General features: G+C 65.6%; 55 protein-coding genes and 2 tRNA genes (1 of these 57 cut by a window edge). 23 read left to right on the top strand and 34 right to left on the bottom strand.

What is annotated here, in order from left to right:
* From sufC to GGQ89_RS02940, 18 genes are all read right to left on the bottom strand, one after another.
* Positions 1–706, bottom strand: partial view of a Fe-S cluster assembly ATPase SufC gene (gene sufC / locus GGQ89_RS03025; protein ID WP_056430133.1) — the 5' portion only. Its footprint begins 47 nt before the window's first position; 706 of the gene's 753 nt are visible here — the first part of the coding sequence; its start codon is at positions 704–706; the stop codon falls past the left edge of the window.
* Positions 693–1,022 carry a hypothetical protein gene (locus tag GGQ89_RS03020; RefSeq protein ID WP_184103919.1) on the bottom strand — a complete coding sequence of 110 codons (330 nt, stop codon included), beginning with the start codon at positions 1,020–1,022 and terminating at the stop codon, positions 693–695. Before GGQ89_RS03020 ends, sufC begins: the two co-directional genes overlap by 14 nt.
* The gene (sufB, locus tag GGQ89_RS03015) at positions 1,019–2,482 is read right to left on the bottom strand and encodes a Fe-S cluster assembly protein SufB (RefSeq protein ID WP_056430137.1); all 1,464 of its coding nucleotides are present in this window, start codon (positions 2,480–2,482) and stop codon (positions 1,019–1,021) included. Before sufB ends, GGQ89_RS03020 begins: the two co-directional genes overlap by 4 nt.
* The gene (locus GGQ89_RS03010) at positions 2,482–2,937 is read right to left on the bottom strand and encodes an SUF system Fe-S cluster assembly regulator (RefSeq protein ID WP_056430140.1); all 456 of its coding nucleotides are present in this window, start codon (positions 2,935–2,937) and stop codon (positions 2,482–2,484) included. The genes sufB and GGQ89_RS03010 overlap by 1 nt, the downstream gene beginning before the upstream one ends.
* Before the next feature lie 236 nt (positions 2,938–3,173).
* Positions 3,174–4,220, bottom strand: a complete 1,047-nt coding sequence (locus GGQ89_RS03005; RefSeq protein ID WP_184103918.1) for a Glu/Leu/Phe/Val dehydrogenase family protein — start codon at positions 4,218–4,220, stop codon at positions 3,174–3,176.
* A 132-nt stretch (positions 4,221–4,352) separates the two neighbouring features.
* A tRNA-His gene (locus tag GGQ89_RS03000) sits at positions 4,353–4,429 on the bottom strand.
* A gap of 48 nt (positions 4,430–4,477) precedes the next feature.
* Complete coding sequence (gene gspN / locus GGQ89_RS02995; RefSeq protein ID WP_240456578.1) at positions 4,478–5,188, bottom strand: type II secretion system protein N; 711 nt, start codon at positions 5,186–5,188, stop codon at positions 4,478–4,480.
* Positions 5,189–5,199: 11 nt separating this feature from the next.
* The gene (gene gspM, locus GGQ89_RS02990; RefSeq protein ID WP_076715144.1) at positions 5,200–5,673 is read right to left on the bottom strand and encodes a type II secretion system protein GspM; all 474 of its coding nucleotides are present in this window, start codon (positions 5,671–5,673) and stop codon (positions 5,200–5,202) included.
* Entirely contained in the window at positions 5,670–6,752 is a 1,083-nt protein-coding gene (gene gspL, locus GGQ89_RS02985) for a type II secretion system protein GspL (RefSeq protein ID WP_184103914.1), read from the bottom strand. Before gspL ends, gspM begins: the two co-directional genes overlap by 4 nt.
* A complete protein-coding gene (gspK, locus tag GGQ89_RS02980) occupies positions 6,752–7,741 on the bottom strand; it encodes a type II secretion system minor pseudopilin GspK (protein WP_244955750.1) in 990 nt (329 codons plus the stop codon). The genes gspL and gspK overlap by 1 nt, the downstream gene beginning before the upstream one ends.
* Positions 7,734–8,420 carry a type II secretion system minor pseudopilin GspJ gene (gene gspJ, locus GGQ89_RS02975; RefSeq protein ID WP_184103910.1) on the bottom strand — a complete coding sequence of 229 codons (687 nt, stop codon included), beginning with the start codon at positions 8,418–8,420 and terminating at the stop codon, positions 7,734–7,736. Before gspJ ends, gspK begins: the two co-directional genes overlap by 8 nt.
* A gap of 95 nt (positions 8,421–8,515) precedes the next feature.
* A complete protein-coding gene (gene gspI, locus GGQ89_RS02970) occupies positions 8,516–8,971 on the bottom strand; it encodes a type II secretion system minor pseudopilin GspI (protein ID WP_380772555.1) in 456 nt (151 codons plus the stop codon).
* Between the two features lie 58 nt (positions 8,972–9,029).
* Positions 9,030–9,638, bottom strand: a complete 609-nt coding sequence (locus GGQ89_RS02965) for a GspH/FimT family pseudopilin (RefSeq protein WP_184103906.1) — start codon at positions 9,636–9,638, stop codon at positions 9,030–9,032.
* A complete protein-coding gene (gene gspG, locus GGQ89_RS02960) occupies positions 9,638–10,093 on the bottom strand; it encodes a type II secretion system major pseudopilin GspG (protein ID WP_184103903.1) in 456 nt (151 codons plus the stop codon). Before gspG ends, GGQ89_RS02965 begins: the two co-directional genes overlap by 1 nt.
* A 12-nt stretch (positions 10,094–10,105) precedes the next feature.
* Positions 10,106–11,329 carry a type II secretion system inner membrane protein GspF gene (gene gspF, locus GGQ89_RS02955; protein ID WP_184103901.1) on the bottom strand — a complete coding sequence of 408 codons (1,224 nt, stop codon included), beginning with the start codon at positions 11,327–11,329 and terminating at the stop codon, positions 10,106–10,108.
* Between the two features lie 396 nt (positions 11,330–11,725).
* Positions 11,726–13,201, bottom strand: coding sequence for a type II secretion system ATPase GspE (gene gspE, locus GGQ89_RS02950; RefSeq protein ID WP_380772724.1), 1,476 nt, complete (start codon positions 13,199–13,201; stop codon positions 11,726–11,728).
* A 121-nt stretch (positions 13,202–13,322) separates the two neighbouring features.
* A complete protein-coding gene (gene gspD, locus GGQ89_RS02945) occupies positions 13,323–15,545 on the bottom strand; it encodes a type II secretion system secretin GspD (protein ID WP_184103899.1) in 2,223 nt (740 codons plus the stop codon).
* Positions 15,542–16,384: a type II secretion system protein N gene (locus GGQ89_RS02940; protein WP_184103897.1), complete on the bottom strand. Its 843-nt coding sequence runs from the start codon at positions 16,382–16,384 to the stop codon at positions 15,542–15,544. The genes gspD and GGQ89_RS02940 overlap by 4 nt, the downstream gene beginning before the upstream one ends.
* Before the next feature lie 118 nt (positions 16,385–16,502).
* Here GGQ89_RS02940 and GGQ89_RS02935 point away from each other — a divergent pair, with 118 nt between their 5' ends.
* The gene (locus GGQ89_RS02935) at positions 16,503–17,174 is read left to right on the top strand and encodes a prolyl hydroxylase family protein (RefSeq protein WP_184103895.1); all 672 of its coding nucleotides are present in this window, start codon (positions 16,503–16,505) and stop codon (positions 17,172–17,174) included.
* Positions 17,175–17,319: 145 nt separating this feature from the next.
* Here the strand turns inward: GGQ89_RS02935 and GGQ89_RS02930 are convergent, their stop codons facing one another.
* The 8 genes from GGQ89_RS02930 to GGQ89_RS02895 form a co-directional block, all read right to left on the bottom strand.
* Positions 17,320–20,160: a TonB-dependent receptor domain-containing protein gene (locus GGQ89_RS02930; RefSeq protein WP_184103893.1), complete on the bottom strand. Its 2,841-nt coding sequence runs from the start codon at positions 20,158–20,160 to the stop codon at positions 17,320–17,322.
* 112 nt (positions 20,161–20,272) lie between these two features.
* The gene (locus GGQ89_RS02925; protein WP_184103891.1) at positions 20,273–21,901 is read right to left on the bottom strand and encodes a hypothetical protein; all 1,629 of its coding nucleotides are present in this window, start codon (positions 21,899–21,901) and stop codon (positions 20,273–20,275) included.
* A 366-nt stretch (positions 21,902–22,267) separates the two neighbouring features.
* The gene (locus tag GGQ89_RS02920) at positions 22,268–22,429 is read right to left on the bottom strand and encodes a hypothetical protein (protein WP_168371483.1); all 162 of its coding nucleotides are present in this window, start codon (positions 22,427–22,429) and stop codon (positions 22,268–22,270) included.
* Positions 22,430–22,820: 391 nt separating this feature from the next.
* Positions 22,821–23,273, bottom strand: a complete 453-nt coding sequence (locus GGQ89_RS02915) for a hypothetical protein (RefSeq protein ID WP_184103889.1) — start codon at positions 23,271–23,273, stop codon at positions 22,821–22,823.
* A gap of 108 nt (positions 23,274–23,381) precedes the next feature.
* A complete protein-coding gene (locus GGQ89_RS02910) occupies positions 23,382–23,780 on the bottom strand; it encodes a VOC family protein (protein ID WP_184103887.1) in 399 nt (132 codons plus the stop codon).
* A gap of 210 nt (positions 23,781–23,990) precedes the next feature.
* Positions 23,991–24,536 carry a fasciclin domain-containing protein gene (locus tag GGQ89_RS02905; RefSeq protein ID WP_184103885.1) on the bottom strand — a complete coding sequence of 182 codons (546 nt, stop codon included), beginning with the start codon at positions 24,534–24,536 and terminating at the stop codon, positions 23,991–23,993.
* Between the two features lie 82 nt (positions 24,537–24,618).
* Positions 24,619–25,290 (bottom strand): anti-sigma factor, encoded by a 672-nt coding sequence (locus tag GGQ89_RS02900; RefSeq protein WP_184103883.1) that lies wholly within the window; start codon positions 25,288–25,290, stop codon positions 24,619–24,621.
* Positions 25,280–25,840, bottom strand: coding sequence for a sigma-70 family RNA polymerase sigma factor (locus GGQ89_RS02895; protein ID WP_056430192.1), 561 nt, complete (start codon positions 25,838–25,840; stop codon positions 25,280–25,282). Before GGQ89_RS02895 ends, GGQ89_RS02900 begins: the two co-directional genes overlap by 11 nt.
* A gap of 349 nt (positions 25,841–26,189) precedes the next feature.
* On the opposite strand from GGQ89_RS02895, the gene GGQ89_RS02890 reads away from it, so the two are divergent.
* The gene (locus GGQ89_RS02890) at positions 26,190–27,821 is read left to right on the top strand and encodes a PAS domain-containing protein (RefSeq protein ID WP_184103881.1); all 1,632 of its coding nucleotides are present in this window, start codon (positions 26,190–26,192) and stop codon (positions 27,819–27,821) included.
* A gap of 171 nt (positions 27,822–27,992) precedes the next feature.
* Here the strand turns inward: GGQ89_RS02890 and GGQ89_RS02885 are convergent, their stop codons facing one another.
* The gene (locus GGQ89_RS02885) at positions 27,993–29,135 is read right to left on the bottom strand and encodes a YihY/virulence factor BrkB family protein (RefSeq protein WP_184103879.1); all 1,143 of its coding nucleotides are present in this window, start codon (positions 29,133–29,135) and stop codon (positions 27,993–27,995) included.
* Entirely contained in the window at positions 29,132–31,036 is a 1,905-nt protein-coding gene (locus GGQ89_RS02880) for an AI-2E family transporter (protein WP_221238812.1), read from the bottom strand. The genes GGQ89_RS02885 and GGQ89_RS02880 overlap by 4 nt, the downstream gene beginning before the upstream one ends.
* A 346-nt stretch (positions 31,037–31,382) precedes the next feature.
* Here GGQ89_RS02880 and GGQ89_RS02875 point away from each other — a divergent pair, with 346 nt between their 5' ends.
* From GGQ89_RS02875 to GGQ89_RS02865, 3 genes are read left to right on the top strand one after another with little or no spacing between them, the layout of a single operon-like run.
* Complete coding sequence (locus tag GGQ89_RS02875) at positions 31,383–32,234, top strand: CDP-alcohol phosphatidyltransferase family protein (RefSeq protein ID WP_184103875.1); 852 nt, start codon at positions 31,383–31,385, stop codon at positions 32,232–32,234.
* Positions 32,234–33,331 carry an inositol-3-phosphate synthase gene (locus tag GGQ89_RS02870; RefSeq protein ID WP_184103873.1) on the top strand — a complete coding sequence of 366 codons (1,098 nt, stop codon included), beginning with the start codon at positions 32,234–32,236 and terminating at the stop codon, positions 33,329–33,331. Before GGQ89_RS02875 ends, GGQ89_RS02870 begins: the two co-directional genes overlap by 1 nt.
* Positions 33,328–34,050 carry a phosphocholine cytidylyltransferase family protein gene (locus GGQ89_RS02865; protein ID WP_184103872.1) on the top strand — a complete coding sequence of 241 codons (723 nt, stop codon included), beginning with the start codon at positions 33,328–33,330 and terminating at the stop codon, positions 34,048–34,050. Before GGQ89_RS02870 ends, GGQ89_RS02865 begins: the two co-directional genes overlap by 4 nt.
* Positions 34,051–34,195: 145 nt before the next feature.
* Here the strand turns inward: GGQ89_RS02865 and GGQ89_RS02860 are convergent, their stop codons facing one another.
* Together GGQ89_RS02860 and GGQ89_RS02855 are read right to left on the bottom strand one after the other, a co-directional pair.
* Positions 34,196–34,501, bottom strand: a complete 306-nt coding sequence (locus GGQ89_RS02860; RefSeq protein ID WP_184103870.1) for an Arm DNA-binding domain-containing protein — start codon at positions 34,499–34,501, stop codon at positions 34,196–34,198.
* A 142-nt stretch (positions 34,502–34,643) separates the two neighbouring features.
* A tRNA-Ser gene (locus tag GGQ89_RS02855) sits at positions 34,644–34,733 on the bottom strand.
* A 128-nt stretch (positions 34,734–34,861) separates the two neighbouring features.
* Here GGQ89_RS02855 and hspQ point away from each other — a divergent pair.
* From hspQ to lptG, 14 genes are all read left to right on the top strand, one after another.
* Positions 34,862–35,242 (top strand): heat shock protein HspQ, encoded by a 381-nt coding sequence (gene hspQ / locus GGQ89_RS02850; protein ID WP_042486005.1) that lies wholly within the window; start codon positions 34,862–34,864, stop codon positions 35,240–35,242.
* 147 nt (positions 35,243–35,389) lie between these two features.
* Positions 35,390–35,689, top strand: a complete 300-nt coding sequence (rplU, locus tag GGQ89_RS02845; protein ID WP_007405484.1) for a 50S ribosomal protein L21 — start codon at positions 35,390–35,392, stop codon at positions 35,687–35,689.
* Positions 35,690–35,732: 43 nt separating this feature from the next.
* On the top strand, positions 35,733–35,999 hold the full coding sequence (rpmA, locus tag GGQ89_RS02840; RefSeq protein ID WP_042486007.1) for a 50S ribosomal protein L27: 267 nt from the start codon (positions 35,733–35,735) through the stop codon (positions 35,997–35,999).
* Between the two features lie 180 nt (positions 36,000–36,179).
* Positions 36,180–36,728 carry a GNAT family N-acetyltransferase gene (locus GGQ89_RS02835; RefSeq protein ID WP_184103868.1) on the top strand — a complete coding sequence of 183 codons (549 nt, stop codon included), beginning with the start codon at positions 36,180–36,182 and terminating at the stop codon, positions 36,726–36,728.
* 548 nt (positions 36,729–37,276) lie between these two features.
* Positions 37,277–37,669: a TadE family protein gene (locus GGQ89_RS02830; protein WP_184103866.1), complete on the top strand. Its 393-nt coding sequence runs from the start codon at positions 37,277–37,279 to the stop codon at positions 37,667–37,669.
* The gene (locus GGQ89_RS02825; RefSeq protein WP_184103864.1) at positions 37,669–39,273 is read left to right on the top strand and encodes a pilus assembly protein TadG-related protein; all 1,605 of its coding nucleotides are present in this window, start codon (positions 37,669–37,671) and stop codon (positions 39,271–39,273) included. Before GGQ89_RS02830 ends, GGQ89_RS02825 begins: the two co-directional genes overlap by 1 nt.
* Positions 39,274–39,334: 61 nt before the next feature.
* Entirely contained in the window at positions 39,335–40,384 is a 1,050-nt protein-coding gene (obgE, locus tag GGQ89_RS02820) for a GTPase ObgE (protein WP_076715092.1), read from the top strand.
* 178 nt (positions 40,385–40,562) lie between these two features.
* Entirely contained in the window at positions 40,563–41,663 is a 1,101-nt protein-coding gene (gene proB, locus GGQ89_RS02815) for a glutamate 5-kinase (protein WP_184103862.1), read from the top strand.
* Positions 41,660–42,556 (top strand): SDR family oxidoreductase, encoded by an 897-nt coding sequence (locus GGQ89_RS02810; RefSeq protein ID WP_184103860.1) that lies wholly within the window; start codon positions 41,660–41,662, stop codon positions 42,554–42,556. The genes proB and GGQ89_RS02810 overlap by 4 nt, the downstream gene beginning before the upstream one ends.
* A 70-nt stretch (positions 42,557–42,626) precedes the next feature.
* Positions 42,627–42,872, top strand: coding sequence for an acyl carrier protein (locus tag GGQ89_RS02805; RefSeq protein ID WP_058718202.1), 246 nt, complete (start codon positions 42,627–42,629; stop codon positions 42,870–42,872).
* Between the two features lie 22 nt (positions 42,873–42,894).
* Positions 42,895–44,157: a serine palmitoyltransferase gene (gene spt, locus GGQ89_RS02800; protein ID WP_056430241.1), complete on the top strand. Its 1,263-nt coding sequence runs from the start codon at positions 42,895–42,897 to the stop codon at positions 44,155–44,157.
* Positions 44,158–44,232: 75 nt separating this feature from the next.
* Positions 44,233–46,152, top strand: coding sequence for an ATP-binding protein (locus GGQ89_RS02795; RefSeq protein WP_184104053.1), 1,920 nt, complete (start codon positions 44,233–44,235; stop codon positions 46,150–46,152).
* 235 nt (positions 46,153–46,387) lie between these two features.
* Entirely contained in the window at positions 46,388–47,587 is a 1,200-nt protein-coding gene (gene lptF, locus GGQ89_RS02790; RefSeq protein WP_184103858.1) for an LPS export ABC transporter permease LptF, read from the top strand.
* Positions 47,584–48,681 (top strand): LPS export ABC transporter permease LptG, encoded by a 1,098-nt coding sequence (gene lptG / locus GGQ89_RS02785; RefSeq protein ID WP_184103856.1) that lies wholly within the window; start codon positions 47,584–47,586, stop codon positions 48,679–48,681. Before lptF ends, lptG begins: the two co-directional genes overlap by 4 nt.
* A 211-nt stretch (positions 48,682–48,892) precedes the next feature.
* Here lptG and GGQ89_RS02780 read toward each other — a convergent pair whose 3' ends face one another.
* Entirely contained in the window at positions 48,893–49,987 is a 1,095-nt protein-coding gene (locus GGQ89_RS02780; RefSeq protein ID WP_184103854.1) for a fatty acid desaturase family protein, read from the bottom strand.
* A 132-nt stretch (positions 49,988–50,119) separates the two neighbouring features.
* On the opposite strand from GGQ89_RS02780, the gene GGQ89_RS02775 reads away from it, so the two are divergent.
* Positions 50,120–51,271: an N-acetyltransferase gene (locus GGQ89_RS02775; RefSeq protein ID WP_184103852.1), complete on the top strand. Its 1,152-nt coding sequence runs from the start codon at positions 50,120–50,122 to the stop codon at positions 51,269–51,271.
* A 49-nt stretch (positions 51,272–51,320) separates the two neighbouring features.
* On the opposite strand, the gene GGQ89_RS02770 is transcribed toward GGQ89_RS02775, so the two are convergent.
* Complete coding sequence (locus GGQ89_RS02770; protein WP_184103850.1) at positions 51,321–51,587, bottom strand: hypothetical protein; 267 nt, start codon at positions 51,585–51,587, stop codon at positions 51,321–51,323.
* A gap of 23 nt (positions 51,588–51,610) precedes the next feature.
* Positions 51,611–51,886 (bottom strand): hypothetical protein, encoded by a 276-nt coding sequence (locus tag GGQ89_RS02765; protein ID WP_184103847.1) that lies wholly within the window; start codon positions 51,884–51,886, stop codon positions 51,611–51,613.
* A 553-nt stretch (positions 51,887–52,439) separates the two neighbouring features.
* Between GGQ89_RS02765 and GGQ89_RS02760 the strand changes: the two genes are divergently transcribed.
* The gene (locus GGQ89_RS02760; RefSeq protein WP_236696876.1) at positions 52,440–53,093 is read left to right on the top strand and encodes a class I SAM-dependent methyltransferase; all 654 of its coding nucleotides are present in this window, start codon (positions 52,440–52,442) and stop codon (positions 53,091–53,093) included.
* Positions 53,090–53,713, top strand: coding sequence for a hypothetical protein (locus GGQ89_RS02755; protein ID WP_184103845.1), 624 nt, complete (start codon positions 53,090–53,092; stop codon positions 53,711–53,713). Before GGQ89_RS02760 ends, GGQ89_RS02755 begins: the two co-directional genes overlap by 4 nt.
* A 209-nt stretch (positions 53,714–53,922) precedes the next feature.
* Here GGQ89_RS02755 and GGQ89_RS02750 read toward each other — a convergent pair whose 3' ends face one another.
* Positions 53,923–55,602 carry an aminotransferase class III-fold pyridoxal phosphate-dependent enzyme gene (locus tag GGQ89_RS02750; RefSeq protein WP_184103843.1) on the bottom strand — a complete coding sequence of 560 codons (1,680 nt, stop codon included), beginning with the start codon at positions 55,600–55,602 and terminating at the stop codon, positions 53,923–53,925.
* Between the two features lie 38 nt (positions 55,603–55,640).
* On the opposite strand from GGQ89_RS02750, the gene asd reads away from it, so the two are divergent.
* On the top strand, positions 55,641–56,498 hold the full coding sequence (gene asd / locus GGQ89_RS02745) for an archaetidylserine decarboxylase (protein ID WP_240456576.1): 858 nt from the start codon (positions 55,641–55,643) through the stop codon (positions 56,496–56,498).
* Positions 56,499–56,519: the final 21 nt, after the last annotated feature.

The following is a 56,519-nucleotide window of genomic DNA, read 5'->3' as shown; positions in this document are numbered from 1 at the left end:
CGAGCGCGAGTTCCGGGCCACCCGAGCGCACGATGCGGCCATCGGCCAGCACATGCACCCGGTCGGGCTGCACATAGTCGAGCAGCCGCTGATAGTGGGTGATCAACAGCACCGCCTTGTCGGGCGCCCGCATGATCCGGTTGATGCCGTCGCCGACGATGCGCAACGCGTCGATGTCGAGGCCGGAGTCCGTCTCGTCCAGGATCGCGAACTTGGGGTTCAGAATGCCCATCTGGACCATCTCGTTGCGCTTCTTCTCGCCGCCCGAGAAGCCGACATTGACCGGGCGCTTGAGCATGTCCTGGTTCAGCCCCAGCCCATCGGCCTGCGCACGGGCGAGCTTCAGGAACTCACCACCCGAGAGCGGCTTTTCGTCGCGCTGCCCGCGCTGCGCGTTCAGGCTTTCGCGCAGGAACTGGACGTTGGACACGCCGGGAATCTCGACCGGATATTGGAAGCCCAGGAACAGACCGGCGGCGGCGCGCTCGTTCGGCTCCAGTTCGAGCAGGTCGACGCCGTCGAACGTCACCGAACCCTCGGTCACTTCGTAACCGGGTCGCCCGCCCAGCACATAGCCTAGCGTCGACTTGCCCGCACCGTTCGGCCCCATGATCGCATGGACCTGACCCGCATTCACCTCGAGCGTCAGGCCCTTGAGGATCGGCTTGCCGTCAATCTCGGCGTGGAGGTTTTCAATTTTCAGCATTGCGGCTTTCTTCCTTGGCGCGCTCGCGGGCCACCGCCGCGACGACACCATCATTGATGCAATTCATAAGCCCGATCCGGGCAGAGGAGCGCTTGCCTATACAAACACGGGCCGATTCACAGGCAACGTCGTCGATGAAGCGGTCGCCACTCGAAACCTTGGCACGGCAGGCCGTCATCCGACCTGCATCGACATTGAGGTCTAGTTGCAACTTACGCAGCTTGTTGCCCACCACGCTAATCTCGTTGGTGGGCGGCGCAGGCATTTGCTGCCCCACCGATCCCGCCAATGACAAAAGCGCTGGGAACAAAATCACCCCACGCTCCCTTCGAGCGAAATCCCCAGCAGCTTCTGCGCTTCGACCGCAAACTCCATCGGGAGCTGCTGCAGAACCTCGCGCGCGAAGCCGTTGACGATCAGCGCGACCGCTGCTTCCTGGTCCAGACCACGGCTCATCGCATAGAAGAGCTGGTCCTCGCTGATCTTGCTGGTCGTCGCCTCGTGCTCGATCTGCGCGCTGGGGTTCTTCACCTCGATGTACGGTACGGTGTGCGCGCCGCACTGGTCGCCCAGCAACAGGCTGTCGCACTGGGTGAAGTTGCGGACATTCTCGGCGGTCGCCGCCACGCGGACGAGGCCGCGATAGGTGTTGTCCGAGCGCCCGGCCGAAATCCCCTTAGACACGATGGTCGAACGGGTATTCTTGCCCAGATGGATCATCTTGGTGCCGGTATCGGCCTGCTGGCGATTGTTCGTCACCGCGACCGAGTAGAACTCGCCGACCGAGCCGTCGCCCGCCAGCACGCAGGACGGATATTTCCACGTCACCGCCGAGCCGGTTTCGACCTGCGTCCACGACACCTTGCTGTTCTTGCCCTGGCACAGAGCGCGCTTGGTGACGAAATTGTAGATGCCGCCGACACCATTCTCGTCGCCCGGATACCAGTTCTGCACGGTCGAATATTTGATCTCGGCATCGTCCAGCGCAACCAGCTCGACGACCGCTGCGTGCAGCTGGTTCTCGTCGCGCATCGGCGCGGTGCAGCCTTCGAGATAGGAGACATAGGCCCCCTTGTCCGCGACGATCAGCGTGCGTTCGAACTGGCCGGTATTCTCCGCGTTGATGCGGAAATAGGTGGACAGCTCCATCGGGCAGCGAACGCCCTCGGGAATGTAGACGAAGGTGCCGTCGGAGAAGACCGCCGAGTTGAGCGTCGCGAAATAATTGTCGCGCTGCGGCACGACCTTGCCCAGCCACTTGCGGACGAGATCGGGATATTCCTTGATCGCCTCGGAGATCGAGCGGAAGATGACGCCCGCCGCTTCCAGTTCCTTGCGGAAGGTGGTCGCGACCGAGACGCTGTCGAACACCGCGTCGACCGCGACCTTGCGCGCGCCCTCGACGCCCGCCAGCACTTCCTGCTCGGCAATCGGGATGCCCAGCTTTTCGTAGGTGCGGCGGATTTCGGGGTCGAGCTCATCCAGCGACGCGATCGTCTTCTTCTGCTTCGGTTCGGCGTAATAATACGCGTCCTGATAGTCGATCGGCGGGATGTTCAGCTTGGCCCAGTCCGGGCTCTCCAGCGTCTGCCACAGGCGAAACGCCTTCAGCCGCCAGTCGAGCATCCATTCCGGCTCGCCCTTCTTGGCCGAGATATAGCGGACCGTATCCTCGCTCAGCCCCTTGGGCGCGAAGTCCTGCTCGATCTCGGTGGCGAAGCCCCACTCATACTTCTTGTTGGCGGCGGCGAGCGCCTCTGCATTCTTCGTGGCCATCAGGCGAATACCCCCGGACGCGGGGACGCGTCCATCACTTGCGATTCAACAGGATCGGCGGCGAGCGTTGCGAGCGTCACCCCGGAAAAGGCGGCGCGTACCGCCTGATTGACGACATGCCAATGCGGCCGGACACGACATTGCATCTCCAGCCCGCAATCATGCGCAGCGCCATCGACGCAGGCGGTCAGCGCGATCGGGCCGTCCACCGCCTCGACGATATCGGCTAGGCTGATCGTATCGGCGTCGCGCGCCAAGCGAATGCCGCCGCCGGTGCCGCGCGTACTCTCGATCAGGCCCGCGCCCGCCAGACGGCTGACCAGCTTCTGCGCGGTGGGCAAAGGCACGCCCGTCTGCCCGGCCAGCAGGGTCGCGTTGCTCCGCCCACCGGCACCTTCGCGCGCGGCGGCGGTCATCATCACGACCGCATAATCGGCTAGGCTGGAAAGGCGCATGATCTCCCAATCGGATGGAATTGGTCCGATTGGCAAATGGGCGTGGAGGGGCAGTTCGTCAACCGGGTTTCGGTGTGGGAATTTCGATGGGTGTGAGTGGCAGCACCACTCACCTTCCTTCTTAAGCCCCTCCCGCAGGCGGGAGGGGTTTGGGGAGGGCAAGGCCACAGACGATGGTCTCGGTGAGACTCCTTGCCCTCCCCCACCCCCTCCCGCTTGCGGGAGGGGCGTGAGACTCAGCGGCCGATCAGGCCCTGCGCAATTTCATCCGCCACATCCGAGGCCGGATGTCCCGTCTCGGCCGAGCGCTGCCAGACCTGTTCCAGACGCTCGGGAATCTTGGCGATGCGCGCCATGACTTCGGCCTCGTCGCCCTGGCCCAGATATTCCAGCCCGACATTGATGATGCCGCCCGCGTTGATGACGTAATCGGGGGCATAGAGGATGCCCGCCTCTGCCACGCGCGCGCCGTCTTCGCGGGTCGCAAGCTGGTTGTTGGCGCCGCCTGCGACCACCTTCGCCTTCAGCCGCTGGATCGAATCGGCATTCAGCACTGCGCCCAGCGCGTTGGGGCTGACCAGATCGACATCGGCGAACAGGATCTCGTCGGCCGGGGCGACGCTGGCACCCAGTTCGGCCGCCATCTGTTCGGCGCGCGCCTGGTTCACGTCGGCGATGGTCAGGATCGCGCCGTCCTTCGCCAGCAGCTTGGCCAGACCGCCACCGACCGAACCGACGCCCTGGATCGCGACGCGCACGCCCTTCATGTCGGTCGCACCCAGACCGCGGCTGGCGGCGGCCTTCACGCCCAGATAGACGCCGTGCGCGGTGTAGGGGCCGGGGTCGCCACCCGCCGCGCCGCTCGCTACCGGCAGGCCGGAGACATAGCGGGTCTGGGTCGCGATGACCTTCATCCGCTCCTCGGACATGCCGACATCCTCGGCCGTCACGTAACGACCGCCCAGCGACTCGACCGCGCGGCCGAAGGCTTCGAGCTGCGCGGTGGTGATGACGTCGCCGGGCTTCGCCGCCAGGACCACGCCCTTGCCGCCGCCCAGCGCCAGACCCGCCATCGCGTTCTTGTAGCTCATGCCGCGCGACAGGCGCAGCGCATCGGTGATGGCAAGCGCGGGCGTGCCATAGTTCCAGAAGCGCGCCCCGCCCGCCGCCGGGCCGAGATGCGTCGAGTGCACGGCGATGACCGCCTGCAGACCCGATGCGGGATCGGTGAACAGGTGCACGCCTTCATGCGCGTCGAAATCGGGAAAGCCCCAGTTCGTCATGCTCGTCCTTCGGTCCGACAAAAGCGGAACCGGACCGAGACTTTCGACCCGGCCACCCTATCGGCGAGGATTGAGGGGGGACACGGGCGAGAAAGGGGCCGGTGCCGTGGCCAGGATATGGCCGGAGAAGAATGGGGCGACCGACGGGACTTGAACCCGCAACTTCCGGCATCACAAGCCGGCGCTCTAACCAATTGAACTACGGTCGCCGCGAAGGCTTGCGCCCCTAAACGGGATCACCCGCTTTCGTCAAGCGGTCAAAATCGTCCTTCTGCGGAAAGTCGGTATCCGCCGCCTGTACCGGCGACGAAACCCAACTGCTCCAGCTTCGCCGCCGCCGCCGGATCGCCCGGCGTCAGGACCAGGTCTGCGGTGTAGCGGCCATCGGGCCGGATGCGCAGGTTGACACCCTCGGTGCCCCCCTGCCCCGTCATCGGCAGAAGCAGCGCGCCCGCCTCGCATCGTGCGGTGCCCATCATCATCGGCGGCAGTGGCAGGCCGCCCGCCTCGCCCACCACGGTCGCGCGGACGCGGCCCGCCGCTTCCTCGCACACGCCGTCTCGGAAGCGGACCGTCACATCCTCCAGCGCCAGCGTCGTCACCGGCAGCGGCGCAAAGAGCGTGGCGGCGGGCAGGCTGGCGGTCACGCCGTCGATGCCCATCGCATGGCGGCTGATCGTCGCGGACCCGGCGATCGGGCGACCATCCGCCCCGGCTCCCTCGAACGCCAGCCTGGCCCGGCCGAGCAGCAGGGCCAGCGGCGACAGCGACACGCGCAGGTCGCCCAGCGCCACGTCGCCGAACCGCGCCTCGTTCATGCTGCCGCCCCAGATCGTGCCGCCGACCCGCCGTGCGCTCAGTCCCTGATCGGCAAGCCCCGTCGCGCCCAGCGCCAGCCGCATCGGCAGGAAGACGATCAGCGCCACGACCAGCATGGCGGCGAACAGCACCGAAGGCCGCGTGGTCATCCGCAGCCGCATCAGGACACCCGTGTCCGCAAGAGAAGCGCGACACCCACCGTCCGGTCGCCATTGTCGGTCAGGGTCGCCTGCTCGACCAGCACGCCGCCCCGCTCCAGCCGCGCCAGCCACGGCGTCAGCGCGGCGGGTCTGGCCGACGCGATCTGCGCCCGCACCCGGCCGGGGCCGTCCTCGGTCAGGGCGGAAAGGCTGAAGCCCGCCTGTTCCGCCGACAGCCGCACCGTATCGGCCAGCGTGCCCGAAAGTGCGGGCGGACGGCGGCGGCGCTGACTCAACTCGGCGGCGACGGCTTGCGCCTCGCCCAGTCGGATCACCGCATCGGCATGACGCTCGCGCGCGCTCGACAGGCCGTCGCCCAGCGGCCGCAATATCCCGCCCCAAAGGAGCGTCACGACCAGCAATGCGCCCATGACCAGCAGCAGCCGCTTTTCGCGAAGGGAGCGGCCATCGAACCAGAGTTTCAGCGCCTTCATCGTGCGCGCACCGTGAATTCTCCCGTGATCCGACCATTGGCCGCGACGAAGGTGCTGGGCTGGACGGTGAAGCCCTCCACTTCGATCGCGCGTTTGAGATCGGTGGCCAGCGCCTCGCGGTCGACCGCGATGCCGAGCCGGACGTCGCCATTGGGCTGGAAATCGAGGGCGGTCAGCTCCGTGCCCGGCACCGCGCGCACGGCCGCGAACACCGCCGCCGCCGTCCGGCTGAACCCCTGCCCCGGCCCGCGCACCGCCGACAATCGCTCGGTCAGCTGGCGGTCGGCATCGACCAAGGTCTCACCACGCGGCAGGGCGGTGCGGGCGATCTGCTCGATCTTCGCCTCGGTCGCGTCGGCGGCGAAGCTGTACTTGGTCCAGCGCACGAAATCGATCGCCAGCGTGACGACGACGATGGCGACGCCGAGCCATGCCAGGCGCTTGACCAGCCGCCAGTCGATCGAAAAGCCCCGCCGCCGCGCGAACGGTCCCTGCCGCAGGTCGAGCGCAGGCGCGGCGGCCACCGCCCCCAGCGCGGCCGTAACCGCCGCATCGTCCAGATCGTCGAGCGGCGCGTCACCCGTGACGATCTCGGTAAAGCCGGGCTCGTCGGCAAAGCCCGAGGCCCGCCCGCGCACCACGCCCTGCCCGGCCAAGTCGCCACGCACATAACCCTCTTCGGGGCGCGGCAGCAGCAGCGGTGCGGGCACAACCGCGACCGGATCGACCCCCGCCGCGCCCAGCCGCGCCAGCCAGCCCGCCATCGCGCCGCGATTGACGATGCCGATGGGGCGGCTGCCTGCCTCGTCCTCGCCGACCGCGACGTGCAGTTCGTCCATCGGCGCGGCACTCACCTCGGCCGCCAGCAGCCTCGCGGCGGCGGCGGCCTGTGCCGTCGAACGGGCGGGAATCTCGGCCCAGTGCAGCGACACCGCATCGGCGGGTGCGACCGCGACGACGTCGCCATCCCCCTGCGGCAGGCCCTCTCCGGCGGCGGCGACGCGTTCGTCCTCGATCCGCATCCAGCGATAGTCGCCGCCCTCGCCCGGCGGCAAGAACAGGAGGTTGGTCGCACTCATCACTCTTCCCCCCAAATCCGCGCCACCAGTCGCGGCGGCTGTCGCGTGGCATCGACCAGCGCGCGCTCCTGTACCGTCACGCTGCCCAGACCGACATCGATCCGCAAGTTGAACCAGCGCGTCGTCACCGCCACGCCGCCGCCTCCGCTCGCCCCCGGTATCTGCGCCCAGAAGGCGCTCACGTCCGCATAGCCTTGCGGCGGGCGGCGCAAAAGGGCCTGGGCGATGGCGCCGGGCGAAATCGTATCGGCCTGCGCCATGGCGACCAAAGGCGCCTGTTCGGGGGCCAGCGTGTTGATGTTGACCGTCGTCGGCTTCGCCTCGGGCAGGGTGCAGAGCCAGGGGCGAAGCTGGGCATAGAGTTCGGGCGTGACGCCACTGACCATGCGCAGCTCGCTGACATCCGCCATCATCGCGCCGCCGGTCCGATAGGACGGGTCACGCGCCAGATAGACGGGGTCCTCCGCGCCACCCCCTTGCGGGTTCTGGTCGCTGTCGATCCAGTCCGACGCAGCGGTCGCGACCTGTTGCGCGACCTGGCCGGGCACGTTCAGCAGCCGCATCAGCTTGGCGAAATGCGCGACCTCGACCGCATTGCCGATCAGCGTGCCGGGCTGGCCGGGCAGGTCCTGCGCCAGGCCGTTCAGGTTGAAGCAATTGCCTCCGTCCGTCACCCGCGCGACGGCACTGCTTCCGCCCGCCACCTCGCCCAGCGGCAATGCGAAGGGCCGGTCACTCCACCCGCCGAGCAGCGACACCTTGCCTTGGGCGCGCTCCAGCAGATCGCCGATCCGGATGATCGCCAGCGCCTCGGCGGCATAGGCGAAACCGCGTGCCTGCTCGATCGCCACCGCATTGCCGCCGAGCCGCGTCGACAGGCGCAGCTTTTCCAGCGCAGTCGCGGCCAGCACCGCGATGACGGCGACCAGAATCAAGACGGTCAGCAGCGCGGCCCCGCGCTCGCCCGCTGGCGGCATGGGTCTAGCCATTGGGCGTCGGCGTGGGACTGGGCGTAGGCGTCGGCGTAGGATTCGGCAGGTTCGGGACGCCGACATAGCCGGTGCCGACCAGGAAAAGCTGGCGATAGATCATGCCGTCGTCGCGCACGATCGTGACCTCCGCCGCCTGCGGCAGGGCGACGCCCGGCTGCCCCTGCCACTGGTCGAGCCACGCGCCATTGAAGCGATAACGCAGGTGCAATTCGCGGACATGGTCCATCAGTGCGGCGGGCTCCATCGGTGCGGCGCCGTCGAGCAGCGGCCAGGCCACCCGCTCCAGCACGTCACCGTTCAGGCGATAGGCGACCTTCTGCACCGAAGGCCGCGCCGCATTGTCGAGATTGCTCCAGCCGCCGCGCACCAGCCGCATCGCATCCGGCCCCGCCACCATGGCGGGCGTCAGCACGCCGCCCTCGTCGCGCGTCGGGCGGTCCACCGCCTGCGCCAGATCGGCGGACAGGATCGCGGTCGTCCGACTGACCGCCGCCATCGCGTCGAGCTTCTGCCCCGTCACCCCTTGGGCCCGGACGCTGAGCGACAGGATCGCGACGGCCGCCGCCGCCAGCATCGAGAAGATGAGCAGCGCGACCATCACCTCGACCAGGGTGAAGCCGTTAGGGCACCCAGCCCTTGTTCCCCGGCGGAGGCCGGGGCCCAGTTGCGATGTCATTCGAGGAGAGTAGTGACGTTCACCCCTACCCTTTGGGTTCATGGCAACTGGGCCCCGGCCTCCGCCGGGGAACGGATTGCCCTTTGAACGGCAGGTCACGACCCCGCCACCCCAATCGGCGGCGCGGCCATGGGGGGGCGGACCATCGTCATCCGCCCGGTGATCCGGCCACCCGCATTCGCCACCGCCACATCGATGCGCACGACCCGCGCGTCGCCCGTGCCGCTGACGATCCGGGTCCATTTCCAGCTGCGCCCGCCATTGACCTCCGCACCCGTCGTCCGACCCAGCGCCGGAGCCTGCGGGTCGGTGACGGCGGCGATGGCGACATTGCGGGCGACCATCTGCGCCACGACGGTCTCGTCCAGGATCGACGCACCGCGGATCGTCTCGCTCTCCAGCCTCACCAGCGCCATCGCCGCCAGGCTGAAGACAGCCAGCGCGACCATGATCTCGATCAGGGTGAAGCCCGATTCCTTTCCTCCCCTGCAAGGGGAGGTGGCGGGCCGAAGGCCCGACGGAGGGGTGTCGCGCTCTCGATAGCGGGACACCCCTCCACCATGCTGCGCATGGTCCCCCTCCCCTTGCAGGGGAGGAATTTGGGATGACTTACCCATCGACGCGCACCGTTCCGTCCGCGCCGATCCGCACGATGCTGCTCGCCCGCTCGCGCGTCAGACGCAGTTCGACCGGGCGGTCCGCCAAGCCCGTCACGTCGAAGGTGATCCGCACCCGGCCGCTTGCGTCGGGAATCGCCGCCTGGGTGCCGTCCTCCCATTGCGCGACGCGCAGGGGTTTGGCGGTCATAGGGCTCCACGCACCGTCCGCCCGTCGATCAAAGCCATAGCCGCCGCGCGTGACCCAGATGCTGACCGGCGACGCCTCGACAACCGCCACGTCATGCGCGGCGCGGACGCGGGCGGCGAATTTCAACGCCTCGTCGGTTACTCGCCCCCGTCGGTCGGGCAGCGACAGCACCGCCACCGCCGAGGCCAAGCCGATCACGGTGATGACGATCATCAGTTCGACCAGGGTGAAGCCGGTAGCGCGCCTTGGGGTAAGGTCAGCTCGAGCACTTCGACTTCGCTCAGTGCGAACGGAGGTTGAGTACGGATCCTCCGTCCCGTTCAGCCTGAGCGAAGTCGAAGGCCACGTTTCGTCCTCGCCAAGCAGGCCCCGCCCGCTTCCGTCCCCGGCATCGAGGCGGGGCCGCGTCATCACTTATCCCAGTTGCCGATATCCGCGTTGACGCCTTCGCCGCCTTCCTTACCGTCGGCGCCGTACGTCCAGATATCCGCCTCGCCATGCTGGCCGGGCGAGGCATAGAGATAGGGGCGGCCCCAGGGATCTTCGGGCAGCTTCTTCAGATAACCGCCCTTCTGATAGCGCGACGGATCGGCAAGCCCGGCGGGCATCGACACCAGCGCGGGCAACCCCTGCGCCGTGGTCGGGAAGGTCAGGTTCTGGAGCTTGTACATCTCCAGCCCCGTCTCGATGTTCGAGATATCGGCCTTGGCCTTCTGGATCTTGGCCGTGTCGCCCGAGGGGAGCACGTTCAGCGCCACGATCGTCGCCAGCAGGCCGATGATGACGATCACGACCATCAGCTCAACCAGAGTAAAGCCGTTGGCCGGACGCTTGCGGCGGATCGGACGGCGGTGGGGGTTACGCATCAACATGTCCTCTTATTGACCGGCCAGCGTGTTGAGCTGGAGAATGGGCAGCAGGATGGATAGCACGATGGTGGCGACCACGCCGCCCATCACGACGATGATCGCGGGCTCCAGCAGCGACAGCGCGGTGGCGGTGAAGCGGTCGAATTCGCGCTCCAGATAATCGGCGGCGCGCTCCAGCATCTCGTCCAGCCGCCCCGCCGCCTCGCCGCTGGCGGCCAGATAGGTGAGCAAGGGCGGGAACACGCCCGCCCGCCGCATCGCGGCCGACAGGCTGCCGCCGCCCCGGATCGAATCGACGATCGCATCGGAGGCGACGCGCAGACGGCGATTGTGGATCGTGCCTGCCGTCAGGGTCAGCCCCTCCAGCAACGGCAACCGGCTCGCCACCATCGTCCCCAGCGTGCGCGCCATCCGCGCCGCGTGCAGGTCGCGCAGCAACCGGCCCAGCAGCGGCAGCTTCAGCAGCCAGCTATCGAAGGACAGCCGGATCGACGGCACCTTCAGCGCACGCCAGAAACCGACCCCCGCGATAACGACGATCCCCGCCATCAGCCACCACCAGCCGACCAACAGGTCCGACACGGTGATGACCATGCGCGTCAGGAAGGGCAGCTCCTGCCCGACCGTATCGAACTGCTCGACCACCTGCGGCACGACGAACATCATCAGCGCGGTGACGACGCCCAGCGCGACCACCGCAAGGATCGTCGGATAGGCGAGTGCGGTGATCAGCTTGCCGCGAATCTCCGCCTGCCGCTCCAGCAGCGCGGCGAGCCGTTCGAGAATGGTCGGCAGCGTCCCCGAACTCTCCCCAGCCGCGACCATCGCGCGGTAGAGCGGGGGGAAGCTCTTGGGCTCGCGCGCCATCGCGTCGGCCAGGCGGCGGCCTTCGGTGACGCCCTGGTGCACCGTCGCGACGATCGCACGCACCCGCTCCTGCTCGGTCTGGCGGGTGATGGTGCGCAGAGACTCCTCCAGCGGCGAAACGCGGTTGAGCGTGGCGAGCTGGCGGGTAAACAACGTCAACTGCTTGACCGACATGCGCGCGCGGCCGAGCTTGAGCCCGAACAGCGGGCGGCGCTCGGCTGTATCGCCGCTCCCCGGCTTGACCGAGACGACGTACAGCCGCTGCTTCTCCAGCGCAGCCCGGGCGGCATCGCTGGTTTCGGCAGGAATGAAGCCCCGCTTCTCCGCGCCCTTCGTGTCGATGGCGACATAATCGAACCCGGCCATGTCAGTGCGCCTTCCCACACCCCTGTTCCCCCGCGAAGGCGGGGGCCCAGTGGCTTCGAGGCATGCAGGATCGCCATTCTATTTCATGCGAAGACGCGGAGACGCGGAGAAGAAAGAGATGTTCGCGCAGAGGCGCGGAGGGCGCAGAGGTGTCTCGTGCGCGGCAGCGCACTGCATCTATAACCGGCAGAGGCAAGAGGGCCGCTGGCGCGGCGGGTACGACGTCTCTGCGTCCTCTGCGCCTCTGCGCGAACTCATTATCTCTCCGCGTCTCCGCGTCTCCGCGTGAACCCAAGAGCTTTGAGCCGCCGTCCGTTCCCAACCACAAACGGCATGACGACTGGACCCCGGCCTTCGCCGGGGTGGCGGCTGAAGATGGGAATACGACCATCCCCCTCACCCCGCGTCGGAGTCGCGGCGGGATACGCGGATGGCTTCCTCCGCCGTGGTCACACCGTCCAGCACCAGCGTCCGCGCCACCGCCGCCAACGGCTGTTGCCTGGCAAAGGCGTGCGCGGCGATCGCCTGTTCGTCGCCGCCTTCGTTGATCAACCGCCGGATGGTGTCGTCGACGCGCACCGCTTCATAGACGCCGGTCCGGCCCTTGTAACCGCTGCCGTTGCATTGCGCACAGCCGACCGCCTCGTACACGGTGGCATGGGCATCGATGCCGAGCAGCGGCGCGACGGTTTCCTTCGCCTCGACCGGGCGCCTGCACGCCGGGCACAGCCGCCGCACCAGCCGCTGCGCGATCACGGCGCGCAAAGTGGAGGCGAGCAGGAACGGCTCGACCTTCATGTCCCGCATCCGGGTGATCGCCCCGACTGCGTCGTTGGTGTGGACGGTCGACAGCACGAGGTGGCCGGTGAGCGAGGCCTGCACCGCGATCTCGGCCGTCTCACGGTCGCGGATTTCGCCGACCATCACCACGTCCGGGTCCTGGCGCAGGATCGCGCGCAGGCCCGCCGCGAAGGTCAGGCCGACCTTGGCGTTGACCTGGGTCTGGCCCACGCCCTCGACCGCATATTCGACCGGGTCCTCGACGGTCAGGATGTTGCGGCTGCCATCGTTCAGCAGGCGCAGCGCCGCATAGAGGCTGGTCGTCTTGCCCGAGCCGGTCGGCCCGGTGACAAGGATGATGCCGTTGGGTTCGCTCAGCGCCTCGCGCAGCAGCGCGTACATCGCCGGGTTCATGCCCAGCGCGTCGAGGTCGATCCCCGCATTCTCCTTGTCGAGGATACGCAGCACCACGCGTTCCCCCGCGCGACTGGGCAGCGTCGAGACGCGCACGTCGAGCAGCTTGCCGCCCAAGGTCAGCGCCATGCGCCCGTCCTGCGGCACCCGCCGCTCGGCGATGTCGAGCCGGGCCATGACCTTGATGCGGCTGACCACCACGGGGGCGACGTGCGGCGGCATGCGCAGCGTCTCACGCAGCACGCCGTCGATGCGCATCCGGACGACGAGGCCGGTCTCGTACGGCTCGATATGAATGTCCGACACGCCGTTGCGCGCGGCGTCGGCGATGATGCCGTTGATCAGCCGGATCGCGGGCGCGTCGTCGGCGGTGTCGAGGAGATCCTCGGCGGTCGGAATGCCGTCGGCCAGCATGTCCAGCTCGTCGCCCATGCCCACCGCCGCGATGGCGGTCGCCTGTCCGTCCATCGCATAGGCATCCGACAACAGCCGGTCGAAGGCGGGGCCTTCCACGCGCGCGATGGCGAAGGGACGGCCGATATGGCGGCGCAGCTCGATCAGCGCGCGCGGGTCCGCGCCTTCGCGAAGGGCGATGGTCAGCGGGTCGGCGGTGTGGACGACCGTGCCGAACTTGCGCGCGAAGGCGTAAGGAATGGTCAGCGGGGCGACCAGCTCCAGCGCTTCGTCGGGTGTCGGGAGCGGGAGAGCGGGTGGCCCTCCCCCATCCCCATCCACCTGCGGGAGGGGCGTGCCCAGCGGCAGGGGGACGGTGTCGCCCGTGGGGAGGGGCTGCGCGTCGTCAGTCACGGCGCTTGATCGGTTCGACCGACTTGGCGACGGGGACCGCGATGCGCGGGTCCTCGATATTGCCGGGCATCGGTGCGTGCGGGATCGGCGGCGCGGCGTTCATGTAATCGCGGACCAGCTCGTCGATCGAGGGCTCGACGCCGGGCTGGGCATAGCCCTGAAGCTGGCGGAGATAGCCGTAACGCTGCTCGGTGACGCGGCGGCTGTCCTCGGGCGTGCGCAGGATCGTCGGACGGATGAAGACCATCAGGTTCGTCTTCGACCGGCTGCGCGCCTTGGACCGGAAGAGCGCGCCCAGGCCGGGAATGTCGCCCAGGAAAGGAATTTTCTCAATCGTGCGACGCTCGTTATCGTCGAGCAGACCGCCGATGACCGTGATCTGGCCGTCATCGGGGGTAAAGACATTTTCGAACGCGCGCTTGTTGAGGATCAACTCGCTATTGTTGCTCGACACCGGCCCAGCGATCGAGCTGACTTCGAGGCGGACATAGAGCTTCAGCGAGCCGCCCGCATTGACCTGTGGCTTCACGTCCAGCTGGATGCCGACATTCTGACGCTGCACCGTACGGAAGGCATTGTCGAAATTGGGTGACAGTGCCTGGCCGGTCGTGATCGGGATTTCCTGACCGACCAGGCTGTGTGCCTGCTGGTTGTCCAGCGTGATGATGTGCGGGACCTGGAGCAGGTTGGAGGTCGTGTCGCTCTTCACCGCGTTGATGATCGCGCCGAACACCGTGTCACCGATCTTGCCACCCCAGCCCGCAAAGCCACCCGTCGTGCCCAGGATCGACTGCACCGCCGACTGGGTGAGCTGGCTATAGGCCTGGTTGGGGACATTGGTCGTGGTGCGGGTGCCATCGGGGGCGACGACGGTCGTCGTCGTGCCGCCGATCGTATTTGCGCCCACCGCCCCTGCGATCTGCAGGATGTTGGGCGCGGTGTTGCCATAGGTCGAGGCGGCGAAGGCCCCGCCCGACAGGCTGCCGAGCAGGAACTGCGCACCCAGCCGCCGCGCGGTCTGGTCGGAGACTTCGGCGACGATCGCCTCGATCAGCACCTGTTCGCGGCGCACGTCGAGCTGGCGGATGACCTCGCCGATCTGGCGCTGGATGTCGGCGGGTCCGGCGATCACGATGGCGTTCGCGCCGGTGAAGCGGGTCACGACCGCCGCCGTGCGGCCGCCTTGGGTGCTGATCGCGGGCGGCTGGCCGTTCTGGCCGCCGGCACCCGGCGCGCCTGCCGCCTGGGGCTGGGCGACCGGCTGGATACGCTGCGCGATCGAGGTGCCCGCCGCCGAACCGGACTGGCTGTTGGTCTGGGTGAAGCTGCCGCGCGACAGGGTGGTTTCCTGCACCGGGTCGGGTTGCTGTCCGACCAGCTGCTGGAGCACGGGCAAAAGCTGCTCGGCGTCCGCGTTTTCGAGGAAGACGACGCGGATTTCGGTGCCGCTCTTCGCCTTGTTGTCCAGGTCGATGGCGATCTGGGCGAAGCGCGCCACGCTCGACGGATCGCCGCGCAGCGCGATCGAATTGGAGCTGTCGATGGCGACCACCGACACGCCGGTCGCCCCTTGCGCGGGCGCACCGCCCTGCCCGCCGCCACCGCCGCCAGCCAGCGTCTGGAGCGCCGTCGCGATCTCTCGCGCGCCCGCATTGCGCAGCGCGATCACGCGGGTCGAGGCGTTGTCGGCGTCGATCCGGCGCACGACCTCGCGGATACGGCGGATATTGTCGGCAAAGTCGACCACGACCAGGCTGTTGCCCCCGCGGTTCGCCGTCACCGACCCTTGCGCGCTGACCAGCGGACGCACCGTCTCCAGCGCGCTGTTCGCGTCGATCGCGCGCAGGCGGATGATCTCGGTGACATAGGAATTGCGGTTCGCGCCCGCCGACCCGATCCGGCTCGGCTGCGACGCGGCGTTATCCACCGGCTGCACCCGGAACGCCCCGCCCGAGGTCGGCACCGCGACCAGCCCGTTGGAGCGCAGGGTCGACAGGAAAATCTCGAAATATTCGGACCGGGACAGCGGCCGGTCGGTCACGACCGTCACCTTGCCGTTGACCCGGCTGTCGATGATGAAGGTCCGCCCCGTCACCTTGGCGGCATCGGCGATGAACGCGCGGATATCGGCGTCGCGGACGTTGAGCGTGGTCTGGGCGTGAGCGCCCGCCGCCAGTGCAAGCGCCAGAACCGAACCGAGGACGAGCTTCTTCATGGCCGTGGTGCCGCAATCTGAAGGGAGAGCGGCAGCGTCTGATCGCCCCGCTCGACCGTGATGGAAAGAGAACCGCCCTGTGCGAAATCCGCCGCCAGACGGTCAAGATCGCCCGGCCCCGTCACCGGACGCCCGCCGAGCGCGGTGACGATATCGCCCTCGCGCAGGCCCGCTGCACGGAACGCCGCGCCCGAGCCCTGCGGCCGGACGACCAGGCCCGAGACGCGCCCGCCGTCGAGCCGGGGGATGAAGCCGATGTCGCTGCGCAACTGCGCGATCGCCACGCCGCCCGCCGGGGGCACCGATCCGGGCGCTTGCACGGACGGCGCGGCCGGGGTGGGTGCTCCGGCGGCGGCGGGCGGCGCATCGGACTGGTCGAGATACAGATCCTCGGTCGCACCGCCGCGATCGATGGTGATATGGTCGAAGGCCACCGCCTTCAGCGTGACGCCGGGCTGGATCTCCTCGCCGACCGACACCGAGCGCTGCACCCCGTCGGGCCCGGCCAGGATCGCCGAGCCGCGCCCCGATGCCTCGTCCAGCCGGGTGCCGAACAGCGTCAGTTGCAGCGTGGTGACGGCGGCGGGCGCGGCCTGCTGCCCCTGCAAGCGGAAGAACGGGTCGAAGCCTTCGAGGATGGCGGCAGGGGAACCCGCAATGGCGGGCGCCAGCGGCCGCCACTCGCCCAGCGGCGAGACGGGGGTGACGATCACCCATAGCAGCCGCGCGCCCTGAACGGCGAGAACCGCCATCAGCGCCAGTTCGGCCACCGAATAGACATTCACGACCGGCAGGCGTCGCAACCAGCGACGTCCGCGCGCGTCGAGCCTCAACCGCATGAAACCCACCCCGTACGCATTTTCGGGCTCTAGGCATGGCATGTTACAGCACGGCGTCAAAGCCCTGAAACATGTTGGTCATATCGGTTTCACATGAGGGACAGGATGGGAGAGCCGGATGCAAGCCTTGACCGATGACGTGCCCAGGCTGGGCAATGGCCTGGATCCGACCCCGATCGTCGCGCGGCTGGCCGCGACACCGGGTGTCCAGCGGCTGCCCAGTCCCAAGCTGACCCTGTTCGTGAAGCGCGACGTGCTGCCGCCCGAACTGTGCGCGGCGCTGATCGCGCGAATCGACGCGGTGCGCCGCCCATCGACCATCGCCGACGCCAATGGCGACCATGCCTATCGCACCAGCGAGACGGGCGATTTGCCCGCCGACGATCCGGCGGTGATCGACACCGAACGCCGCATCGCGATGCTGACCGGCCTGTCGGGCGAATATGGCGAGCCGATCCAGGGGCAACGCTATGCCGCCGGCCAGGAATTCAAGCAGCATACCGATTATTTCGAGCCCAAAGGCCTGGACTATCACCGCTATTGCGCGCTGTCGGGCAACCGGACCTGGACGGTGATGCTGTACCTGAACACGCCGGAGGCGGGCGGCGCGACGCGGTTCAAGGTGGTGGACAAGATGATCCAGCCCGAACCCGGCAAGATGGTCGCCTGGAGCAACCGGCGCACGGACGGCTCGACCAATGCCGCGACCCTGCACCAGGCGATGAAGGTGCGGGCGGGGGTGAAGTACGTCATCACCAAATGGTATCGGGAGTTGCCGTGGCGGGGGTGACGATCTCCTCCCGGCCCTGCCCCCTTTCCCGACATCCGTTCGGGCTGAGCGAAGTCGAAGCCAACGCCCCACCCTCTCCCCAAACGAAAAGGCCGCCGCCCGGATCACCCGGACGACGGCCCCTTACGCCATCCCGCAAAAAGGATCAGAAGGTCGTGCTGATCCCCAGCGAGAATATGCGGCCCAGATTATAGCGGTTCAGATAGACGAACCGGCCATTCCCGAAGTCCTGCCGCTCGTTATACCGCGTGCGGGTCAGGTTGCGGGCCTCGGCCTTCAGTTCGAACTTGCCGCCCATCAGCTCGAAGCCCTGGCGCGCCACGAGGTCGAGGCGGATGCCCGGCACTTCGACGATGTCCGGCTGGAAGCCGTTGCCCGACAGGTTCGACGGTCCGCGATTGGTCACGCGATTGCTGGCATAGTTGAACAGCAACGTGATCTGCGACAGCGCGGCGGTGTCCTCCATACCCAGCTGCAGATTGACCAGATGGTCCGACTGGCCGGTCAGCGACGCGCCGTCGCGGAACAGCAGCCGCGCCGGGCCGAAGCCCGAGGCACAGCCCGCCAGACCCGGCGAGCCTTGCGCCGCCGCCGGGTTGGGCACGCAGGAGGCGTCCGCGTTGATCTGAGACTTGGTGTAGGTGTAGTTCGCGATGGCGACGAGGCGGCGCGTGGCGAAGAAGTCGCCGCCGATCCCGGCCAGCGGCACGTACTTCTGCAACTCGACTTCCGCGCCATAGAGCGTCGCCGAAGGCAGATAGGTGAAGCCCGTCTGCAACCGGTCGTCCGCGCCGGTGTAGAAGCCGACCTGCTCGATCGGGTTCTTGATCCGCTTGTAGAAGCCCGCCAGCGTGAAGCGCTGGTCGCGCGCGTAGAACCATTCGTAGCGTGCCTCGAGGTTCCACAGCTCGCTGTCGCGCAGGTTCGGGTTACCGAAGAACAGGCGGTCCGAGTCCGGGTCGCGGAACTGCTGCGGCGCCAATTCGCGGAACTGCGGGCGCGAGATCGTCTTCGCACCGCTCGCGCGAAGCTGCATGTCGGCGGCGAAATTCCAGGTCAGCGTGCCGGCGGGGAGGAAGTAATCGTTCTTCAACCGCGTCGTCGCGCTCTGCACCGGCGTCACCGTCTCGACCGCCGTTTCATAACGGACACCCGCCACGGCGCGCAGGCCATTGGCGACTTCCGCCTCGGCCTGGACGTAACCGGCATGGACGTTCAGCTTGGCGTCGTACGCATAGGCACCGGCCTGGGTCGAGAATTGCAGCTGGAGGGTACATGCCCCCTGCCCACGCAACGGACAGGCATTGTTGATGACGCCCGGGCTCAGCAGATAGTCGGGGCGGTACAGATTGTACGGGAAGCCCGGCGCGGTGCCCGCACCGTCGCTGGTCTGGTAGTTGAACTGGATACGGCTCGAATAGCGGTCCGTGCCCTGGTAGAAATAGCCGGTGCTCAACGTGATCGGGCGATCGCCGTCGATCTTGTAGGAGAGGTCCGCCTGGCCCGTATATAGATTCTCGTTCAGTTCCGAGAAGATGATCGAGGCGAAGGGGGTGAAGCGCTGCGTCACCTGATAGGCGCCGTTGCACTGGAACCCGCCCGCGCCGTTGCCGCCGTCATAGCTGATCGGCAGGCCCGTGGTGGTGCGGTTCGAGCAGAGATAGTCGAACTGACGCTCATAGGGCGCGTTGCGCTTCGAGTTGGCAAAGGCGCCGCGCGCGTCGAACTTCAGCGCGTCGGTCAGCTTGAACTCACCGACCAGCTGGCTTTCGATCAGCTGACGCTCGAACCAGTTGGTGTTCTGCTGGAAGCGCAGACCGCTGGCATTGTTGTAGACCTCGGCCGCCGAGCCGCGCGCCTGCTTCAGCGTGTCGTGGATATAGACGTTGGTCCAGCGCACCGTGTTGTCGCCGAACTCATAGCCCAGGCCGACCAGCGCATTGGCGACGATGCGGTTGTCGGTCAGCAGCGTGCGGAAATCGTTGCGGATCGTGCCGTCCGCCGACACCGAGTCCTGCTGGATCGCCGAGCGGGTGCGGAAGGTGTTGGAGAGCGAGAGCGACGAGATCACGCCCAGACGATCGCTGCCGATGTCGAACACCGAGCCCGCCGACAGCTCGCCCGACAGATTGGCGGGCAGCTGATTGTTGCGCTGGAGCAGGGTGGTCGAGGCGTTGGACAGGCCCGCCACCTGCGCGGCGGGAACGATGCCCGAGCCCTTGCCCGCCTGCACGTCGCGCACGAACTGCGGCACGCCGCGCGTGCCGTCGTCGAAGCCCAGCCAGTCGGCATCGCCGCCCGCATAGGTATAACCCAGCTCGCTGGTCGTCGCATCGTCGGCCGCGACGGTGAAGCCGCCCGAGATGAAGTTCTTGGCCGGGATCGCCTTGGTCGTCAGGTTGATGACGCCGCCGCCGAACTCGCCCGGATAGTTCACCGAATAGGTCTTCTGGACCAGCGCCGAGCCGACGATGGTGGTCGGGAAGATGTCCAGCGGGACCGAACGGCGCAGCGGCTCGGGGCTGGGCAAGGGCGAGCCGTTGAGCAGCGACGAGGAGTAACGGTCGCCCAGACCCCGGACATAGACGAAGCCGCCGCCCACGACCGACAGGCCGGTCACGCGGGTCAGCGCGCCCGCAATGTCACCCTCGCCCGTGCGCGCGATGTCGGCGGCCGACAGGACCGAGACGATCTGCGGCGTGGCGCGGATCGTGTTGGGGATGTTGCGGCCGACGACGACGATCTCGTTGCCCGCCGTGGAGTCCATGCCGGGGGCGGAGATTTCGACCGGCTCTTCCGCCGCCTGACCGTCCTGGCCCGTGGGCGTCTGGCTCTGCGGGGTGGCCTGCCCGTCCGGGCTGGTCGCGGTGGTGCTGGTCTGCGCCGGAGCTGGCGTCGCCCCGCCCGCCGTCTGCGCCAGGAGAGCGGGCGCGACGAGTTGCGAGGTCAGCAGAAGGAGGGAGGCATAAGCGAGGCGTCGCTGCATGGCCGGGTCATCCCGTATCAGATTTTCATGGAGGAAAGCCGGGGCGGCGATGATCGCCACCCCGGCCTGCCGAGAGCGTCCGAACGATGCCGGACGCATGGTCAGCGGGGCCTTAGCGGCCGTTGCAGCTGAAATAGACCGAGGTGAAGACCGGCGGCCCGACATCCTGCAGCGAGGAGTCGGCAGCGCGGATCGTGGTGCGGCCCGAGCCCGAACCCTCACCCGCGATCAGGTTGATGCAGGCCACGTTCGACGGCGCCTTCACGATGCCGTTGATGAAGGTCATGTCGGCACCGCCGCGCAGACGGATCGCGGCAGGCGCGAGCGCGGTCTGAACGAAGGTGAAGTTGGCGTAACGGCCGAAGGTGCGCGGCAGCAGGTCCTCGGCATTGTTCGAGTCGATCTCGGTCGAGAAGCTGTCGGCGGTCGCGCCGATGGTCCGCTGCGCCGCGATCAGGAACTGCATGAAGCCGCGATAGCCATTGTCGATGTCGAAGCCGTCATCGTCCGCGCCGGTGATCGCGATGTACTTCAGGTTCGACGTGCCGCCGAAGATCTCGATGCCGTCATCGGCCGAGTTGTGGCTCTGGATATGATCCAGGACCGTGCCCGAACCGGTGCCGCCCAAGGTCAGGCCCTGCAGCTCGTTGCCGTCCGAGATGGCGATGCCCGAATAGCGGATCTGGACATAGGACATCTGACCCGACGAGTCGGCCTGGTTCGCACCGCCATAGAAGCGGCCGGTCACGCCCTCGATCGCCAGCTGGCAGGTGGTCGACGAACCCGATGCGTTGTTCGGGCCGGTGCCGGTGGCGCAGACGGCGGTCGGCGCGCGGCCGAGCAGGATGATGCCGCCCCACTGGCCCTGGCTTGCGTCGGACACGCCGTTGTTCGCCAGATTCTGCTGCGAGGTGAAGATGATCGGCGCATCGCGCGTGCCGACCGCCGAAATCTTCGAGCCGCGATTGACGAGCAGCAGGTCGTTGGTCGCCTCCGACGAGTCCGCCGCGACCACGACGCCCGGCGCGATGGTCAGCGTGACGCCGGTGCCGCCGGTCGAACCCAGATCGGTGCCGACTTCGGTCTGGCCGCGCAGGCGGTATACGACACCGGCGATCTTCGGCAGCGTCAGGTCGGCGGTGATGTTCTGCGGCAGGCGGCAGTAACGCAGCGTCGGCGAGGACGAGCTGTTGGTGCCGTCATCGGTGGTGCCGGTCGGGCAGACCGAGGTCGCCGCGGCATAGGTGCCGATCGAGGGCACCGCGGTGCAGCGTGCGCCCGAGCCGCCGAACTCGGCCGAGGTCGAGTTGCAGGTCCAGCCCTGGAATGCGGTGTCCGACGGACCGTTGAGCGCGCCGACATAGTTGGTCGAGGTGAAGAAGCTGTTCAGCGTCGACGGGTCGGTCGCGGTCACCAGCGAGGTGCTGCTCGTCGGATAGATGCCGTTCAGCCCGCCGCCGGTGCCGTTGACGTTGTTGTTGGACCCGGCGTTCACGATCGCCAGCTGCTCGTCGGCCGTGATCGTCAAGTCGTTGACCTTGGTCACGGCGGCGAACTGCGCGGCGGTGATGTTCGCGGTCGGCGTCGGGGTCGGCGACGGGGCGGGCGTCGGCGTCGGCTGGACGATCACGATTTCGCCCGCGCCGGGCGAGGCCACGCTGTCGGCTCCGCCGCATGCGGAAAGGGCCGCACAGGCCGAGCTGGTCATGAGAATGAGGCCGAAGCGCTTGAAGCTGCTCATCGCCGAAAAACTCCCGATCTTATCGTTGCTAAGCCGGGCGAACGCCGCCCGATGACCGACTCAAGACAAGTCCCCCTGTCGATCCCGGCCCGGGCGTTAGGCGCGTCTCATGACGCGAAGATGCAGTTTGAGAGAAACTTCCGTGACAGATATGAGTCACTTTCGTGACATCGGCAGCCGTCCAACAGGTTGCCACACCCCTTCCCGGCCGCTTTATTTTGCTCGGCGCAAAGGAAGGCGCAGCTTTTGTCACCAAAGCACGTTACTGGGCCTGAGAGGTCGAGCTTCCGCACGTCCTCGGCGCCCCGTTCAGGCACTGTGTCACTACGGAATGAACGGGGCGTCCCTTTGCCCCTTGCCGAAGAATCAGGTCAGCGAGGATTTCCGCTTCGGCGCATCCTGCCCCTCGGTACTAGGCTGGCCGCGGTCGAGCGTATCGCTGGGACGGCGGGCATCGCCGTCGCGCTGATGCTCGGTCGACAGATTGGGATCGCGGGTCTCGGTCGTCGGTTTGATCGGGTCGGCCATGGTTGCTCTCCTATGAGAGAACCAATGCGCGACGCGGTATGCGCGTTCCGGAACATCCCTTGTCTTCAGCACGGTACGGGTCGCCCGTGTACGACTCAGGACGAAGCCGAGCCTGGTCTGGGGCGTCGATGGAGATTGGTAGGCTACCGGCGCCGCAGCCGCATCGGGATCATGTTCGGCCGCCTCAAGACCCTATCCCGGCGAAGGCCGGGGACCGGCACCGCGTCGCCACCCGCTATGACCGGTAGCGATCAGCGAACGTGATAGCTGCACGATTCTGTCATCGACCATGTCACAGCCGATGGTCGCCAACCCCGCTGAAAACAAGCACGGGGAAAGGATGGCTTCGTCGATGATCGGCGGAATAAAACCGTATTCAAGAAATTCAGAATTAGTATTCGATACCGCCTGTGGACAAGGCCGTTTTGTAAAAGCATTGGGTTTCGGTTTTGACGCGATCGCTCAATCGGGCCAGGATCGCACTCGCAGCATCCGAAAACCCCGGCATATCGTTGGCAATACGGCATTCGGTCCAGTGATCGAGGAAATTACTCCAATCGACCTTCAGCTGCAGGAGAGCGGCCTCACCTTCGATCCAGGTCGCTCGCCATGTATCGGGTAATGTTTCCAGGCGTATATTCTGAATGACGTCGGACTCTTCACGCAGATGCTTGCGGATGATGACGGCCAGGGCGTCAAGCTGAACCGATAGTTCGTGGGGGGATGCGGCCTCGTCCCTCAGATCGTCCAGCAGGGCCGATATGCTCGACTCGATAAGAATATGGTCTTCGACCAGCCTGGCGAATCCCACGCGCTGCAAGTTGAAATGTCGATTAGAAAACATCGGGCATGTTTCCATGTGTCATGGCGGTTTCCTTGCCTGAGGAAAGGGAAGGTCTGGTGGGACATGGGCTTGCCGTCGACATTCGTGGCAAGCCCGACGCCCTATCGGTCATCCCGGAAAGTGAATGCCGCAAAGCTTGTTGCCGTCCGGATCGCGCACATAGGCCAGTTCGATCGTTCCCATGGATGCCGTATGACGAGGACCGGGCGGCGCTTCGATCGACGTACCCCCGGCTGCCACGGCGACGTCGTGGAATTGCCTGACCTGCTCGGGAGAATCGCACTGGAAGGCGACCGTGCTGCCGTTTGAAACGGTCGCCGGTTCGTCATTGACCGGCTGCGTGACGATGAAGGCGGTTCCGCTCTCGCCCCGATAGATCAGTCGGATGTGGCCGCTATCGGCCACGTTCCGCATCGGCTCCCCAATGCCGAGCGTTCCCAGCACGGTATCGTAAAAGCGCTTCGACCGTTCAATGTCGTTCGAACCAATCATCGTGTGAAACAGCACGTATCGTCTCCTACCGGTATGCCAGTGGCCTGCGACGAAAATGTTGGTCCATGCGCGCAAGATTGACCAGCACCTTCACCCACGCCGTCGTTCGAGCGCATAAGCGATGAGGGCCAATTCGCGCCTCCGAGTAGGCGCGACAGGCTGCCCCTCCGTCGCATGGGTGGGGCGACCATGTGCTGCCCCACCCATGGGAATGATCTGCCGCCCTTATGGCATCATGACCGTGTCGATGACATGCACGACGCCGTTCGACTGCATGACATCGGCAGTGGTGATGCGGCCGGTATCGCCCTTGCCGTCCATGATGGCCCAGCCGCCCATCGCCTTCTTGAGCATGATCGGCTCGCCCTGAACGGTGGTGTAGGTCGCCGTCCCGCCATTCGCCTTTGCCTTGGCGGCAATATCCTTTGCGGTGATCCGGCCGGGTATGACGTGATAGGTGAGGATCGACGTCAACTTATCCTTGTTCTCGGGCTGCACCAGGGTGTCGACGGTGCCAGTGGGCAGTTTTGCGAATGCCGCGTTGGTCGGCGCGAAGACGGTGAAAGAGCCCGGGCCGGAAAGCGTGTCGACGAGGCCGGCCGCCTTCACCGCGGCGACCAGGGTGGTATGGTCCTTCGACTGCGAGGCGTTCTCCACGATCGTCTTCGTCGGGTACATCGCCGCACCGCCGACCATCGGGTTGCGCGGGGCAGCGGCGGCGCCGACGCTGAGCGCGACAGCCATCATCGCACCACGGATCATCAGGGTCATCAGATCTCTCCAGCCGCATGGAGCGCGGCTTTCGGATTACGACGCCAACAGCCCGTTGGACGCAGCGACGCGGCGCGATCCCTTAAATTTCGGCCAGCTTCCCGGCAGCCACCACCGGCCCCGTCGGTGTCGACTTCGGCGATCCCCCGAGCGGCTCGATCGATATCGCCAATGTGGTCCCGGGAACGACCGCGACCTGCGGAGCGATCTTCAGGGCAGGCCCGCCTCCACGAGGCAGCAGGCCCGCTGCGCGGGGAACCCCGTCACCCCCGATCGCCCATAGCTGTGCATCCTGCCCGCTCTTCACGGACGGCGCGTCGCGCAGCTTCAAGGTGCGGGTGGCAGGATCGAAGAATATCGTGATCGGCGCGGCACGCTCGGGCGCGAGGACGGCAAAGAGCAAGGGAGCAGGCTTGCTGGCATTCGGTACGACCGTTGGCGTATCGGGACGGGTTACGACGACCGTCAGCAGGATCGCAGCCGCCAGACCGGCGATGCCCGCGATCGCCCGCCAAGGTCCGGTACGGTGATTGTCATTGTCGCCGACCGCCAGGATCCGGCGTCCCAGATCGGCGCTTGGCGCAACCGGCTCGACCTCGAGATACAAGGCGGCCAGATGCCGTCGCCACAGGGCGACATCCCGTGCAAAGGCCGGATCGTCCAGCATCCGACGCAACGCAGCGCTCCGCTCGTCGCCGTCGAGCACCTCAAGCGCCAGTTCGGCCGCGGTCAGATCGGTCTCGTCAGATGTCATCGTCGAGACACTCCTTGAGCCGTTCGAGGCCGCGCCGGATCCGGCTCTTTATGGTACTCGTCGGAACCCCGAGGACATCGGCGAGCCCGGCATAGGTGATCCCTTCGAAAAAGGCCGTTCGAATGGCGTCGCGCTGCGTTTCACTCAGGCGATCCATACAGCCGTGCAGTTTGCGCTCCTCCTCGTCGAGCAGCATGTTCTCGAGTGCCAGACGATTTGGGGCGACGGGCTCGGCGACGTTGTCCAACGGCGCGGTCGGGCGCCGACCGAGGGCCCGGTGATAATCGATCGCGCGATTGCGGGCGATCGTGGCAAGCCAGGCGAACGGACTGGTCTGCCCCGGCTCATAGGCACCGGCACGTCGCCAGATGATGGCGTAGACCTCTTGCAGAACGTCCTCCGCCGCTTGCCGCTCGCGACATATACGAAGGCAGATGCCGAAAAGCTTCGCGGACGTGAGGGCATAAAGTTCGCGGAAAGCGGCACGATCCTCGCGCCCGGTTGCGACCAGGGCTTTGACAAGCTCCTGCCGAGCGTCAGGTTGGTTCATCGTCACCGCAGACGGGATACCCAAGCGCTCATCCACAAGCAACCGCGTGGTTCGGATCGAGGATACCGTGCCGCTCGCCGATCATGCGCGGCGCGGTGGTCGACCGGTCGCAGCCTACGCCTTCGTTACCATTTCGTTCGAAGGGTAGGAAAGGCTAACCACTCGCGATTGGGAGCGCAGGCCGACCTCCGCTCTGCTACAGTCCGTCGCCAGGGACCCTAACTTGCCTTCGGATTGTTTCCGGATCGAAGGACAGAGGTGGGAGCAGGTGGTGGGCCGAGACGATCTAGCCAATGAGGCAAACGGGGAGGGCAAGGGTCAAAGTGCCGGCACGCCTGCGGACGGTAGCATGGACGTCGGCGCGCGTGAGCCGATCGAAACCTCTGGCGTGCATCACTGGCAGGAAGCCACCATAACCCGCCCCGGCCTCGACGACCGCGGCAACGTCTTCTTTGCGGCCATCGAAATGACGCGTATGCCGATGGTTATCACGGACCCGCACCAGGACGACAACCCGATCGTCTTCGCGAACAACGCCTTTCTCGACCTCACTTTGTACGAGAAGGAGGAGGTAGTGGGCCGCAACTGCCGCTTCCTGCAAGGCGCGCAGACTGACCGCAGCGAAGTCGCTAAGTTGAGGGACGCGATCGAAGCCCAGGAGTCCATCGCGCTCGAACTGCTCAACTACAAGCGCGACGGCACCCCGTTCTGGAATGCGGTGTTCATTGGCCCCATCCACGACGCCTCCGGCAAGCTGCTTTACTTCTTTGCCAGTCAGATCGACGTTACCCGCCGCCGGGAAAGCGACAGGACGCTGCTGCAAACGCAAAAGATGGAGGCCGTAGGCCAGCTGACTGCCGGGCTTGCACATGATTTCAACAACCTCCTTCAGGTCGTGAACGGTAACTTGGAGCTGGCTGCCGCACGCGCTGAAGATGATCGCCTGTGTCGCTACATTCAAAGCGCCCGGACGGCGGCCGAGAAAGGTGCCAAGCTGACGGGACAACTGCTGGCATTCGCCCGAAAGACCCGCCTCGATCCGCGACCGGTCGACATCAACGCCACCATCAACGGCTTCTGCGATGTCCTAGAGAGTTCGCTCGGCAAGCAAGCCGAACTGCAGTTGACGCTGCGGCGCGGCCTACCACGGGCCGTCCTCGATCCCGAGCAATTCGAAATGGCGGTGCTGAACATCGCGATCAATGCTCGCGACGCCATGCCGAACGGTGGACTAATCGACATCGTCACCAGCAAGCTGCAACTCGACGGTGATGCCGCCGCCCGTGAACTCTCGCCAGGCGATTATGTCGTCGTCGAGATCCGCGACCAGGGTCAGGGCATGCCGCAGCATGTGGCGGATCGCGCGACCGAGCCCTTTTTCACGACGAAGGGAACCGGTAAAGGTACCGGTCTAGGCCTCGCCATGGCCTCCGGCTTCGTTCAGCAGTCTCGGGGACGGCTAGAGATCGACAGCACCCCTGGTAAGGGGACGACGATACGGATGCTGTTCCCGTCGGCAACCGGAGATCAGCCGGACAATCCCGGCACAAAGCACGCGACCATTTCGGCTCATACGGACGACGCCCGTTCCGGTGCTCATATTCTCATCGTCGAAGACAGCGCCGAGGTGCTCGCGCTGGCACGCGAGATCCTCGAGGGTGTGGGCTACCGTGTATCGACCGCCGAAACCGGTGAGGCTGCGCTCGAACTATTTGAGGGGATGCCGTCCGGGACGCTGGACCTGTTATTCACCGATCTGATCATGCCGGGCGGCATCAACGGGATCGTTTTGGCTGGAGAGGTCGCACGACGCGCACCAAATCTACCAGTTCTGATGACGACGGGATATAATGAGGAGCTCGTGGCCGAAGGACCGATGCGCGCTGGCCTAGACGTTCTCGGAAAGCCGTACCGACGAAGCGACCTGCTCGACCGTGTTCGTCAGGCGCTCAACCGCGGCAGCGCGTCCGGCGGGGATTAGCCTGCGGCATCAATCCAACACGTTGAATGAAAAACGGACCCCTGAGCAGATGCTTAGACGTAACTTTGTGCCGACCTAAAGCACTCACCGGCGCATATCGTCGCGCATTGGATGGAATAGGCCGATCGCAGAAAAAGAGATGACGGTATGCGCTACCGTCAACCCCATGATCTAATGACGGCCTGCCACCGTGCGGCCCCCTCGCCGCCCGGTCGCAAATGCGGCAACTGCTACGACAGCCAACGCAAGCAATCCGGTCTTGCCTTGCATACCGGACCCCACAAGCGCCTCCTTCCGGCCCTCCCGGGGGGCAACAGAAATGCTGCCTGGCTTAACCGCTCCAAAGCCTCCGTCCTTTGGCGTCGCGAGGCTCGCGCGATTGGACGAGAAGTCGGTACGGTCATCGTTCCCGAACTGGCCCGCAACAGGCTCGCCCTCGACCTGTCGTTCGAGCTCTGCGTTCAGTTCGGCACCTAACAGAAAGACATAGGCGGTCAGCCAGAGCCATGTGAGCGTTACGATCACGGCGCTTAGCGACCCGTACGTCGCCCCGTAATTACCGAAACGCGATACGTAGAAGCCGAAGGCCGCAGTCCCGGCCAACCATAGCAGCGTCGCGCCGATCGAGCCTGGGGACAGCCAGACCCAGCGAGGTTGGCGATTGTCGGGACCGTAGCGGAAGAGCACCGCAGACGCCGTGACGACGAGCAAGGCGAGCACAAGATACCCCGCGATCCGGATTATCACCAGCATCACTCCCGGCGCGTCAGGGACCAAGCCCCCGAGGAATGCGAGCAGCGTGGTCGTTCCGACCGCGAGGAAAATCATCAGTACGCCCCCCGCGACAATCCCGAGACGGAGCAGGTTAATCCGGACAAAACCGCGGGTTTCTTCCGTATCATAGGCGACGTTTAGGCCCGTTATGATCGCAGACGAACCTTTCGTCGCCCCGTACCAAGCCAAGGCCAACGCGATGATCAAGCCGATGCCCTGCTTGTCCTTCGCACTATCGGACACCGTCAGCAGCTGATCGGTGATGATCGAGGCGGCATCACGTGGCAGTGACGCAAAGACCGCCTCGACATTTTGCCGCACCGTCTCCGCGTCGGCGAACAGCCCGTAGCTCAGGACGACCGCGCCTAGCGTCGGAACGATCGCGGCGAAGACATAGAAGGCGATGCCGGCTGCGATGATACCGATATTGTCCTCGTCCATTTCCTTCCAAGTGCGTTGCGCGATCGCGAGCCATCCGTTCGCCGGCACTTCCAATGGCGACCGCGCGCCCCGGCCAGCGCGTGCTTTCGGCGCGGTCATGCTGCCTGCTCCAGATGGCTGCCGGCATGATCAAGACACGCTTCCACCGCCGCGCCGAGGCTACCGACATACAAATCTGCACCCAAGGTTCGTTGAATCTCCTCATCGGTCAACGCCGCCTCGCCTTCCGGCCAAAGGCCGACGAGGATTGGGACGTTGCCCGCCCGCGATCGGATCCGACGGACCAGATAGCGGAGGTGAGAGGGGGATCCGCCGATCTCCAGGTAAGAGATGCAGACCAAGCGTGCTTGCGAGGCATCGAGCCGGTCGACATTGGCCCGGGACCCCGCTTCGTGCGAAACGCGGTTGACGCCAAAGCCGCGCTTGGCGAGCAATTGCTCGAGCATAGCCGTGACCGCATCGTCGAGGACGCCGCGGCCGGCGATGCACAGGATGCTCCCGTCGGCGTGCCATGCTGCCGGCGCACGGGGGAGCATGGGCGGTGCCGTCTCTTGAAACCCCGCATCGCTGTTGGGCAGCGGGGTGAGCAGGCCGCCACCCGTCTTGGGAGGGGCGGCGGTATCGTCCTGCTGCTGGAGTTCGTCGACTAGCACGAGCATCGAATCGACGACCCTCGTGGCGCGATCGCGCGTGATCGCACCACGTTCGACGTCCGCGGCCGCCATTTTCAGAGCCGCCAGTGCGACCTCGTCATAATAGGCCGTAAGCGAGCGGGTCGTGAGCTGGCTCTCCGCCTGCTCCAGCGCCTCGTCGGGGTCTTCTGCGAGCATGCGCTGATAGAAACGCTCGACCGGTGTAAGCGCTGGACGATCGCCGAGCAGCACGTCCAGAAACTCAAGGCTTGGAATGTGTCGGCCCAGCACGACCAGCAACAAGGTGAGCGGCATTGACAGCACGAGACCAACCGGTCCCCAAATCCAGGTCCAGAACACGGCTGCCAACACGACCGACAACGGCGACAGGCCAGTAGAGTGGCCGTAAAGCAGCGGTTCGATGACATAGCCGATCAGCGGTTCGAGCGTCAGGAACAGCGCCGCGACCATGAGCATAGTAGACCAGCCTGGGTCCCCACCGGCCGCCACAGCCAAGGGAAGCGCCGCGCCCAGCAATGCCCCGATATAGGGCACGAAGCGCAATACGCCGGCCAAGATGCCCCACAGCGCCGGTACAGGCAGGCCGATCAGCCACAGGCCGATGCCCACCGTCAGGCCGAAGCTGGCATTCACGGCAAGCTGCGAGAGGAAGTAGCGGCTCAGGCGTGCCCCGGCCTCATCCATTGCCGCTGTTGTACGATGCAGATCAGACGAGCCGAACAATCGGATCAGGCGATCGCGCAAGTCTTCCTTCTGCATGAGGATGAAGACGGCAACGACGAGCACGATCACGAACGTCTCGAACGGCGCCATCACCGGGCTCAGATAGGCACCGACCTCCTCCAGGACCGGCGTCTGCTCTTCGACGACACGGACGTTCACGGGATGGCTTTTGGTCCCGCGCTGGACATTCGGATCGGCGGCCGCCACCGCCGGGGTGGTCGTCGGGCGCAGGAACGGGAGGCGCTTCGTCAGATACCCGCTAGCGCCATCGATCTTGGTCTGAATTGTCGCGACATAGCTCGGTGCCTTGTCGGCCAGTGACGCGGCCTGGGTACCGACCAACGTGCCGATCCCGCCCAGCGCCCCCAAGGCACTCAGCACAGCCACGAAAATCGCGAAACCCTTCGGCACCCGCAAACGACGCAGCAACAGGACGATCGGCGACAGAACGAAAGACAACAGGATCGCCAGGGTGATGGGAACCAGGACGCCTTTCGCAAGGAATAGCCCAGCGACCACCACCACGGCGACCGCGAGGCCGAACAATCCGTCCCTGCTTGGCACCTTTGCCGCGGCGACGCCGCTTGCCTCTACCGCCTTCCCCGTCCCGATTCCCATTTGCATTCCCTTCGGAATGGGCAAACTCACGCTGGCATGGTTCGGTCCGCGAGATCGTCAATCGGGCCTGGAAAAACGACATCTTTATCTCTGCCCCTGACACGGCGTGAAGACCCGATTACGGTTGGAGGTCCCCAACCGCCCCCGGCAAGCGGGCTTTCATCGATCGCAGACCGGCCGCTGCTTGTTCCGCTAGGGACGGCAGGACGGCGCCATCCGTCGGGCCCGCCTTTGTACCGCAGAGCTGACCGCCAACCCCAGCCTGCCCCAACGACCGGCCTGATCGGACGCGTGACGGGCTCGTTGCAAATCGCTTGCAAGTCAGGCACCTAAGCTCATACATTACGATTTAATGACATTTACCATCCCTGACACGTCACGGGACCGTCGGATAGAAGATCCGACAAATCTCTGGGTTATTCATCCAGCGGCACGATTTCTTGTGCCCTGGTTCATCAAGCGTGGAATCTCCGCCAACGCCGTTTCGCTGGCCGGGCTGGCTTTGGGCACATCGGCCGCGCTGGCCTACAGCCAGTGGGCAATATGGCCTTTTGCCGTTGTCGGCCTGCTGCTGTCCGTCTGCTGGCTTGTCGCCGACGGGATGGATGGGATGATCGCGCGGGCCACAGGCACAGCCAGTCCGCTCGGACGCGCGCTGGATGGGTTGTGCGACCATGGCGTTTTCGTCCTGATCTATGTCTCGCTGGCCTTCTCCATCGGCACGTTGGAAGCTTGGGCCTTGGCGGTCGCCGCAGGCATCGCACATATGGTCCAATCCAATATGTACGAAAGCGAGCGAGCCCGCTTTCACCGGCGCCGGGATGCGGTGGCAAAGATCGTCAGCCATGCACCGAGCCGCAATCCGCTTGTCCAACTTTATGATCATTGCTGGGGATTATTGGATCGCGTGGCGGCGCGGTTCGACCACGCGCTGGGGCAGCACCAAGCTCCCTCTGAGCTCGCGGCGACCTATGCCACCCTGGCCGTCAGGCCCATGCGGCTGATGAGTCTGTTGTCCGCCAATGTGCGGGTCTATGCCATTTTCCTTGCCTGTCTTTTTGGTAATCCACGCCTGTTCTGGTGGTTTGAGCTTATCCCACTGAACATCATCCTCATCCTTGGACTTTTCCAGCATCGCACCGTCGAAAATCGCCTCACAGTGCCGGAAAATTATTTCCCAGATATAGAAGGAAGCAAAAGGTAATGCCGGCCATTAATATTGCCATTGTCGGGGTAGGCAACTGCGCCAGCTCTCTCGTGCAGGGGCTTTCCTATTATCGCGAGGGTGCAAACGAAACGGTCGGTCTCATGCACTGGGACTTGGGCGGGTATAAGCCGACCGATATCCAAGTCGTTGCAGCTTGGGATATTGACCAACGAAAAGTCGGCAAGGACGTAGCAGAGGCAATCTTCGCCAAGCCCAATTGCACCACCGTCTTTTGCGAAACCGTGCCTTCCACAGGGACCAAGGTGCAGATGGGGCATGTTCTTGACGGCGTCGCCGAACATATGTCGGATTATGACGACCATCGGACATTCCTGCTCGCGCACGAAAAGGAGGCGTCCAAAGCGGAAGTGGTCGCTGCCCTGCGCGAGACCAAGACCGATGTGCTGATGAACTATCTGCCGGTGGGTTCGCAGGCCGCCAGTGAGTTCTACGCCGAATGCGCGCTCGAGGCGGGTGTGGCGTTTGTGAACAACATTCCCGTATTCATCGCCAGTGACCCCATATGGGCGGACCGCTTCACCAAGGCTGGTGTCCCGATCATCGGCGACGACATCAAGGCGCAGCTCGGCGCCACCATCGTTCACCGCGTGCTCACCGATCTATTCGCCAAGCGCGGCGTCAAGCTGGAGCGGACCTACCAGCTTAATACCGGCGGCAACACCGACTTCCTCAACATGTCCAATCATCGCCGCCTTGCCTCGAAGAAAATCTCGAAGACCGAGGCGGTGCAGTCGGTCGCTGCGGAGCGGCTGGACGACGACAATGTTCATATCGGCCCGTCCGACTATGTGCCTTGGCAAAATGACAACAAGATCTGCTTCCTGCGGATGGAAGGGACGATGTTCGGCGGTGTGCCGATGAACCTGGAGTTGCGCCTGTCCGTCGAGGACAGCCCGAACAGTGCGGGCGTCGCCATCGATATGATCCGGTGCGCCAAGCTGGCAAAGGATCGCGGCTTGGCGGGGCCGATCGACGCGGCCTCGGCGTATTTCTGCAAGCATCCGCGTATTCAGATGACCGATGACCTTGCGGCGCAGGCGGTTGACGAATTCATTGCCGTAGCGGCGGAATGATCGAAACCGGTATTGTTCTCGCGGCAGGCGAAGGCTCCCGCCTTCGCGCTGTCGCCCCACTCAAGCCGCTCTGCCGCGTGGGCGGGCGGACACTGCTTGCCCATGCCGTATTTGGCATGGCGCAGGCGGGGCTGGCCAGAACGGTCGTGGTCGTCGGCTATGAAGCAGAGACGATCGAAGCCTATGTCGCGGCGGAAGACTGGCCGATCATAGTCGAAACAGTACGGGTAAAAGATCATCGCTATCCCAACGGCTCGTCGTTGCTCGCAGCGGAGCCCCTGCTGCACGGTGAGGAAGCGATCCTTGCGATGTGCGACCATTTGGTCGAACCGGAATTCTATCGGCGAATGATCCACGCCGATACGGGGGGCGGTGCGTCGCTCGGAATCGACCGTCGGATCGATCACGATTGGATCGATCTGGACGATGTGACGTGCGTTCAGACGGATGGCGACCGCTTGACCAGCATTGGCAAGGGCCTCGCGGTATATGATTGCTTCGATACGGGCGTCTTCACTGTCGGCAAAGGTCTGTTCGACGCACTCCGCGGACTGGAAAAACCCTCTCTGACCGAAGGAATGCGGTGCCTGGCATCCGACCAGGCTGCCGGCATCCGCGATTGCAGCGATCTTGGATGGATCGATGTGGACGACGAACGGGCATGGCGCATCGCGGAAACATGGCTCACCACAAGTCGTGGCAGCAAAGGCGACGCCTAAAATCGGCGCGAATAGCGCTAAGCCGCCCGCCGCATCCGGGATGTGACGAACGGACAAAGGAAGCGCGAGCGCAGGGCATTCGGATAGCTCGCCCCAAGCATCAAAGCTGAAATTGTCTATCCAACCGCAAAGTTGGTGGCTCTTATCATGCAGCGGTCAGGGGGCGTTTTCGGAGCGTCGGAATGACCTGTCGCTCCTGCTTCCGCTCCGCGACGGGGTCGATGCCTTGCGCGATCTTCTTCCGGATCAGGAGCGCTGCCTCTCGGGCATCAGCAAGCGAAACGGCTTGCAACGAGCCCAAGCCGATATCCCTGCGCCAGCCTCCAGATTGCACTCGAAGCAGCCAGCGGCCCGACTCCTGGCCGTTCCGTTCGGAAAACAGGCCTTCGCCATCGGAATATTGCCCCGGTTCGCTCAGTGCCCGGACCTTGGTTGCGGTGAGCTTCCCCATCGCACGACGCTCCACATTACCCCACACATTTCGCGGAATGGCATCGGATCACATGGAATTCAGCGGAGCGAAAAGCCGGTGGTCTCTTGGCTTTTTATAGCGGATCTGAGAGAATTTTTGCGAGCCCCTGAGGGGGCGTCAATGGCGGAGAGGGAGGGATTCGAACCCTCGGTACCGTTGCCGGTACGCCGCATTTCGAGTGCGGTGCATTCGACCACTCTGCCACCTCTCCGCGAGGACGATCCGGGCGGTGGGAAACCGCCGGGGCTGATCGATTGGAGGCGCGCTGTTAGATCAGCTTTTTGCGCATTGCAAGCGCCTAAACTTGTGCGGCGCGACAAAGACATTAAATCATGGGGCATGGACCTGACCGACACCCTCCCCCTCACCTCGCGCCTGGACGTGGAGGCTCCGATGATCGCAACCGCGCGGTTCGCGATCGGGGATGTCGTGCGGCATCGCATGTTCGATATTCGCGGCGTCATCTTCGACGTCGACCCCGTCTTCGCCAATAGCGACGAATGGTATGACGCGATCCCCGAACAGATTCGTCCGGCCAAGGACCAGCCCTTCTATCACCTGCTCGCCGAGAATGCCGAATCGAGCTATGTCGCCTATGTCAGCCAGCAGAACCTGCTGCACGACGACAGCGACGAACCGATCGAGCACCCCGCCATTGCGGGCCTGTTCACGGGCTATGCCGATGGCCGCTATCTGCTGAAGCGCGAACACCGGCACTAAGGCCTTTCGGGCGTGCTGGCGGGGCCGGTTCGTGGCCCGAAAATGCGAATCCCCGGTTGACAATCCGGCCACCTTTGCCTAGCTGGCCGTTCTTTCCCGACGGGCATTCCCGCGCGGGAGCCATGTATTTGGGAAGTGATAACAGCCATGTTCGCAGTCGTGCGCACGGGCGGCAAGCAGTATCGCGTCGCCGCCGGAGATAAGATCGTCGTCGAAAAGATCGAGGGCGAAGCCGGCGCGTCGGTGACGCTGGGTGACGTTCTGCTGGCGGGCGAAGGCTCGGAGCTGAAGGCCGTCGACGGCATCACCGTTGCCGCCGAGATCATCGCTCAGGCGAAGGCCGACAAGGTCATCGTCTTCAAGAAGCGCCGTCGCCACAACTATCGTCGTCGCAACGGCCATCGTCAGCAGCACACGATCCTGAAGATCGTGTCGGTCGGCGCCTGAATTTCAGCCGCGCCACCCCAACGAAATCCAGGAGTAGTTCGCAATGGCACATAAGAAAGCAGGCGGTTCGTCGCGTAACGGTCGTGATTCGGCTGGCCGTCGCCTTGGCGTGAAGAAGTTCGGTGGCCAGGAAGCCATCGCCGGCAACATCCTCGTGCGTCAGCGCGGGACGAAGTTCTATCCGGGTCGCAACGTGGGCATGGGCAAGGACCATACCCTGTTCGCGCTCGTCGATGGCCGCGTCGCGTTCCACGAAGGCAAGCTCGGCCGTAAATTCTGCTCGGTCGAACTGGCCGCAGCGGCCGAATAATCGGGCAACCGCGCCGAGTTGCCCACCAGGGTGACCCGGGTTCCGCGCAGGAACCAGCAAAAAAGGGAGACGGGTCACCCCGGCTCCCTTTTTTCATGCTCCCTCCACCGTTTGGGCCAATGTCGCCGTCCCGTCATGGGCGTGTGGCAAGCGCCCGACGCGACGAGGAGTTGTCGAGTGATGTTCGCGCGGACCCCAAGATTGTTGTTACGGCCAGCCTGGCCGGAAGATGCCGCCGCCCTGACCCAGGCCATCGGCCATGAAGCCGTCGCCCGCATGGCGGCGCGCGTTCCCTATCCCTATACCATCGGCGATGCCGAACAGTGGCTGGCCCGGCCCTGCGGCCCGACCGAACCGCAATTCCTGATCACCGCGCTCGATCGTGGCGGCGCGCCCGAATTGATCGGCGGGATCGCGATCATCGCGGGCGATACCGGCCATGAACTCGGCTATTGGCTGACACCGGCGGCCTGGGGTCGCGGCTATGCGACCGAGGCAGGTCATGCGGTCATCGCCATGGCGCGCCATGCCCTGCCCATCGCGCGACTCGGGGCGTGGCACTTCGCCGACAACCCCGCATCGGGCCGGGTACTGACAAAGCTCGGCTTCCGTCCCACTGGACACCGCATGGCCCGCGCCTCGGCCGGGCGCGACACGCTGTCGCCCAGTCTCCATTATGCGCTGGACCTGGAAGACGAGCGAAATCCCGCGATGCCGCTCGCAGCCTGAATGACGCGTTGCCCGAATCCCCGCTCCTGAAGGGAGGGATTCGGGCGGAGCCGGGATAACCAAGTCGCTGTCCGCCAGCGCGGCGTCGCCATGAGATGGCGGCATGGTTCGAGCGGCCTGCTTTACACGGTCCAAGGATCGGCGTCCGGGGTGTGCAGATGACAGCCACGCTTGTGCGAGGCGCACAGCGAACAATCATGCTCGACAACTCCCGACATTCGGAAGCCATTGATCCCAATTAATTTCAGGTCGATCACAGCATTGCGGTCGAAAGCCGCGATTCGCGGCCTCTTGATTTCGTTACGCCAGCGTTATGCCCATATCGGTCATGACCAAATAATGGAACCACCTCTACCAAGCCGATATGGCCACTGATCCACATTATAATGTCGAAATTGATGGCTCATACGACATGGTAATAGACCGATAAGGATTCAGCACTCTACTTGGGCAGAACTTGAATTCTACCGCAGGAAGGGGAACCTTCGGTGTTTTGTTCTATCACCCGGTCCGTGTCGCACCGTTGCCGCGTCGTTCGGCCCCAAGTCTTGCGTGACCCACGGGGGGCGGCGCTGATCGAGTTTGCGCTGGTCCTGCCGATCTTGCTCACGATGCTGATGGGGATCGTCAGCTTTGGCGAATATTTCCTGACCGCGCATCTGGTTCAGCAGGCCGCGAACGACGCCGCCCGCGCCGCATTGGCGGGCATGAGCGCCACCGAGCGCAAGGGCATCGCCGTCGACACCGCCAAGCGGATGATCGATTCGACCGGCATTCTGCGCAGCAGCCGGGGGCAGGTGGACGCGGTCGAGGTCGACAATATGATCACCGTGTCGATCCGCTACGACGCCACGTCCGATCCACTGCTCAACCTGCCCTTCGTCCCTACCCCGGGCCGCACGATGACCGCCAAGGGTATCGCGATGATCGGCGGCCTGTGATGCGCAGGCTTTGTGGCGATCGGCGCGGCGCGGTGAGCATCCTGACCGCGATCATGACCATGGCCCTGATCGGCTTTTCCGCATTGGGAATCGATATCGGCATGCTGACCCTGTCGCAGCGCCGCTTGCAGGGCATCGCCGACGAGGCCGCTTTGGCGGCGGCCTCCTCCAGCCCCGATCGGCGCGAGGAAGCGATTCGCCGTCTGCTCGCCGCCAATGGGCTGAGCGACGTGACCAGCACCATCACGCCGGGTCGCTACCGCGCGGATGCCGCGATCGTGCCACAGGACCGATTCGTGCCGGGCGCCGATGCCGGAGCGTTGCGTGTCGTGCTCAGCCGCCCCGTCCCCTTGTTCTTCGGGCAAGTACTCACCGGGCGCAACACTGCGCCCGTCTCCGCCAGGGCGGTGGCGCGGCGAATCGACATGGCCGCCTTTTCGCTCGGCACCCGATTGGTCAACGTGTCGGGCGGATTGCCCGGTGCGCTGCTCAACGGACTGGCGGGCAGCGACCTGTCGCTGTCGATCGGCGATTATCAGGCGCTGGTGGGCGCGCAGGTCGACCTGCTGCCCATGATTCAGGGGCTGGGCACGAAGATCGGCCTGACCGGGGCAAGTTTCGACACGATCCTGGCCGCCGACGTCACGCTGCCGCAGTTGCTGAGCGCCATGGCCGATGCGACCGGCAAGCCGGATGCAGCGGGCATATTGCGGCGTATGGCGCTGCGCGTACCGGGATCGAAGGTCCCGCTGACCCGGCTGATCGATCTGGGGCCGCTGACGAATACGGCCAGGGTGCCGTCGCGCAATCTGATCGAGGTCGACGCCTATGCGATGCTGCGCGAATCGCTGTCGGTCGCCAACGGGCAGCGACAGGTCGCGCTGAACCCGGGCGGTTCGATCAAGGGGCTGCTGTCGACCAGGATCCTGGTCGCGATCGGCGAGCGCCCGGCCAGCACGCCATGGCTGGCGGTGGCGCAGGACGGTTCGACCATCGTGCGGACTGCGCAGCAACGATTCCTGATCGACAGCGAGGTCGGCGTTCCCCTGCTCGCCAATATCCGCCTGCCGATCTTCGTCGAGACCGCGGCGGCCCAGGCCCGGTTGAACAGTGTCTCCTGCACTGGCCCCGTGCAGACGGTGACGATCGACGCCCTGCCCTCCCCCGGCACGCTGGCCATCGCCCAGGTCGACCAGAGCCGCTTCGACGATATGAGCCGTTCGCCCATCACCGGCCAGACCGTGCTGCTCCAGCTGCTGCTGGCGCGGGTCTGGGGCTATGCCAGGCTCGATCTGGCGAGCGACAGCGCGTGGCAACAGGTTCGTTTCGATCAGAACGACATCAGCCAGCGGACGACCAGGACCGTCACCGCCAATTCGGCGGTAAGCGGGATCGCCGCGTCGCTGATCCAGCATGTGACGTTGCGGTTGGAGGGGTTCGACCTATCGGGGCTGACCGGGATCGTCGGGGCGGCGCTGACGCCGGTCGCCCCGATACTCGATACGCTGATCGGCGATCTGAGCGAGTTGCTGGGCCTGCGTGTCGGCCAGGCGGATGTGACGGTCAACGGCGTGCGATGCGGCGCAGCCACGCTGGTCGCCTGATCGTCTCCGTCATAAACGGCCGGGCTGGTCAGTCGACGCGGTCAGGGGTAAAGGCGGCGCCATGCATTTTCTCGATCAGGCCAAGATTTTCGTCCGTTCCGGCGCGGGCGGCCCAGGCGCCGTATCCTTCCGCCGTGAAAAGTTCATCGAATATGGCGGTCCCGACGGCGGCAACGGCGGCAAGGGCGGCGACATCGTCTTCGAGGCGGTGGCAGGCCTGAACACCCTGATCGACTTCCGCTACACCCAGCATTTCCGGGCCCCGCGCGGGCATGGCGGATCGGGCTCGAACCGCACCGGCGGCGGTGGCGAGGACCTGGTCATCAAGGTGCCGGTCGGCACCCAGGTCCTGTCCGAGGACAAGGAAGAGGTGCTGCTCGACTTCACCAAGGTCGGCCAGCGCGAGGTGTTCCTGCGCGGCGGCGACGGCGGGCGCGGCAACGCCACCTACAAGACCTCGACCAACCGCGCGCCGCGCCAGCACGGCACCGGCTGGCCCAGCGAAGAGGCATGGGTCTGGCTGCGCCTGAAGCTTCTCGCTGATGCGGGGCTCGTCGGCCTGCCCAATGCGGGCAAGTCGACCTTCATCAACGCGGTGACCAACGCGCAGGCCAAGGTCGGCGCCTATGCCTTCACCACCACCCGGCCGCAGCTGGGCGTGGTACGGCATCGCGAGCGCGAGTTCGTGGTCGCCGACATTCCCGGCCTGATCGAGGGCGCGGCGGACGGGGCCGGGATCGGTGACCGCTTCCTGGGGCATATCGAGCGGTGCCGCGTGCTGCTGCATCTGGTCGACGCCAATGACGCGGACGTGGCCGAGAGCTATCGTATCGTCCGCGACGAGTTGGAGGCTTATGGCGCGGGCCTGATCGACAAGCCGCATATCATCGCGCTCAACAAGATCGACACGCTCGACGACGAACTGATCGAGGCGCTGTCGGCCGAACTGGCCGAGGCGAGCGGCGCGGACGTGATCCCGCTGTCGGGCGCGGCGGGCATCGGTGTCGACTGGGTGCTCGACAAGCTGCTGGAGCAGATGGGTCCGGGGGCGGATGCGGTGCCGGAGAACGACCAGGGCGAGGATGAGATCACGTGGTCGCCGCTGGGCTGATGCGTCGGGTGGTGGGCTCGGTGAGACACCCTGCCCTCCCCCATCCCCTCCCGCTTGCGGGAGCGGAGCGATATCTGGCGAGCTATTCACGCTTTCTTCTCCCCTCCCGTAAACGGGAGGGGCCGGGGGAGGGAAAAGAGCCTCGCAGAGACCGACAATCGTGGCACTCCACTCCACAATGATCTTCCCCCCCACCACCTGCCAGCGGCTGATCGTCAAGGTCGGCTCGGCCCTCCTCGTCACGCCCGAGGGCGAAGTCCGTCGCGACTGGCTGACCGGACTCGTCGCCGACATCGCCGCACGGGTACGCGCCGGGCAGCAGATCGCGATCGTCTCGTCCGGCGCAATCGCGCTGGGCGCGCGTCGGCTGGGCCTGCCCAAGGGCGGCCGGGCGAGCCTGGAGGATGCGCAGGCCGCCGCCGCGACCGGTCAGATCGCGCTCAGCCAGGCCTGGGCGGAACTGCTGCACGCGGAAAACCTGACCGCCGCGCAGATGCTGGTGACGCTCGACGATCTGGAGGATCGCCGCCGTTATCTGAACGCGGCCGCGACACTGGGGCGGTTGCTGGGGCTGGGCGTGGTGCCGGTCATCAACGAGAATGACAGCGTCGCCACCGAGGAAATCCGCTTCGGCGACAATGACCGGCTCGCCGCGCGGGTCGGGCAGGCGGCGGGCGCGAACGGCGTGCTGCTGCTCTCCGACGTGGACGGGCTGTACGATTCGAACCCGCACACCAACCCGGATGCGCGCCATATCGAGCGGGTCGAGCGGATCGATGCGGTCAGCGGCATGGCCGATGGCGGCTCCGCCTCGGGCATGGGATCGGGCGGCATGGTGTCGAAGATCGCCGCCGCGCGCATCGCGGTCAGCGCAGGGGCGCATCTCGCCATCGCATCGGGGCGGATCGACCATCCGCTGTCGACGCCTGCGCGCCACACCATCTTCGTCGCCGAGAAGAGCGCCCCTGCCCGCAAGGCGTGGCTGGCGGGCGGGCTGACCGCGCGCGGCGCGATCATGGTCGATGCGGGCGCGGCCAGGGCGCTGGCCGAGGGCAACAGCCTGCTCGCGGCGGGCGCCACGGCCGTGCAGGGCCATTTCGCGCGCGGCGACCTCGTCACCGTCGAGGGGCCGAACGGCACCATCGCACGGGGGCTCAGCGAATATGACTCGACCGAGGCGCGCGCGCTGATCGGCACCCGCTCTGACCAGCAGGCCGAGATACTGGGTCACGCCCCGCGCGCTGCGCTGATCCATCGCAACCATCTGGCCCTGCTATGATCGTCGCGGTGACGGGAGCGACCGGCTTTGTCGGTCGCGCGGTGGTGGACCGTGCCGCCGGGTCCGGCCTGACCCTGCGCGCGCTGACCCGACGGGCGCAGCCGTCGCGCGCCGGGATCACATGGATCGCAGGGGCGCTGGACAAGCCCGACAGCCTCGCCACGCTGGTCGAGGGGGCCGACGCCGTGCTGCACATTGCGGGCGTGGTGAATGCCCCCGACCGCGAAGGCTTCGTCGCGGGTAATATCGATGGCACGCGCGCCGTGGTCGAGGCGGCGAAAGCGGCCGGGATCCAGCGCTTCGTCCATGTCTCCTCGCTGTCGGCGCGGGAGCCCGATCTGTCCGTCTATGGCTGGTCCAAGCGACAGGCCGAGGATGTGGTGACGGGGAGCGGCCTCGACTGGACCATCGTCCGGCCGAGCGGCATCTATGGTCCGCATGATACCGAGTGGCTGGATGTGTTCCGCACCGCCAGGCTCGGCCTCGCCTTCATGCCGCCGCCGGGCAAGCTGTCATTGATCGCGGTCGAGGATTTCGCGCGGCTGCTTACCACATTGGTCGCCAGCGAAGGCCCCCGCGCGGTGCTGGAGGTCGATGACGGCCAGGTCCTGACCCATGCCGAACTCGCCCAGGCGATGGGTGCGGCGGTCGGGCGACGGGTCATGACGCTGCATTTGCCCAAGGGGTTGCTGAGCCTGGGCGCCAAGATCGACCGCAAGCTGCGCGGGAATGGCGCCAAGCTGACCCCCGACCGGGTCGGCTATCTTTGCCACCCCGACTGGACCGCCGACCCCGCCCTGCGCCCCGACCCGGCGCTGTGGGAACCCGCCATACCGCTCGCCAAGGGCCTGGCGGATACGGCACGGTGGTATCGCGCCAACGGCTTGCTATAGCGAACACCATCACGCGGTCGAAAAGCCGCCGCATTTGGGTGCCACTGGGCGCCCGACTGAAAGGATCATCATGAGCGACCGCCAAGCCATTTTCGACACCGTCGCGGCCCAGATCGCGCCCTTCAACAAGAAGGGCGTCGCGCTGACCGAGGCGACGACCTTCCAGGGCGACCTGGAGTGGGACAGCCTGACCGTGATGGATTTCGTCGCCGCGATCGAGGACGAGTTCGACATCATCATCACGATGAACATGCAGGCCGAGATCGAGAATGTCGGCCAGCTGGTCGACGCGGTCGAAAAGCTGAAGCAAGCCTGATCGCCTTCAAACGGACACCGACATGACCGAAGCCGCTGCCCAGCCCCACGCCCTGCCCGCCGAAGCGCCCGAAATCGCGCCCGAGCGTGACCTGCTTTCCAAGTTCGACGGCCTGATCGCCGAGCGGCAGAAGCTGCTCGACTCGGGCGTCACCGATCCCTTTGCGATCGTGATGGAACAGGTGAAGTCGCCGACCGAGGCGGTGATCCGCGGCAAGGACACGATCCTGCTCGGCACCTATAATTATATGGGCATGACCTTCGACGCCGACGTCATCGCGGCGGGCAAGGACGCGCTGGAGAAGTTCGGCTCGGGCACGAACGGCAGCCGGATGCTCAACGGCACCTTCCACGACCATATGGACGTCGAACAGGCGCTGCGCGAATTCTACGGCACGACCGGCGCGATCGTCTTCTCGACCGGCTATATGGCGAACCTGGGCATCATCTCAACGCTGGCGGGCAAGGGGGAATATGTCATCCTCGACGCCGACAGCCATGCGTCCATCTATGACGGCTGTCAGCAGGGCAATGCCGAGATCGTTCGCTTCCGCCACAATTCGGTCGAGGATCTCGACAAGCGGCTCGGCCGCCTGCCCAAGGAACCGGCCAAGCTGGTCGTGCTGGAGGGCGTCTATTCGATGCTGGGCGACATCGCCCCGCTGAAGGAGATGGTCGCCGTCGCCAAGAAGCATGGCGCGATGGTGCTGGTCGACGAGGCGCACTCGATGGGCTTTTTCGGCCCCAACGGGCGCGGCGTGTACGAGGCGCAGGGGTTGGAAGGCCAGGTCGATTTCGTCGTTGGCACCTTCTCCAAGTCGGTCGGCACGGTCGGCGGCTTCGTCGTGTCCAATCATCCGAAGTTCGAGGCGGTTCGCCTGGCCTGCCGTCCGTACATCTTCACCGCCTCGCTGCCGCCTTCGGTGGTGGCGACCGCCGCGACCTCGATCCGCAAGCTGATGACCGCGCACGAAAAGCGCGAGCGGCTATGGTCGAATGCGCGCGCGCTGCACGGCGGGCTGAAGGCGATGGGCTTCAAGCTGGGCACCGAGAATTGCGACAGCGCGATCGTCGCCGTCATCCTGGAGGATCAGGAACAGGCGGTCATCATGTGGCAGGCGCTGCTCGACGGCGGGCTGTATGTGAACATGGCGCGTCCGCCCGCGACCCCGGCGGGCACCTATCTGCTGCGCTGCTCGATCTGCGCCGAGCATATGCCGGAACAGATCCAGACGGTGCTGGGCATGTTCCGCGCCGCCGGTCAGGCGGTCGGCGTTATCGCCTGACCCCATGGTCGGGCCGAGTGCAGTGTCGGCCCGACTTTACAATATCCGACCGTCGAGGATAGCGTCGCGCCCGTGATGGATCAGGACGAGCTTGGCGGGGTCGGCCGGTGGCGGACCTTTGCGCTGATCGCGATGGCGGTGGCGGGTGCGGTGACGCTGGCCATGCTCGTCGTCACACTCGGCCATGCCAATCGCGAGCGCGACCGCGCACTGGAACGGCAGAGCCACAGCTATGACGTGATGATCGCCGCCCGCACGCTGGCGGGCACCATCGCCCGGTCCGAGGCGTCGCTGGGCCGCTACGTCATCTCGGGCGACCGCAAGCTGGGCCAGCTCTATCAGGACGAATGGACGACGGCGGGGGTACAGCTCAACCGGCTGGACCGGATGATCGAGGACCAGCAGCAGCAACGCCTGATGGACCAGCTTCGCCAGGCTTACGGTACGCGCGGCCGTGAATTGTCGACGATCGCGCTGTCGACCACCTATCACCTCAACCGTCAGGCCTATGGTCTCTATTACCAGGCCCGCCAGGCCGAGGCGCTGCTGAAGATCAACGATCTGCTCGCCCGGCTGACCGATGGCGAGCGGGTGCTCCTGCAACAACGCTCCGAAGCCGCCGAGGAGACGATCCAGCATTCCAACCGGATCGCAGGCGGGCTGGTGGTGTTCGGCATCGTGCTGGTGCTGGGCGGCATCGCGCTGGCCTGGATCATCGTCGGCGCGGTCAGCGAGCGGGCCAAGGCCCATGCCGAAGCGCGCGCCGAACGCGCCCGGGCCGAGGAGCTGGCCAGCGCGGTCGAGGTCGCCACCGAAGAGCTGAAGGTTCAGGAAGCCAAGCTGCGTCAGGCGCAGAAGATGGACGCGCTGGGCCAGTTGACCGGCGGGATCGCGCACGACTTCAACAACATGCTGGCGGTCGTGCTGGGCGGGCTGGAACTGGCCCGCCGCACCCGGTCGCCCGACGACATGGCGCGCCATCTGGAAAGCGCGACCGAAGGCGCGCACCGCGCCGCCGCACTGACCCGCCGCCTGCTGATGTTCAGCCGCGAAGAGGCGCTGGCCCCCGAAACGCTGGTGCCGCGCCGCCTGGTCGAGGGGATGCGCGACCTGCTCGACCGGACGCTGGGCGACGGGGTGAAGGTGACGATCCAGGACTGGACGACCGGATGGACGCTGTTCGGCGATCGCACTCAGATGGAGAATGCGATCCTGAACCTGGCGGTCAACGCCCGCGACGCGATGGACGGGCGCGGCGAGCTGACCATCCGTACCGCCGAGATGAAGATGGGGCCGCATGCCCTGCCGCGCGGCGAGGCGGGCGATTATGTCGTGCTGTCGGTCGCCGATACCGGCGAGGGCATGACGCCCGAGGTCATCGAACGGGTGTTCGAACCCTTCTTCACCACCAAGCCCGCAGGCAAGGGCACCGGGCTGGGGCTCAGCCAGATTTTCGGGCTGGTCGGCCAGATGGGCGGCGACGTGACCATCCAGAGCGCACCGGGCAAGGGCACGACGGTCAATCTCTATTTGCCCCGCCACTCGGCCCCCGCCCCCGCCTTGCCGGTCGAGGCTGCGCCGGTTGCGGCCGAAACCCAGGCCGAGGCGAACGATGCGCTGCGCGTCCTGCTGGTCGAGGACGATCCCCGCGTGCTGGCCGCGACGATGAGCGCGCTTCGGGAACTGGGCCACGACCCGATCCCCTGCAACGATCCGCGCGAGGCGGAAGGACTGCTGGCGCGGCATCCGGGCATCCGATTGATCGTGTCCGACGTGCTGATGCCGCACCTGACCGGTCCCGAACTGATCGCCACGATCCGCCCGAGCCATCCCGATCTGGCGGTGCTGTTCGTCACCGGCTTTGCCGGCGATGCGCAGGCCACGGGGTTCGAGGGGCATGAGGTGTTGCGCAAGCCGTTCACGCTGGCCGGGCTGGAACGCGCGGTGGCGGCGGCGTTGAAGCGGGCGGAAGGGCCGGTCTGCGCCGCGGCTTGAGAGGTTTGGGGCAAGGGTTGGGCGTGGCCTTCGACTGCGCTCAGGCTGAACGGCCTTTTGTATCAAGACCGAAACACCACCTCCGTTCAGCCTGAGCGCGGTCGAAGGCCAAGGGAATCCCACGCCACACCAAAGACCAACTCAAGGGAAACCCCTCAAAAAACGAAGGGGGTGACGCGCCCTGCCCACCCCCGTATAGCCATGGCCGTTTTATCGCGCGAGTGATGTCCCCGGCATGAAATCTATCGATCGCTACATGGCCCGGCTGATCGCGTTGCCGCTGTTCGCGACGCTGCTCATCTCGGCGATGCTGCTGGTGCTCGATCGCATCCGCCGCCTGTTCGAATTCGTCGCGACCGAAGGCGGGCCGATCAGCGTGGTGTGGCGGATGCTCGCCAACCTGCTGCCCGAATATCTGGGGCTGGGCATTCCGATCGGGCTGATGCTGGGCATCCTGCTTGCCTTCCGTCGCCTCGCCACCTCGTCCGAGCTGGACGTGATGCGCGGCGTGGGCATGAGCTACACCCGGCTGCTCCGCGTGCCGTACATGTATGCGATCGTGCTGGCCGCGCTGAACCTGGCGATCGTCGGTTATATCCAGCCGGTCGCGCGTTATTATTACGAGGGCCTGCGCTACGAACTGCGCACCGGCGCGCTGGGGGCGTCGATCAAGGTCGGCGAGTTCACCCATCTGGGCGACCGCATGACCCTGCGCATCGAGGAAAGCCGTGAGAATGGCCGCGACCTGTCGGGCATCTTCGTCCACGCCAATACGTCGAAGGGCGACTGGATCGGCGTGACGGCGGCGCGCGGGCGCTTCCTGGCGACCGACGACCCCAACGTCATCATCTTCCGCCTGACCAACGGCACGCTGATCCACAACCGGCCCGAGTTCAAGGCGCCCCGCGTGCTGACCTTCTCCAGCCATGACCTGCCGATCGACCTGCCCAAGTTCGACAATTTCCGCCAACGCGGCGGCCGCGACCTGGAGTTCACCCTGCCCGAACTGGCCCGCCACGGTCAGGAGGCGCAGAGTGCCGAGGCGCGCGCAGGCAGCCGCTCCGAATTCCATTTCCGCGTGGTCGAGGTGGTGACGATGTTCCTGCTGCCGCTGCTCGCGGTGTCGCTGGGCATACCGCCGAAGCGATCGACCTCGGCGCTGGGCGTGTTCCTGTCGATCGTGATGCTGGTCACCTATTTCAAGGTGAACCAATATGCCGCCGATATCGGCGCGCTGGGGCGGGTGAACCCGATCCTGGCGCTATGGGGGCCATTCGCGGTGTTCGCGGGGCTGGTCCTGTCGATGTATTATGTTACCGCCTATGTGCCCGGCGGCCAGCCGATCGGCGCGCTGGAGCGCGGGGTGGCCAAGCTGGCCAAGGCGATCGGTCGCTGGATACCCGGCCGCCGCCGTAAAAAGGCCTATACGGCATGAGCCTGTCCAACATTTTCCCGTCAAAGACGATCGCCATCTACATGGCGAAGATGTTTCTGATCCGCACCTTCGCCATCCTGTTCGCGGTGGCGCTGGTGCTCCAGACGCTCGACGTGCTGAGCGAATCCGGTGCGGTGCTGGCCGCGCCGGGCAACGGACAGGCGCAGGTGTGGCGATACGTGTCGCTGCGCGCCCCGCAGATCATCTCGTTCCTGCTGCCCTTCTCGGTGCTGCTCGGCACGATCCTGACCTTCTTCACGATGAACCAGAATTCCGAGGTCATCGCGCTGAAGGCGGCGGGCATGTCGGCGCATCAGGTGCTCGCCCCCCTGCTGATCGCCAGCGCGGGCGTGGCGGCTTTCAGCTTCGCGTTCAACGACCGCATCGTGCCGCGCGCCAGCGCGACGTTATCGGCCTGGCAGAAGGTGCAATATGGCCCCCTGCCCATCGACAGCGGCGACCGGGCCAATGTCTGGGTGCGTGACGGCGACGACCTGATCTCGGTCGATCTGATCCAGGGCAGGGGCGCCAAGACCCAATTGGGCGGCGTGACGCTGTATGACCGCGCGGGCGGCAGCCTTCAGGCGATCGTGCGGGCTCCGCGCGGCGTGCGCTCGGGCGATGGCTGGCAGATCGGCCCGGCGACGCGCTTCGAGGTGAAGTCGGGCAAGCTCACCAACTATCCCTCACTGATCGTCGGGCGCGGCGTGTCGCCCGAGCAGCTGACGCTGGCCAGCGTCAGCGCCGACAATCTGTCCTTCGCTGCGCTGTCGAGCGCGATCACCGACCTGCAGGAAGCGGGACGGCCGACCAAGTCGCTGGAGGGGTCGCTGTGGCACAAGCTGTCGGCGCCGATGTCGGTGATGCTGATGCCGCTGCTGGGCGCGGTCGCGGCGTTCGGCATCGCGCGGTCGGGCAAGCTGTTCGTGCGTGCCGTGATCGGCATGGCGCTGGGCTTTGCCTATTTCGTGGCGGACAATTTCTCGATGGCGATGGGCGATCTGGGGGCCTATCCCCCCTTCCTCGCGGCCTGGGCGCCGATCCTGCTGTTCTTCCTGATCGGCGAAGCGGTGCTGTTCCGGACGGAGGAATGAGGGGCGTAGGCTCGCTAACCGACCTCAATCCCACCGTCCGTTCGCACCGAGCGAAGTCGAAGTGCACGGGTCAGGCATAGCGGCTTGGCGGAGTTATTCCCTTGGCCTTCGACTTCGCTCAGGCTGAACGGAGGGAGGAAAAAATCCCGAAACCCGTTCCTGCTGAACGAAGTCGAAGCGCACGCCCCGTCCCTCGCCCAGCAGGGAAAAATCACTTCCCCCGGCGGATCGAGCTCAGGCCGATCTTCGCGACCAGCCCCGGCAGGCCCTTGTAGCTCGCCTTGTGATAGGGCGATTCCGGCGTCAGCGCCGCGCTGATCCGGCGATGCGCCTCGCCTAGCGAATGATAAGGGAGCGACGGCAGCAGGTGGTGCAGCGCGTGATAGCGCAGGCCCACCGGCGCCCACAGGCCCGGCAGCAGCGCGGGCGGCGGCACATTGACCGAGTCCAGATACTGCGCGGTCACGGTCATCTGCTCGCCCTCATTCTCCCAGAGATGGGCGACGAGCGTGCGGACCTGGTTCAGCACGGCGACCGCCGAGCCGATCGCAAAGCCGATCGCAAAACCGCGCACCGGGATCACGCCGGTCGCGACCATCGCGATCAGCGCGATCGCCCAGATCGAAGCGGCGGCGTCGGTGCGGTTGAAGCGGACCAGCGCCTCCCCCTCGGGCATGCGGCGGCGGAACTGCGGGTTGATCGCCAGCGCCGAGTAACGCTCGACGACGATCTTGCGCAGGCCGGGGATGACCCAGGACAGCGGCGACAGGATCGCAAAGCGGATCAGCAGCCCCAGCGGCGCCAGCGCCGACACCAGGATGAACACCGGCAGCGTCCACGGCTTCATCAGCGCCAGTGGCAGATATTCGGGATCGTCCGCCGTGCCGTACCGCGTCTTGGCATGATGGAGGTTGTGCACCCCCTCATACATGAAGGCGGGCGTCAGCAGCGGCACGCCGACCAGCGCGTTCCAGCCTTCGCGGAAACGCGGCAGCGCCGAATGCTTCATATGGCTGACTTCGTGGATGAACAGCAAAGCGCGATACAGCGCCAGCACCGCCACGACCGAGGCCACCACGATCACGCCCGTCGACGACGCCATGACCGCGACGGCCAACGCCGCATAACCGACCAGCGCGCTGCCCGCCATATCGCCCCAGTACAGGCCGGGACGCGGCGCGATCAGGTCGCGGGTCAGCTCGGCGGCGGCGCGCAGCATCGCCTTGTCGTCCGCAATCGGGACACGCACGGAAGGGGCCGCTGCAACGGCCTGCGCACTCCGTTCAAAAGAAAGCGTCGATTCCATAGCTCTATCCTTTGCCCCCACATAGTGGCGACACGGTGGCATTCCCACGCCCTGCCATGACGGAATCCTCACTCGCTATGATCGACGCGGACGGTTAGGAACGATGGCAAAATCATTGCCGGACCGCATGCCATGACCGTTTCCATCCGCCCCATCTCGTCGAAGTCGGATCGCAAGATCTTCGTCGACTTCCCTTTTCGCCTTTACGCCGACGACCCCCACTGGGTTCCGCCGCTGAGGGGCGAGGCGCTGGGACTGATCACGCCGGAGAAGAATGGCTGGTACAGCCATGCCAAGGCGCAGCTGTTCCTGGCGGAGGAGAATGGTAAGGTCGTGGGCCGCATCTCGGCGCATCTCGACACACTGGCGCTGGAGATGGAGCCGTCCAAGGGCTTTGGGCCTGGCGTCGGCTTCTGGGGCCTGATGGATGCGGAGAACCAGGACGTGTTCCGGGCGCTGCTCGCCGCCGCCGAGGGCTGGCTGCGCGAGCAGGGCATGACCCGTGCGATCGGCCCCGTCTCGCAATCGGTCTGGGAAGAGCCAGGTCTGCTGGTCCAGGGCTTCGACCAGGACCCGACGATCATGATGGGCCATGCGCGCCCCGAATATCAGGGCTGGATCGAGGCGGCCGGTTACGGCGTCGTCAAGCAGCTCTTCACCTATGAGCTGGACATCACGCAGGAATTTCCGCCCATCGTCCAGCGCATCATCAAATCGGGCGAGAAGAATGAGCGCATTCGCGTGCGCGAGGTGAACAAGGCCAAGTTCGAGGAAGAGGCCGCGATCATCCTGAGCATCCTGAACGATGCCTGGTCGGATAACTGGGGCTTCATCCCCCTCACCCCGCCCGAGATCAAGGATGTCGGCGTCAAGCTGAAGCCGATCGTCTTCAACGACCTGATCCGCATCGCCGAGCTGGACGGCAAGCCCGTGGCGTTCATGATCACGCTCCCCGATCTGAACGAGGCGATCAAGCCGCTCAAGGGCAGCCTGCTCCCCTTCGGCTGGGCCAAGCTGCTGCTGTGGCTGCGCGCGCCCAAGGTGCGGACGATGCGCGTGCCGCTGATGGGCGTGGTCAAGGAGCTTCAGGCGTCGCGCATGGCGGGCCAGCTCGCTTTCATGATGATCGAATATATCCGCCAGGCCTCGGTCACCAAATATGGCGCGTCGCGCGGCGAGATCGGCTGGGTCCTCGACGACAATCAGGGGATGCGTTCGATCGCCGAGACCATCAAGAGCGACGTCAACAAGATCTACAACGTCTATTCGCGCGATCTGGTCTGATCGCGCCGGGTGGGGCCGTCCTTGGAAAGGCGGCCCCTTTTCCCGTGCTTCACTTGGTGCGGCCGATATAGGTCAGCGGGTCGACACCGCGCCACAGCCATTGCTTGCGCGTCATGCAGACCTTGCCGCGCATGATATGGTCTTCCTCGACATTCAGGAAACAATAGCGGGTCGGCTTGGCGGCGGCCGTCGGCGTGGTCGGCAGGGCTGCGGTTTCGACGGCGGCGGCGGCGGGCCTTACGGCTTCCTCGCGCGGCGACGGGGCGGACGACGGAGCCGACAGGGCGGCAGCGGCGGCGAGCAGGGCGAACATCATGATGGGTCTCCGCTATTCGAGGATCAGCGACGCGCGATGCGGCCGGTGGGGATCTGGCCGTCCATCGCGATCCAGTCGTCGGCGGTGCGGCAGACCTTGATCGGCAGGTGCGAGCCGGTGATCTGCGCGACGACGCAGTAGCGCGTCGCCTTGGACGGCATGACCGAGGGCTCCGCGCCGCTCGTCGCCACGGCGACGGTGTTCAGCGTGACGGCGTTCGGCGTGGTGGGCGCGGGCTCGACGGCCGGGCGGGCCGGAGCGGCGGACAGGGTCGATGCGATCAGCAGTGTCAGCAACATGGTGGTAACTCCCTTTATGCCGGATCACCCCGGCATGTGAGTTACTGCATTAGTCATGCCATACACATGAAGCACGGTATTTCAATGGCTTAGCAATTTTTGCACCGGTGTGTAATGCCAATGCGTGGCAGAAAACGCCAAGCGAATGGCAAAACGCACCATGCGTTATGGCCTGCCGAAAAATCGGGTCATCCCGTGCCGCCATGGCCGTGCGATGGGCCGCCGTCACCATTGGCGGATGGGCCCACCAACTCGGAACAGCCGAGTCGCAGCACCAAATATATTCAAATCAGCCAAGTATAGAGGATCAGGGCGCCCGCATTCAGCGGCACGCGTGCAGTTTAGATCATGTCGCTGCCACAAGGAGACAGCACCTCTACGTTATCCTCTATCCAACATGTGCGACATATTCATGCACGGATGATGACATATTCGTTGCGCTATTGCGAAAATCTCGCAAGCGAAGCCTGATTTGTCGTGAAACTGTCACCGCCTGCTGCAAACAGGGATCGCATCGTCGTTCAACGGGATGCCCCTTTCGATGGCAACGCAGATGAGTACCGCCAGCGTCACCAAGGCCTATGATCGCTGGTCGCCTGTCTATGATCTGGTCTTCGGCCCCGTCTTCAAGAAAGGCCGTTCCGCCGCCATCGTCGCCGCCGAACGCATCGGCGGTCGCATCATCGAGGTGGGGGTCGGCACCGGCATTTCGCTGCCCCAATATTCGCGGGCGAACCGCATCGTCGGCGTCGACCTGTCCGAGCCCATGCTCGACAAGGCGCGCGAACGGGTGAAGCGCGGCAACCTCTCCCATGTCGAGCAGATCGCTTATGGCGATGCCGAGGCGCTGCAATTCGCCGACAACAGCTTCGACGTGGTGGTCGCGCAATATGTCATCACCGCGGTGCCCAACCCGGAAAAGGCGCTGGACGAGTTCGCGCGCATCTGTCGTCCCGGCGGCGAGATCGTGATCGCGACGCGGGTGGGTGCAGGCGATGGCCTGCGCGGCCGGATCGAAAAGACGTTGATGCCGATCACCAGCCGCCTGGGCTTCCGCACCGATTTTCCGTTCGAGCGCTACACCAATTGGGCGGCGACGCGCGGCGATGTGGAGCTGGTCGAAAGCCGCCCCCTGCCCCCGCTCGGCCATTTCTCGCTGGTCCGCTTCGCCAAGCGTCAGCCTTCCCTCCAAGGACATGTCCAATGACGGGTTTTCGCGCGCAGCTCGCCGAACAGCGGTGGGACGATCATCGCTATTATCATCACAGTCTGGTCAATCAGAGCCTGCACTTCGTCAGCGCCTGCACCTTCCTGACCGCCTATGTCCTGCTGTTCATCGACCCGGCGGTGGCCAGCCTGCTCGCCTGGGGCGTGGCGATGACCAGCCGCCAGGCCGGGCACTTCTTCTTCGAACCCAAGGGCTATGACCATGTGAACAAGGCGACGCATGAGCATAAGGAAGAGATCAAGGTCGGCTACAATCTGGCGCGCAAATATGTGCTGATGGCCATTTGGGGCGCGATCCCGGTCGTGCTGCTGATCCAGCCGACGCTGTTCGGCACGCTGGAATATCCGGACGGCTTCATGGGCTATTTGCGCCATGTCGGCATCGGCTGGCTGGGCCTGGGCGTCAGCGCCATCTTCGTGCGGGTGATGCAGCTCTGGGCCGCGCGCGATCTGGAGACCGGCCTGGTCTGGGCGACCAAGATCGTCACCGACCCGTTCAACGACTTCAAGATGTACAAGAGCGCGCCGCGCCGCCTGATGAAGGGCGAGCGGATGGATCATCACGATGTCGATGATTTCGAGGATCTGAAGGCGGCGTGATTTCTGCTGCGATTTGACGGACGGGGCGGCGGTTCCAAGGGGACCGCCGCCCATTCTTTTTTCCAAACGGCCTGCCCCTGGCCGCTCCCCTCCCGCAGGCGGGAGGGGTTGGGGGAGGGCACGGAGTCTCACAGAGACCAACTCCCGTGGCCCTTGCCCCTCCCCAACCCCTCCCCCTGCCGGGAGAGGGGCTTTTAAGATGCGAGAGGTCAGCCCTCCCCCTGCCCCAACCTGACCGCCAGCGACTCCTTCAATATCCGCCGCCGGATCGCCTTGTTCGCCGCCTTCAACTCCTGCGGTGCATCGGGCGACGTCCACCACCAGCCATCGTCACGCATCTGTTGTCCCGCTGCAACGAAGCGGTCGCAAATATCGGCGAACAGGGTGTCGTCGATGTCGAGGCTGAAGATCAGCCGCCCGGTCCCGACCCAGCTCAACGCCAAGCCGTGCGCCCGGAGATAATATTGCAGCATCCAGTTATAGGGCGAGGCGACCAAATAGAGGATGGTCCAGATCGTCTGGACATGCGCGACCGACAGGGGCAGTCCCGCTTCCGCCATCCGTGCGTTGAACATCGCGGCCCGCGCATTCCATCGCTCGTCCAGTCCGTCATACAAGGCGGCTACCTCAGGCGTTTCCAGCCGCTGGAGAAAGGCGTTCATCGCCCCCATCACCATGGGGTGCGAATTGAAGGTCCCGCGCGCAAAGCAGATGTCGACCGGGCGATCCTCGCGCCAGCGCTTCATCAGATGCGCCGGGCCGCACAACACGCCGACCGGCAGGCCGCCGCCCAGCGTCTTGCCATAGGTGATCAGGTCGGGCTTCACCCCGAAATATTCGGGCATCCCACCCTTCGCCAGGCGGAAGCCCATGAACACCTCGTCGAAGATCAGGACGATGCCGTTCGCACGACAGGTCTCGGCCAGCTTGTGCAGCCATTCGCGATAGGCGGCCAGATCTGCCCCCGCCTTGCGCCCGCCATCGACCAACTGCCCGTCCGACGGCGCCGAACCATTGGGATGCATCGCCTGGAGCGGGTTGACCAGCACACAGGCGATGTCCTTGCGCGTCGCCAGCACCTTCAGCGTCCGATCGGACATGTCGGCCAGCGTCAGCGTCCGGTCGGCGGGTACGGGATTGCCGATGCCGGGCTGAACATCGCCCCACCAGCCATGATAGGCGCCCGCGAAGCGCACCAGACGCGGACGTCTGGTGTGGTAACGCGCGAGCCGCACCGCCTGCATCACCGCCTCGGTGCCCGACATGTGGAACGACACCTCGTCCATGCCCGTCAGGGTCGTCAGGCGGCGGACATTGTCGGCGACGACCGGGTGGAAGGACCCCAGCACCCCGCCCAGATCGGCCACCATCGCCGCCCCCTCGGCCATGGTCCGTTTGTAGAAGTCGTTGCCGAACAGGTTGACGCCGTAGGAGCCGGTCAGGTCGATCAGCCGGTTGCCGTCCAGATCGACCAGCATCGGCCCTTCCGATCGCTGATAGAAGGCGCCCGTGGCCAGCGTCGTGCGCACCTTCTCGCGGAACTGGAACGGCACGCGATACGCGCCGGTGAATTGCAGGTCGGAGAGGCCGCCGCGCGCCTCGCGGGTCAGCGCCAGCGTCTGTGTGTATCGCTCGGCGAAGACCGCGCCCAACCGCTCGAAGCCCGCGCGCCGCTGGTCGGCAATCGCGTCCGGCGCATCGTCGACGCGGAAGAAGCGGTCCTCGCCATAGCTGTAGAACGGGATCTGCCCGGCAATCCGCTTGGCCATGCGAACATGCCCGCCCAGCCCCGGATGCTTGGCGCGCGACAGGGTCAGCCGCCGATGCCCCTTCGTCAGGGCAACGGCACCGGCGGAAGCGGCCAGCAGGCCAGTGAGAATCGGGTTCATGCGGCCTTTGACCGCGTACCCATGACGGAGGCATGACAATGCGCGGACCCATCATGCGGTTCTTCCTGAACGAGGACATCAATTTCCTCGTCACCAACCGCCTGCCGCGTCGATTCGCGACGAAACTGGTCGGGTGGCTTGCCCGGATCGAGCATCCGCTGATCGCCAGGCCCAGCCTGGCGCTTTGGAAATTCTTCGCAGGCGTCGACCTGTCGGATGCGCGCACGACCCGGTTCCGATCGCTGCGCGACGGTTTCGTCCGTCCCTTGCGCGACGGCGCGCGCGTCTTCGACAGCGACCCCGATACCATCGCCTCCCCCTGCGACGCACTGGTCGGCGCACATGGCCGGATCGAGGGCGACCGGCTCTATCAGGTAAAGGGCTTCCCCTATACGCTGGGCGACCTGATCCCCGATCCCGGACTGGTCGAGCGTTTCCGCGACGGGTCGTTCCTGACCCTGCGGCTGACGGCGGGCATGTATCATCGTTTCCATGCGCCGACGGATATCGTGGTGGAGGGCGTGACCTATCTGTCGGGCGACTGCTGGAACGTGAATCCCATCGCGTTGAAACGGGTCGAGCGCCTGTTCTGCCGCAACGAACGCGCGGTGATCGAGGCGCGGATGTTGATCTCGGGCCAGCCGCTGCTGATCGTGCCGGTCGCGGCGATCCTGGTGGCGAGCATCCGCCTCCACTGCCTGGATACCGTTGCGACACTCCGCGACCACGGCCCCGGCCGCACCGCCTGTTCCGCCCGCATTGGCAAGGGAGAGGAAATGGGCTGGTTCGAGCATGGCTCGACCATCATCCTGTTCCTGCCCAAGGGCATGACACTGGCGGGATCGCTGGTCGAGGGACAAGCGATCCGCGCCGGGACGATCGTCGGGCAATTGTAACGAACAGGCTTTGCCGCCTCC

The sequence above is a fragment of the Sphingomonas yabuuchiae genome (assembly GCF_014199595.1).
GTDB lineage: Bacteria > Pseudomonadota > Alphaproteobacteria > Sphingomonadales > Sphingomonadaceae > Sphingomonas > Sphingomonas yabuuchiae.
This window is presented reverse-complemented; position numbering and strand designations above follow the sequence as displayed.

Coding starts and splice junctions, on each gene's coding strand:
- sufB (WP_056430137.1), bottom strand. CDS start 2,482: ATGGCCACGAAGAATGCAGAGGCGCTCGCCGCCGCCAACAAGAAGTAT.
- GGQ89_RS03010 (WP_056430140.1), bottom strand. CDS start 2,937: ATGCGCCTTTCCAGCCTAGCCGATTATGCGGTCGTGATGATGACCGCC.
- GGQ89_RS03005 (WP_184103918.1), bottom strand. CDS start 4,220: ATGACGAACTGGGGCTTTCCCGATTTCGACGCGCATGAAGGCGTGCAC.
- gspN (WP_240456578.1), bottom strand. CDS start 5,188: ATGACCACGCGGCCTTCGGTGCTGTTCGCCGCCATGCTGGTCGTGGCG.
- gspM (WP_076715144.1), bottom strand. CDS start 5,673: ATGAAGGCGCTGAAACTCTGGTTCGATGGCCGCTCCCTTCGCGAAAAG.
- gspL (WP_184103914.1), bottom strand. CDS start 6,752: ATGAGTGCGACCAACCTCCTGTTCTTGCCGCCGGGCGAGGGCGGCGAC.
- gspK (WP_244955750.1), bottom strand. CDS start 7,741: ATGGCTAGACCCATGCCGCCAGCGGGCGAGCGCGGGGCCGCGCTGCTG.
- gspJ (WP_184103910.1), bottom strand. CDS start 8,420: ATGACATCGCAACTGGGCCCCGGCCTCCGCCGGGGAACAAGGGCTGGG.
- GGQ89_RS02965 (WP_184103906.1), bottom strand. CDS start 9,638: ATGACGCGGCCCCGCCTCGATGCCGGGGACGGAAGCGGGCGGGGCCTG.
- gspG (WP_184103903.1), bottom strand. CDS start 10,093: ATGCGTAACCCCCACCGCCGTCCGATCCGCCGCAAGCGTCCGGCCAAC.
- gspF (WP_184103901.1), bottom strand. CDS start 11,329: ATGGCCGGGTTCGATTATGTCGCCATCGACACGAAGGGCGCGGAGAAG.
- gspD (WP_184103899.1), bottom strand. CDS start 15,545: ATGAAGAAGCTCGTCCTCGGTTCGGTTCTGGCGCTTGCACTGGCGGCG.
- GGQ89_RS02940 (WP_184103897.1), bottom strand. CDS start 16,384: ATGCGGTTGAGGCTCGACGCGCGCGGACGTCGCTGGTTGCGACGCCTG.
- GGQ89_RS02935 (WP_184103895.1), top strand. CDS start 16,503: ATGCAAGCCTTGACCGATGACGTGCCCAGGCTGGGCAATGGCCTGGAT.
- GGQ89_RS02930 (WP_184103893.1), bottom strand. CDS start 20,160: ATGCAGCGACGCCTCGCTTATGCCTCCCTCCTTCTGCTGACCTCGCAA.
- GGQ89_RS02925 (WP_184103891.1), bottom strand. CDS start 21,901: ATGAGCAGCTTCAAGCGCTTCGGCCTCATTCTCATGACCAGCTCGGCC.
- GGQ89_RS02920 (WP_168371483.1), bottom strand. CDS start 22,429: ATGGCCGACCCGATCAAACCGACGACCGAGACCCGCGATCCCAATCTG.
- GGQ89_RS02915 (WP_184103889.1), bottom strand. CDS start 23,273: ATGTTTTCTAATCGACATTTCAACTTGCAGCGCGTGGGATTCGCCAGG.
- GGQ89_RS02905 (WP_184103885.1), bottom strand. CDS start 24,536: ATGACCCTGATGATCCGTGGTGCGATGATGGCTGTCGCGCTCAGCGTC.
- GGQ89_RS02900 (WP_184103883.1), bottom strand. CDS start 25,290: ATGACATCTGACGAGACCGATCTGACCGCGGCCGAACTGGCGCTTGAG.
- GGQ89_RS02895 (WP_056430192.1), bottom strand. CDS start 25,840: ATGAACCAACCTGACGCTCGGCAGGAGCTTGTCAAAGCCCTGGTCGCA.
- GGQ89_RS02890 (WP_184103881.1), top strand. CDS start 26,190: ATGGACGTCGGCGCGCGTGAGCCGATCGAAACCTCTGGCGTGCATCAC.
- GGQ89_RS02885 (WP_184103879.1), bottom strand. CDS start 29,135: ATGACCGCGCCGAAAGCACGCGCTGGCCGGGGCGCGCGGTCGCCATTG.
- GGQ89_RS02880 (WP_221238812.1), bottom strand. CDS start 31,036: ATGCAAATGGGAATCGGGACGGGGAAGGCGGTAGAGGCAAGCGGCGTC.
- GGQ89_RS02875 (WP_184103875.1), top strand. CDS start 31,383: ATGACATTTACCATCCCTGACACGTCACGGGACCGTCGGATAGAAGAT.
- GGQ89_RS02870 (WP_184103873.1), top strand. CDS start 32,234: ATGCCGGCCATTAATATTGCCATTGTCGGGGTAGGCAACTGCGCCAGC.
- GGQ89_RS02865 (WP_184103872.1), top strand. CDS start 33,328: ATGATCGAAACCGGTATTGTTCTCGCGGCAGGCGAAGGCTCCCGCCTT.
- GGQ89_RS02860 (WP_184103870.1), bottom strand. CDS start 34,501: ATGGGGAAGCTCACCGCAACCAAGGTCCGGGCACTGAGCGAACCGGGG.
- hspQ (WP_042486005.1), top strand. CDS start 34,862: ATGGACCTGACCGACACCCTCCCCCTCACCTCGCGCCTGGACGTGGAG.
- rplU (WP_007405484.1), top strand. CDS start 35,390: ATGTTCGCAGTCGTGCGCACGGGCGGCAAGCAGTATCGCGTCGCCGCC.
- rpmA (WP_042486007.1), top strand. CDS start 35,733: ATGGCACATAAGAAAGCAGGCGGTTCGTCGCGTAACGGTCGTGATTCG.
- GGQ89_RS02835 (WP_184103868.1), top strand. CDS start 36,180: ATGTTCGCGCGGACCCCAAGATTGTTGTTACGGCCAGCCTGGCCGGAA.
- GGQ89_RS02825 (WP_184103864.1), top strand. CDS start 37,669: ATGCGCAGGCTTTGTGGCGATCGGCGCGGCGCGGTGAGCATCCTGACC.
- obgE (WP_076715092.1), top strand. CDS start 39,335: ATGCATTTTCTCGATCAGGCCAAGATTTTCGTCCGTTCCGGCGCGGGC.
- proB (WP_184103862.1), top strand. CDS start 40,563: ATGATCTTCCCCCCCACCACCTGCCAGCGGCTGATCGTCAAGGTCGGC.
- GGQ89_RS02810 (WP_184103860.1), top strand. CDS start 41,660: ATGATCGTCGCGGTGACGGGAGCGACCGGCTTTGTCGGTCGCGCGGTG.
- GGQ89_RS02805 (WP_058718202.1), top strand. CDS start 42,627: ATGAGCGACCGCCAAGCCATTTTCGACACCGTCGCGGCCCAGATCGCG.
- spt (WP_056430241.1), top strand. CDS start 42,895: ATGACCGAAGCCGCTGCCCAGCCCCACGCCCTGCCCGCCGAAGCGCCC.
- GGQ89_RS02795 (WP_184104053.1), top strand. CDS start 44,233: ATGGATCAGGACGAGCTTGGCGGGGTCGGCCGGTGGCGGACCTTTGCG.
- lptF (WP_184103858.1), top strand. CDS start 46,388: ATGAAATCTATCGATCGCTACATGGCCCGGCTGATCGCGTTGCCGCTG.
- lptG (WP_184103856.1), top strand. CDS start 47,584: ATGAGCCTGTCCAACATTTTCCCGTCAAAGACGATCGCCATCTACATG.
- GGQ89_RS02780 (WP_184103854.1), bottom strand. CDS start 49,987: ATGGAATCGACGCTTTCTTTTGAACGGAGTGCGCAGGCCGTTGCAGCG.
- GGQ89_RS02775 (WP_184103852.1), top strand. CDS start 50,120: ATGACCGTTTCCATCCGCCCCATCTCGTCGAAGTCGGATCGCAAGATC.
- GGQ89_RS02770 (WP_184103850.1), bottom strand. CDS start 51,587: ATGATGTTCGCCCTGCTCGCCGCCGCTGCCGCCCTGTCGGCTCCGTCG.
- GGQ89_RS02765 (WP_184103847.1), bottom strand. CDS start 51,886: ATGTTGCTGACACTGCTGATCGCATCGACCCTGTCCGCCGCTCCGGCC.
- GGQ89_RS02760 (WP_236696876.1), top strand. CDS start 52,440: ATGAGTACCGCCAGCGTCACCAAGGCCTATGATCGCTGGTCGCCTGTC.
- GGQ89_RS02755 (WP_184103845.1), top strand. CDS start 53,090: ATGACGGGTTTTCGCGCGCAGCTCGCCGAACAGCGGTGGGACGATCAT.
- GGQ89_RS02750 (WP_184103843.1), bottom strand. CDS start 55,602: ATGAACCCGATTCTCACTGGCCTGCTGGCCGCTTCCGCCGGTGCCGTT.
- asd (WP_240456576.1), top strand. CDS start 55,641: ATGCGCGGACCCATCATGCGGTTCTTCCTGAACGAGGACATCAATTTC.